We start from the raw sequence: 57671 nt of genomic DNA, 5'->3' as shown, positions 1-57671 counted from the left end.
TCTTAAGCACCACTAATCCTGTTGATTACGGTTTGCTAATGCTCCTTTTACGGTTTGATAATTTTTATTCACCTTCGTGATTACTTTTTCTCTGAACGAAAGCTCTAGTTCACCATCGACCTGTTGCAGCAAATCATTGGCATTGACTTTTACTTTAGCTTTTGTTTTAACCGTATTCTCTGCTACAATTGTTTTTTCTGCTGTATTTAACAGCACTTCTACCGCTTCGTTTTTTTGTTTTTCCGAGGCAGGTATTTGTTGATTGACTGCTTGTGATTGTTGATTGTTGATTGAAGACTCCGCTACTTGTTTTTCATTGTTTTTGGTTATTTTACTTAATTTTTCATTTGAAATTTTCTCTGTGTTTTTTGAATGCTGTGCATTCTGAATTGCCGTTTTTTCTGAGACTACAACTTCTTTTTTATCTAAAACTACATTTAGTACATTTTTCTTTTCTATTGTATCTTTTGGACTGTTTTCCTCAACAACAACAACATTCTTCACAGGCGTTTCAATAACACTTTTCTTTTGATTAAAAAAGAATGTCCCTACCAATAAAAACCCGACAATGCTGGCTGCGATATAAAGACCTCTTTTCCTCAAAGCCAGAAATGAGCGAGATCGAACTACAGGCTCCTCTTTCTCCGCAACATTCAACATAGCGTCTAATCGATCCCAGGCTTTGTCGCTTGGTTCAATCTTGCGTTGGTTTAGCTTTTCACGGAAATCCTTTTCAAAATTATTCGGTTCCATTGTCTTGTTTTTTTACTATTTTAATTTGTGTTTGCAGCATTTTTCTAGCGTGCGATAATTGCGATTTTGATGTTCCTTCACTAATTCCTAACATCTTCGCTATTTCATTGTGTTTGTATCCTTCGATCGCATATAAGTTGAAAACCATTTTATAGCCGTCCGGTAAAGCGTCTATTAAAAACTGGATCTGCTCTATCGAAAACTGGCTGTCTATGGCATTAAAACTTTCTTCTATATAAATCTCGTCTTCAACAAATTTTACTTTTTTCTGAACTCTTAAATACGAGATACATTCGTTGACCATAATCCGTCGGATCCAACCTTCAAAACTTCCTTTGTGCTCAAACTTGTTTAGGTGTGTAAACACTTTCATAAAAGCAGTTATCATTACATCTTCCGCCAACTGAATATCCTTTATATATTGCCTGCAGACACTCAGCATTTTTGGAGAAAACCTACCGTAAATCTGCTGTTGCGCTTGTCGATTGTTTTCGACAGCTAACTTTATGATTTTGGTTTCTTCCTGATGTAACTGAATAATTTTCATTAATAAGCGTTCTGGTTTTGGTTTTGAAATAGTCTTCTATTAGCATAGACGATTGAAGCTGTAAAATGGTTGCATCGAAATAGTGAAATTTAAATTCCAAACTTTTAAAATTCCAAATTCCAATCTTACAGTGCTTATTTTTAAAGAGATAAGCGTTTTTTGTTAAATTAAAAAAAAACTAATTATTTTTTCTTTGTTACTAAAATTCACTTCCAAAGTTAACGCTGAAATTGTAAACTACTTCTTAATTTGGTATTTTTGAATGAGATTCTTGTACCAATCTTGAAAAGACCGGGATGGATTTACAAAAATTCCAAAAAAGAAACACTTTTAAATTTTATGAAAAATAGCACCATTCAAAAAGTAACACTGGAAGATATTGCGCAATTGCAGAAAATTGGAAGACAAACTTTTTCTGAAACTTTTTCAGGAGACAACTCTGAAGAAGACATGACGCAATATTTAGACGAACATTTTTCAACAGAAAAATTGACTAATGAACTTAACAACAAAAACTCCGAATTTTATTTTGCTGTTCTTGACGGTGCCGTAATCGGTTATTTAAAACTGAACTTCGGCGAATCCCAGACTGAGTTAAAGGATACTAAAGCAGTAGAAATTGAAAGAATTTATGTGCCGAAAGAATTTCACGGACAAAGCGTGGGACAACTACTTTACGAAAAAGCAATTCAGGTAGCCAAACAAAAAGAGGCCGATTATGTTTGGTTGGGGGTTTGGGAAGAAAACAAGAGAGCACTTAGTTTCTATACCAAAAATGGTTTTATAGCATTTGACAAACACATTTTTGTTTTGGGAAATGATCCGCAAACCGATATTATGATGAAACTTCAATTAAAATAATAAAGTGCAATGCCAACGAAGGATTTATCTAAAAGAAAAAAATTATTTCTTTCTCTCAATAACATAATTCACCATCAAAGTCAAAGCGGCTTTGTATTCAGAGTCTTCAAAATTTTGAAGTAATGAAAGTGCTTCTTGCTGGAATTCGACCATTTTGTTTTCGGCATAGGTCAAGCCATTATGGTCTTTGACAAAGGCAATCACTTCTTTAACTCTTTTCTTGTCTTTGTTGTGGTTTTTGATCGAGTTGATTACCCATTTTTTTTCCTGCGGTGTACAATTATTGAGCACATGAATTAAAGGCAAAGTCATTTTTTGTTCTTTAATATCAATTCCGGTTGGTTTTCCGATAGCTTCTTCGCTATAGTCAAATAAATCGTCTTTGATTTGAAAAGCCATACCGATAAGCTCCCCAAACTTGCGCATATTTTCTACCTGCGCATCGTCTTCGATTACCGATTTTGCACCAAGTGCACAACAAGCCGCGATAAGTGTAGCAGTCTTCTTTCGGATAATTTCGTAATAAACCTCTTCGGTAATATCGAGTCTTCTGGCTTTTTCGATTTGAAGTAATTCTCCTTCGCTCATTTCGCGAACAGCAACTGAAATAATTCGAAGCAAATCAAAATCACCGTTATCAATAGAAAGCAGTAGTCCTTTTGACAGTAAATAATCCCCAACTAAAACCGCGATTTTATTTTTCCAAAGTGCATTGATCGAGAAAAACCCACGACGACGATTACTGTCATCCACCACATCATCATGTACGAGAGTTGCGGTATGAATCAGCTCTATTACAGATGCTCCGCGATAGGTTCTTTCGTTCACAATTCCACCCGAAACCATTTTTGCAGTCAGAAAAACAAACATTGGACGCATTTGTTTTCCTTTGCGGTTTACGATATAATACGTAATACGGTTCAGTAATGCGACCTTTGAGGTCATCGATTCATGGAACTTTTTTTCAAAAAGTTCCATCTCGTTAAAAATGGGCTGTTTTATTTGAGAGGTAATATTCATTTCGATTCCAAATATACTATTTTAAATAAAAAAACGTAGCGTATTTAAGATTAGTATGTCAACATTTTATGCACTAATTTTAAAGTTTACGGAAGCAAACTTATAAACGTTCTGCAACAGGATCTTTTTTTAGCACCACTTATCAATCGATTTGATTCTGATAGGGGATCAAGTACAAAACCTGTAGAGTAGTAAAAAATTGAATTTGAAAGTTTAATTTATCTAAAAAACACACCCCGCTTACAAAACACACCCCCCGCTTGTCATTTCGACAAAGGAGAAATCACACAAGAAATTCCGTAAAGAAAATCGCCAATCTTTGTAGAATATTGGATGTGATTTCTCCTTCGTCGAAAGGACAGAAGTGCAGGAAATATGGCTTTAACGTTTGATAATGCAACTATTTATGCTTCAACAAAATGTTAAACTAGTATTGATTAACACTATTCACTTTCACCACACCTCCTACATCGAAAGCACAAATGCAGCGATTAAACTTTGCGAGATTTTTACTTCTCCACAACTTTTAAACTTGATCTCTGATACACTCTAAAAACCAAAACCTTTTTTGCCAAAAAAAAAGCATTAAAAACAGGTCTAAATCTCGTCTTTAATGCTTTTTTATGCTGTATAATTAAAAAACTATCCTTCTTTATTTGCCAATTGTCCGCAGGCGGCATCAATATCTTTTCCTCTGCTTCGGCGTACTTTTACCACTACTCCGATATTCTCTAATGCTTTTATATAAGCTAATATAGATTCTTCTGAAGCTTGTTGAAATTCTCCATCGTCAATTGGATTGTATTCAATTAAATTTACTTTACAGGGTACATATTTGCAAAACTTAACCAAGGCATCTATTGAGGCTTTATCGTCGTTGATTCCTTTCCAAACCACGTATTCGTACGAGATTTTGTTTTTGGTCTTTCTGTACCAATATTCTAAAGCTTCACGCAAGTCTGCCAGCGGGAAATTTTTACTAAAAGGCATGATCTTCGCGCGAATTTCATCAATAGCTGAATGCAAGGAAACCGCTAATTTGAATTTCACATCATCATCGGCCATTTTTTTAATCATTTTCGGAATTCCGGATGTCGAAACCATAATGCGTTTTGGTGACATTCCCAGACCTTCTGTAGAGGTAATCATATCGATTGCTTTAATGACATTGTTATAATTCATTAAAGGCTCTCCCATTCCCATAAAAACAATATTCGACAATGGGTGATTGTGATATAAACGACTTTCTTTATCTATAGCCAAAACCTGATCGTAGATTTCTCCCGGTTCCAGATTTCGCATTCTTTTTAATCTTGCTGTGGCACAAAAATTACAATCTAAACTGCAGCCCACCTGACTGGAAACACAGGCTGTTGTTCGGGTTTCGGTAGGAATCAAAACGGATTCTACCACCAAACCATCATGCAAACGAACTGCATTTTTTACGGTTCCGTCGCTACTGCGCTGCATGGTATCAACCTTAATGTGGTTGATTACAAAATTATTCTCCAACATGGCCCTTGTAGGTTTCGCTACATTGGTCATATCCTCAAAACTGTGTGCTCCTTTACTCCATAACCATTCATAGACTTGGTTGCCACGGAAAGCTTTGTCGTTATTAGCGACAAAAAAATCCCGTAATTGATCTTTTGATAAGGCTCGTATGTCTTTTTTCTCGATTTGCATGGTGCAAATTTAAGCACTTTTGTTGTTTTTTTCTATTTTTTAAAGTCAATCTTCCTAAATAGCCGTATTTTAGAAAATTACGATCCTCTTCACTTTTATTGTTATCTAATCTCTAAAGTCTTTTAAATGGCGGTATTTCTTTTTTAAAGCTTCAAAAAAAGCAATTAAAATTCGATAGAGAAACTTCTTTAAAAATTCGATTATTTCAATTCAAAACAGTAAAAACAAGACTCTTACTAAAAAGAGAAACACATCCTCCAATACCGGGTTAATTAGTATAGGACTTTAATACCTTTTTAACCATGACTTTTATCATGCCCGTTTTTAGGTGTTCCCCATACATTTGATCTAAGAAATAAGGGGTCGTTTTCAATACTGCAAAACCTGATCGAGATAGAGATTTCCTTATTTAAAAAGACTAACCAATACATTATTAAAAATGAAGACAATTAAATCAATTTTATTGACCGTACTTTTTACAATCGTATCCTTACAACTCAACGCACAAAAAAACTATCTGGTGGCCAAATCGGCTTTTGAAGTTGCCGGCACTTCAACCGTACATGACTGGGTAATGAAATCTTCGGAAGGAAGCGGTATTGCTAACTTAACTGTTAAAGGTTCTAAATTAACGGAGATTAATAACTTAACCGTTACCCTTCCGGCAGAAAGTATAAAAAGCCCTAAAACAAGTATGGATGAAATCGCTTATGAAACTTTGGAGACCAAAACACATAAAAATATCAAGTATGTTTTAAAATCAGCCACTCAGATAAACGAAACAACCTGGGTACTACTTGGAACTTACACCATTGCTGGCGTGAGTAGAGACTATAAAACCCAGATCAGTACAGCGAGCACTAATGGAAACATTATTTTACAGGGGTCTAACCAAATCACTTTTGCCGATTTTGAAATGGCTCCTCCACAGGCTGCACTGGGAATTGTTAAAGCCGGGAAAAACTTAACCATAATGTTTCGCATTACGCTAAGCCAGGAAGGTCATTTAAGTACTTCTGATTATTTGACACAAGCGAAATAACAACAAAAACACTTAACAGCTTACCGCACAGCCATAAGATCAAATTAGAGACGCTTTTCGTCCACCCAACAATTACAATATCTAAAAAAGCTTTTATAGAATTTTTAGTAAGTTTAAAACTTTGGCACAAGAATTGTCTTTCAGTAAAAAGAAAGATAATCGCACAAAGAGCTCAATCATTTTAAAATTTGTACTTTTATTTTTTCAGCTTTATAACCTTTATAATTTAATCTATTTAAAAATCTAATTAATCATGAAAAAACAAATTTTAAGTTTAGCTGTTGTTGCTCTATTAGCAGTTACTGTACAATCTTGCGGAGACAAAAAAGAAACAAAACCTGAAGAAGAATTAACACTTGGAAACAAGGTAGATTCGTTAACTACAGATCTTGAAGAAGTGAAAGACAGCGCTGTAAGCAAAACAGAAGATGCTGCACAGGACGTAAAAGATGCTACCAAAAAAGCCGCTGATGATGTTAAAGACGCGACTAAAAAAGGAGCAGATAAAGTAGAAGCAGCTGCAAAAGCCGCTAAAGACGGAACTGTAAAAACAGCTAAGGAAGTAGATGCTGCTCTAAAAAAATAGCATTCTATTTCAATTCATAAAAGAACCATTCGCTACAACGAATGGTTTTTTTATGGGAAAAAGTTACCCAATATTTTTTGTATTTTTGTTTTTCAACCTTAGAAGAATATCACATGCATTTTATATCACAGGAATTAGAAGATTACATCGAACAACATTCTGAAAACGAACCGGAATTATTGGCGAAATTAAACAAGGAAACCTACCAGAAAATACTTTTGCCAAGAATGTTGAGCGGGCATTTTCAAGGTCGTGTACTGAGCATGTTGTCTAAATTGATCCGTCCGGTAAACATTCTTGAAATTGGGACTTATACCGGTTATGCTGCTTTGTGTTTGTGCGAAGGAATGCAGGAAAACGGACAATTGCATACGATTGATATTAAAGAGGAGTTAATTGATTTTCAAAGAAAATATTTTGACGCCTCGCCTTGGGGAGAACAGATTTTCCAACATCTGGGAGAAGCCGTTTCTATTATACCAACTTTAGAAATAAAATTTGATTTGGTTTTTATAGATGCCGATAAAGAAAATTACCTGAACTATTGGGAAATGATTGTTCCAAAAATGAACAAAGGCGGTATTATTTTATCCGACAACGTCCTTTGGAGCGGAAAAATCCTTGAACCGCTACATCCAAATGACATTAGCACAAAAGTTCTTTTAGAATACAATACGCTTCTGAAAAATGACCCTAGAGTTGAAACGGTTTTATTACCTATTCGCGATGGATTGACAGTTAGTCGGGTACTTTAGTTTTTAAGTTACTGAGGTTCTGAGGCACTGAGTTGCTGAGTTTTTAAATTCTGACTAAAGCCTTTTTATGTTTTGCTGAATTTTACTCCTTCATCTCAATGTCATTAAGTTAATGATATTTTTTCACGCGGATTCAGTGGATTTTTTTTTCATTCTGCTAAAATCTGCGTGAGACTTTTTTTGACAATCCTTAACTAAATAACATTGCGCTAATGCTGGAAGCTATTGAAAATTGTAATAAATCTACTAACTTCTCGCTAAATTTGGCTCCTCCATTTCTCGGACTAATTACAAACACTTAAAACGAACTCCTAAATGAATTATCTGAACAAAATAGACACTGAAGGTTTTGCTATTATTGATAAGGTATACAACGAGAAGGAAATCAATAAGATAATCTCCTTAATTGAAAATACGACCGAAAACACAACCGAAAATGCCACTTTTAGAAAATCTCAGGATTTATTTGCCATTAGGCAATTTCACAAAGAAATTCCGGAAACTTTAGATTTTATTTTCAATCAAAACTTAAAGGATATTATTGAAAATACTTTTGGGAAAGGCTTTTTTATAACCAAATCCATCTATTTTGATAAACCCGAAAAATCAAACTGGTTTGTTGGGTATCATCAGGATTTGACTATTTCTGTTGACAAAAAAATGGAGATTGAAAACTTCGAAAACTGGACGGTTAAACAAAATCAATTTGCTGTTCAGCCTCCAAAAGAAATTCTCGAAAACAACTTTACAATACGAATTCACATGGACAAAACCACAAAGGAAAATGGTGCTTTGAAAGTGATAAAAAATTCTCATTCTAAAGGTATTCTAAGAATCGAAAATCTCGAAATGGAGGATGAAACGATTTGTGAAGTCGAAAAAGGCGGCATTATGATTATGAGACCTTTGCTTTTTCACGCATCCAGCAAAACAACAAATAACGAAAGAAGACGTGTAATTCATATTGAGTTTAGTAAGCAAGAGCTACCAAACGGTTTGTTGTGGAGTGAAAAAGATTTTATTTAAAATCAACTCAAATATCACGAGCAGCATCCAATACTCTTTCGGCTTGCGTAACATGTCTTTGATTGTGGTAAATTACAAATCTGAAAGTATCTCCTAATTTCAAACGTATTCCTTTAGAGATACTAATAGCCGTTTTTGTTTTGGCAAGGCTTACTTCTTTGGCATTATTCAGCAATTTGAGCATCTCAATTTGCTGATTGATAAAATCATCAATAACGGCTTTGTCCAATGTGCTGTTTATGGGATTCATGCTCTTAAAAGTTTTCATTGTATTTAGCTTTTCTTTTGGCATCATACTTTTTGCGAAATAATCCCCCAGCCAGCCGCTTTTAAAATACCTTTCCTGTTCTGAACTGGTTTTCTGTATTTGCCCGGTAATTTCAGGAAGATAAAATCTACCGTAGCGATTAAGATGTTCCAAACATTCCAAAATACTCCAGGCCTTAGGGTTTGTCCTGAAATTAAGCACGGCATCACTTTCTGCTTTCAAAGACTCCGCTTTGTCAATAATTAGCTGTGTACTCGCTATTAAGTCTTTTATTAAATCCTCCGATTTTATATTCATGTTGCTGATTTTTGACAAAGTTCCTTAACTTTTGAACAGAAAACATTGATTGAAATCAACGTTTTTTTAGCCTCGACAAAGTTTCGGGACTCATCCTCAAATAATTTGCGATATGTCTGTTTGGAACTTCCTGAAATAACTGTGGACTTCTTTTCAACACCCTCTCAAAACGTTCTTTGGGTGAACTGATCAGAATGTCTTTTTCCCGTTCAACTTGCTGCAGAACGAGATCTTCTATAATTTTTATCCAAAGCCTGAGATTATCTTCGTTCCGGTTAACAAAGTCCATAAATCCCTTTTTCGGAATAACTTTTACCAGCGTCTTTTTTATAGCCTGAATATAAAAATCCGACGGACTCTCAGACAGAAACGAGTCTATCGAAACCACTATATTGTTTTTATACCCAAAACGAATAATACGTTCTTCATCATCATCCAGTACAAAAATCCGCAGACTGCCCTCCTCTATAAAATAAATATTGGTATCAACACTTCCTTCTACTTTGAGGAATTCATTGCGTTCAATGGCAATTGTATTTTCAACCAGATTATTTTGTTGGATCAAGTGTATGAGGTCACCGACTTTCATATCGTACTAAAGTTTAACAGGATGAATTTAGTTCTTTTTATTTGTACAGAAAACCATTGGCGATTATTATTTAACAATAGTACTAAAGCTGCAGAAAGAATAGTAAGTTTTTTGACACTGGTGCTCCTACTACTGCAATTCAAAGACGAATAAAAGCTACGAATCACAAACAGAAGCTAAGATTGCCTATCTCTGATCTCTATTATATTCAGCTTCTAAATTTAAAAACTTAAAAACTTAGAACCTTAGAATCTCAGTATCTCAGAACTCTTATCAACACTCTAATATTATCCCGGAAAGTACCTGGGTTTTAATTTTCGATACAGCAAATAAATCAATGTCCCAAAAACGGCTCCAACAAAATAGCCGGTAAGAATGTCTCCCGGATAGTGCAATCCCAGATAAATACGGCTATAAGCGAACACTAACGGCCATAAAAACAAGAAACCCAAATATTTAAAATGGCGTTTTAAGACTAAGTATAAAAAGGTCGCAACAGCCATCGTATTGGCCGCATGACCGGAGAAAAAACTAAATGATTTTCTAACCTGAACAATACGAATAAAAGTGTTGATTTCTGGGTTATTACAAGGACGTAAACGCTGAACGGTATTTTTGACCAGATTCGTAGTTTGATCGGTAAACGCAATTAAAATAGCTATAAAAAGAAGTACATACAAGGTTTGTTTTCCTCCTATCTTTTTATAAATCAGATAAAAAATAAGTAGAAAAAGAGGCGTCCAATTCAATTGATTGGTGATAATCAACCATAATTTATCGTAAGTTTCAGAACCTAAACCATTCAGATACACAAAGAGGTTGGTATCTAATTCTTGTATTTTTTCGAGCATTATCTTTGGCGTTTTACAGGTCCTGAGATAGAGTCAATATCTTCTTTTACTTTTTCGATCTCATTGGTTGTATCGCCAAGCAAATTAGTTGTATCTCCCAGTAAATTAGTTTTTGCATTATTGATTTCAGCATTGATATTTCCGGTGATATCCGTCAAAGATTTAGCATCAAGACCATTGGCCTCTGCTCCTTTTTGAATTTCACTTTTAATATCGTTTGTAGCATTTTTTAACTGCGCCATTGCTTTACCCATTGTACGTGCGATTTCAGGCACCTTATCTGAACCAAAAAGCATTAGTACTATAAACAGTATGAAAACTAATTCTCCTCCTCCTATACCAAACATATCTTTTATTTTTGTGTAGCTACAAAGATATTAAAATTTGTAGCCGTGAGTTTTAAAATTTACTTAAAAAGAATGTTTAACCGTTATTTATTTTAACCGCAAGGTACGCAAAGAAAAAACGCAAGGTTCACAAAGTTTAATTATTGCTTTGCGAACCTTGCGTAAACCTTTTGCGGCCCTTGCGGTTAAATTTTTATTCTTAGTCAAACTTTGACTTCACTTCTACTTTTGGCCAGGAATTATTGGTTACATCAATATCAGCAGTCATTAATTTTGGATCTATTTGTATGCTTTTGATTGCTTTTTCTGTTGCATACACTTTTTTAGCCGTGTCGTTATTCTTTCTCCAGATTTGAGCAGGATATTGGAAATTTTGTTGTGTTCCGTCCTCATAAGTAATCTCAACCAAAATTGGCATAATCATTCCGCCCGGTTTGTTAAACTCAACTTCGTAGAAATATTTAGGCGATTTTAAACCTGCTTTTTCCTCTGCGGTAAAAGTCTGATCTACATAATCCGCCAACAACTTTACCTCTTCTACTTTTAATGCTTTTTTCTTAGAAGTATTCACTTCAGCATTATCACCAGCTACCAGGTAAACAAATGGCCCTTTATCATATCCGAAACGTCCTTTTTTAACCTTTATGTCTTTGATGTCTGCTGTTGGAGTATCAGAAACATAATATTGTTTTACGTCATTGATTCCGATATCTACAAAATCAGTTGAATAAAACCATCCTCTGAAAAACCAATCTAAATCAACGGCAGAAGCATCTTCCATAGTTCTGAAAAAATCTTCAGGAGTCGGGTGTTTAAATTTCCATCTGTTGGCGTATGTTTTAAAAGCATAGTCAAACAATTCTCTTCCCATCACTACTTCTCTTAAAATATTAAGTCCCGTAGCCGGTTTTCCGTAAGCGTTATTTCCAAATTGCTGAATCGTTTCAGAATTAGACATGATTGGCTCTAAAAACTTTTGATCTCCGCTCATATAAGGAACAATATTTTTTGCAGGACCACGTCTTGATGGAAATTTAGAATCCAATTCCTGTTCTGCCATATACTCCATAAACGAATTTAAACCTTCATCCATCCAGCTCCACTGACGTTCATCTGAGTTTACAATCATTGGGAAAAAGTTATGACCCACTTCGTGAATTACCACACCGATCATTCCGTTTTTAATTTCTTTACTCGTTACCCCGTTTTCATCAGGACGACCATAGTTCCAACAAATCATTGGATATTCCATTCCCTGATCTTCTGCCGAAACAGAAACCGCTTTTGGATAAGGATAATCAAAAGTATGAGAAGAATAACTCTTTAAAGTATGTGCAACAGTCATCGTAGAAGTTTCTCCCCAAAGCGGATTTGCTTCTTTCGGATACACTGATTCCGCCATTACTACTTTGTTATTTAATTGTACAGCCATTGCATCGTAAATGAATTTTCTTGACGAAGCAATTCCAAAATCACGTACATTTTTAGCACTGAATTTCCATGTTTTTTTCTTTTCAGAGAAACCTTTTTCAGCAGCTTCTGCTTCAGCTTGTGTTACAATTACAACCGGTTTGTCAAATGATTTTTGAGCTTGCTCGTAACGTTTCACTTGTTCTGCTGTGAAAACTTCACTTCTGTTCACTAATTCTCCCGTTGCGTCAATAACGTGATCAGCAGGAACGGTAATATTTACGTCAAAATTTCCGAAAGGCAACGCAAACTCTCCGCTACCCCAGAACTGCATATTTTGCCAGCCTTCTACGTCATTGTAAACGGCCATTCTTGGATAAAACTGAGCAATTACATATAATTTGTTTCCGTCTTTTTCAAATAATTCATAACCGGAACGACCTCCACCTTCTTTGCGATAGTTATTGATGTTGTACCACCATTTTATTGCCAATGAAATCTTCTCTCCCGGTTTTAAAGGCGTTGCCAAGTTAATACGCATCATGGTTTCGTTGATCGTATAAGACATGGCGTTTCCTTTAGCATCTTTAACCTGTTCGATGTTAAAACCACGCTCTAAATCTTTCTTTAAGTACTTGTTCGAAAAACCTTCAAGTGGCAATACCTGATTCATTTTTTCGCTTTCCGCTAAAGAAGTTTGTGTGTTTGCTTTAGCCTGGTTCTGGTCTAACTGAATCCACAGGTACTCTAAAGTGTCCGGAGAGTTATTGGAATAAGTAATAACTTCAGAACCCGTTAATTTTGATTTTTTATCATCTAATTCTACATCAATTTTGTAGTCTGCCTGTTGTTGATAATAAGCCGGCCCCGGTGCTCCCGAAGCGGTACGAAACATATTAGGTGTAGCCAATAAATCGTACATCTGGCTAAATTTGTTTGTATCGTATTTACCTTGCTGTTTTGGTACAACAGGTGCTGTTTTCTCCTGAGCTATCAACATAGCCGGAAAAAGCAATAATAACGAAAGTGTTTTCATAAGTGTTTTTGGTTTTCTTTGAGGCTGTGAAAATAGCAATTAATCTAATAATTACGCCCTCTCAACTAATATTTTAACACTTCTCTCCTTGAGGATTCTGTAAAGAGAACACTCTTTTTGGTTCCAAAGGCTGAAATATGTGTAATATTTTGCTGTTCAGAATTCCAATCTACTAAAATGGTATTCGAAATTTCGATGGTCTTAAATTTATCAACGTCTTTTATTCGACAATAACAAACCAAGACATCTCCTGCTTCTACTTCTTTAGATAAAAAAGCAATTGATTTGGACTGACCGTTTATTTTTATTGAAAAATGCTCTGTAAGATACTTTTTCAATAAATCAACATCAGCCTGAGTTTCCTTTTCTGTACCAACGAAGGTTTTTTTGTGGTACTTCTTCTCCATACCATTATTTAAATCGTCAATAAAAATGCGCGATGTAATTTGAATCATCTTTTTTTCGGCCGCATAATTGACCTGAAAAACACCCACATAAAACTTATGAAAGGTAAAAGCTGAAAGGGATAAAAACAATATCCCGATTAAAGGATAAATTAATCTGTTTTTCATTTTTGATTCACTGCCGCTTTTTTAAACTCTTTATTTTTATTGACCATAAAATCCATCAGAATAAACTTGTCTTCGGGTTTTAGGTATTTTTTAGATTCCCCGTCGTTTGAACAGAACATTAAAAAAAGTTCTATTTCGTCCGGTTTTAATTCCAGTGTTTTACTGTAAAAATCAGGGGTGAAATTATCTTTAGCGTAGGCAACAAAAGCGATGTCAGAAATCACATCGTCTTTTACATCGTCTTTTTTACGAAGAAGCTTTTTAACGTCTTTAAAAATACGAACAAAATCAGTTCCATATTTTATAGTTTGATCAGAGTACATTGCAATATTTTTTGCGGTCGATTGTTTATCATCTACAAACTGCATGTCTACAAATTTTTGCGAACCTCCGTCAAGAGATTTCACTTTTAAATCCTTATGAACAATAACTTCTTTTAATTGATTATTTACCAAATCTAATTTTACCAGAAAAAGGATTTCAGCACAATCTTTCTCTGTCAAAACAACTTTTCTGGATTGAAATGCCAATCCTGAAAACAATAAAGTATCTTTAGGTTTTGCCAAAATATCAAACAATCCGCCAGAACCGATAAACGTTCTTACGTTTGCATTAACATTCATTACATAACCACTTTCAATGGCAAGAAAATCATTTATTACCTGCCCGTGTAGCGGTTTTCTTGTATTGTTTTGTCCCAAAACGATTTGACAAAATAAGCATGCAATAAGTAGTCCTAATTTATTTTTCATTTTCTAGAATTATTAAGTATTTCCTCGCTAGTTCGGTTATCAAAAACATACTCAGTGTTTTGTTTTTTGTATCCAAAGATACAGCAAATTCGCCATCATCCACACAATATAATTGAAATCCTTTAATGTCTTCGGGTGAAATTTTTAATCTTTCCGTATAATAATTCTCATCAAACATATACTCCATCTTTCTGAAAAGCGCTTCTTTTTTCTCGACATTCACTTCTTTTTTCAACATGGTAGTCCGACCTGAAATTTTATTTAACAATTTATCTATCGAAGTAGACGTTGCTGTATATACTTTTCGCTCTGCAGGGGTGTATTTTTTCTGACCGTACGGAATAATTCCCAGATTCTCAGCAGTAAGATCCGCGTTTTCATTGACAACAACTTCTTTCAACTGAATTTCTTTGACTGTCATTTTTACAACAATTGAATTCAAACTCAGATCATCAGCTGTAACCCTGTGTTTAAGCGGCTCTAAATTAACAGACGAAAAAACCAGAACATCTCCTTCTTTAACCACAATCGCAAACATACCGTTTACATCTGAAACAGTAGCTTGCTGAGTCGTATTATTGATAATATTCACTCCTTCAATTGTTGTAGAACGCTCTACAACCTGCCCCGTGATTTCTTTTGACACAGGAGCCTGTCCAAAAGTTATTCCGGTAATCAATAAAAGCAGTAGCAGCAAAATATTATTTGTTTTCAATCGCAAGTATTTCTTTGTATTTTACAGCCAGTTCTCCCAATAGGAACTCAGTAGCTGTTTTATTATCAGAGTTCAAAATAACGGTAAATTTATCATTATCTACCGCATAATATTCAAATCCTTTTACGTATTCGGCAGGGATTTTCAGTCTGTTCACAAAATGATCCATACTAAACATTTTTTCCAAAAGCTTCATAAAAAGTTCTTTTTTCTCTATTACAACCTCTTTTTTCAACATGGCTGTTCGACCCGATAAAAAATTAAACAACGGATCTGCCGAAACTGATCCGCCTGCCATTAATCCTGCATTTGCAGTAGGATTTAAAGCTGTTGCGGTATGTAATTTTCTTTCCGCTTGTGTATATTTTTTCTGATCACCAGGAATAATCCCTAAAGAAACAGCATTAATACCACTATAATTCCGCACAATAACTTCCTGCAAATGATGCATTACCATATTCAATCGTACCGTAAAATTGAGATCGGAAAAATTTTCAGTGGTTAACAGAACCCTGCTTTCTTTAAATTGTATGGAAGAAAAAACAAGGGTATCTCCAGCTTTAGCCATAATAGAAAAAGCACCGTCTCCACTCGTTGTAGCCATAACTTCTGTTTGAGCGTTTACCACATAAACCCCTTCCAAATCATTGGTATTGGAGGCTATTTTTCCATTAATAGCTATACGCTCCTGACTTTGCCCCCACACCGACTGGCTCAAAACAATAATCAAAACACATAAAAACTTATCGCTCAAAATATAAAGATTAAAATTATTCTTAAAAATGTAAAAATATCTTAATGTCTTCTAAATTTAATACTAACGGCTTGGTAAAAATATGTTAATTAAACTGCGGATTTCCAGAATCGAAAAGGAGTTTTTAATATCTTTAACGGAATCAATTTGAGTCCATATTTTTATGAAAAGCATTATCATTGCCAGCACTTCTACCTTACACGAAGGCAGCTATTTAGCGTATTTATTACCTACATTACAACAACATTTCAAAGATTGCAAAAACATTTTATTTATTCCATTTGCAAGACCGGGCGGAATCACGCACGACGAATATACCGAAAAAGTAACACAGGCATTTGCAACAATTAACATTGCTGTAAAAGGAATTCATACCTGTGAAGATGCAGCAGCTGCTATAAAAAATGCAGAAGGTATTTTTACAGGAGGAGGAAACACTTTTTTGTTAGTCACGCAATTGTATCAACATAACATCATGCAAATCCTTTCTGAAACTGTAAAAAACGGAACACCTTATTTAGGAACCAGCGCAGGTAGTAACATTTGCGGTCTGTCGATGCAGACAACGAACGACATGCCTATCATCTACCCTCCAAGTTTTCAGACTTTAGGATTAATTCCTTTCAACTTGAACCCACATTATTTAGACCCTCAAATCAACTCGACACATATGGGAGAAACCCGTGAAACGAGAATTAAAGAATTCCACGCTTTTAATTCTATACCGGTTTTAGGTTTAAGAGAAGGAAGCTGGCTGGAAGTAAAAGGAAATAAAATCACTTTAAAAGGAGCTTTATCCGCTCGTTTATTTTTAAAAGATCAAAATCCGGAGGAATTAGAGACAGAAACAGATTTAAGCCATCTGAATTAAAAACAAAAAAACCGAAACATAAAATGTTTCGGTTTTTTAAAGAGCGAAAGACGAGGCTCGAACTCGCGACAACCAGCTTGGAAGGCTGGAGCTCTACCAACTGAGCTACTTTCGCATTAACAGGGTGCAAATATAAATAATTAAATCAATTAAAAAAATAAAAATCAAAAATTATTTAGCTTTGTTAAAAAAACCGAAACGATTAAATTCCGGTTTTTTTAGAGCGAAAGACGAGGCTCGAACTCGCGACAACCAGCTTGGAAGGCTGGAGCTCTACCAACTGAGCTACTTTCGCATTACTGTGGTGCAAAGATAGAGAATAATTCAAGTTCAAAACAAGCTTTTTCGCAAAAAAAATCAATAAAAATCAACAATAATTTATAACTTATTTAAAGTTAAAAAGTTACACATTCAATTATTTTTCAAAATTATGAATCTTATTAAAGAAATACCATCAAAAGAAACCTATATCGTCCGTCAACCCGTTTTAAGAAAAGGGAAACCTATAGAAAGTTGTGTCTTTGATGGAGACGATTTAGAGACAACACACCATTTTGGCCTGTTCACAGACGAAAGTTTAGTAGGAATTATTTCCTTATTCACAAAAATCAACACTACCTTTGCCGAAAAAAACCAAGCACAAATTCGTGGGATGGCCGTTTTAGACACTCATCAGAAAAAAGGAATCGGTGAAGCTTTAGTAAAACACTGCGAAGCCTATTGCGTTGAAAATCAAGTTGATTTAATTTGGTTTAATGCAAGAACAGCCGCCGTTGGGTTTTACAAAAAAATGAACTATCAAACTGAAGGAGAAGCGTTTGAGATCACAGATGTCGGGGAACACTATTTAATGTATAAACCATTATAAAATGAACAAACTTTACTTTTTATTAGTACTATGCATACTGTTTAGCTGCAAAAAGGAAACTCTAAAAGTTCCGGTAAAAAAAGCCGTTCGACCTCCTGCGCTTATACTTACTGACGAAAGAAAAGTACAAATTGACACTGCACTCCTTAATACTTTCAAAAGCGAAACGCTTATACAATTTTATCTTTCCTCAGAAAATAAAACAGTCTGGGGAAATTTAAAAAAGAGAACTTACGTTTTATCCTTATTAAAAAAATCGGATGAACTAGGCTTAAATCCAGACGATTACAAAATAAAAGCATTAGAAAAATTCGAAAAAAAGATAAGTTCTTTAAGCGATACGGACTTAGCCAATTACGACACCTTACTCACTTATAATTTCGAATTGTATTTAACGCATATGTACAAAGGAAAATTAGATCCTAAAAAATTATATGCCGATTGGGATTTAGAAGAAAAGACATTTGACGTCAATACTGCTCTTGTAAAAGCTTTCAACAAAGACAAATTAGACAGCTTAGCCGAAAATTGTCAGTCAAAATCATATACCTATAAACAACTATTAGCAGCACTTAAAATCATCGATACCTATCCGGATGATAGTGACATTAAAAAAATAGAGTCTCCTGATAAAACAAAAATCACATTAAATGATACCAGTAGCGCCTTAATAAACATCAAAAAAAGGCTTTTGTTCTGGAAAGACATGTCGGGAAGAAAAGATAGCCTGACCGAAATTTACGATCAAAAAACATTCGAGTCTGTTAAAAAATTTCAAGAAAGACATGGTTTAGCCGCAGATGGTGTCATTGGCGTAGGAACCATAAGCGCTTTGAACTTTTCTAAAAACAAAAGAAAGGAACAAATTATTGCCAATTTGGAACGATGGAGATGGTATACTAATGAACTAGCGGAAAACTATTTTATCATCAACATCCCAAATTACAGTTTAAATGTGGTTGAAAAACAGGATACCACTTTGGTTCGAAATATTGTCGTAGGAACCAGTAAGAGAAAAACACCAATTATAACGTCGAAACTCAGAACGATTGTTTTTAACCCGACATGGACTGTTCCTCCTACTATTTTAAAGGAAGATGTTGTTCCGGAAATGAAACGCAATCGAAATTACCTCAGCAAAAAAAACATTACAATATATGACAGTGCAGGAAATGCGGTAGAACCTGCTGCATGGAACGAAAACAATCCGGGGAAATACCGTTATGTACAAAGTCCCGGTTATAACAACTCCCTGGGCGTAATGAAAATTTTATTTCCAAATCATCATAGCGTGTACTTACACGATACGAATCATCGCAATTATTTTGGAAGAAACAATCGTTCGTTAAGTTCGGGCTGCGTTCGTATAGAGAATCCATTGGAATTGGCAGAACATGTTTTAGATTCTTCCGATGTGTCTGTAAGCTGGCCGAAAGAAAAAATTGACTCTATTATTGAGACTAAAAAAACAATCAGTGTTAAAATCAGAAAAAAATATGCTTTATATCAGTGGTATTGGACCGCATGGAGCAAAAAAAATCAGCTCATTTTCAGAGCTGATATTTATAATTTAGATTCGGATTTGTATAGTAAGTTACGAGATTAACTTCTCTTCTGCCGAGAATCCTCTTGACGGATGATAAATATACAAACACGATTTATCTTTTATAACCTGAATAATTTCATTTGTCAATTCAACCGGAAGAGCGGGACAGCCCTGGCTTCTTCCTAATCTTTTATTGTTTCTGATGAACGATTCTGAAACATAATCGGCACCATGAACCACAACTCCCCTTTCGCGGGCATTGTCATTAACTCCTCTTTCTAAACCATCCAGACGTAAAGAAGCTCCGTGTTTTCCTTGGTAAATTTCACCTGTGGCATAAAACCCTAAACTACTTTTGAAGGATGAGTTTGAGTTTGAAAATGCTGATGCAAATTCTTCACCCGTATTCCTGCCATGCGCTACCAAAGATTGAAATAGAATAGTATTAGTTCCCATATCAATCACCCAAAGGCGTTTGACGTTGGATGACAAACTAAAATCAATTAAAGTCAAAATGTCTTTCTGAACAACACCTCTTTCTTTGAGTAAGTAAAACCCTTTTAAAGCTTCAGAAAAAGTCCTGAGTTCCGGTAACGAAAAATTGTTTGAATTTAAGGCGTGGTATACACTTTCAATTTTAGCATCAACCGTCAGTTTTTCAACTTTGGCAATACTTTTTGTTGTCACCTTTTTTAGTTCGATTGTGTTTTTAGAATCTCTACCAAAAGACAAAAGTAAAAACACCAGTAATGGATAAATTTTGTAAATCATTGAATTTCTTTAGGTTAATAAAAAATTTGGGCATCGCAAATGTATAAAAAAAACCTAGCCAGCAAAATAAAACAATGTTAATCAAGGTCTTTTTGTTTAAATTTTAACAATTCTAAAGGAAAAAATTAGCATAACGGACTAAAAAAATTAATTTTACAAAGAATTTACTGGTAAAAAACTTTTTTTTCGATTCGGTAGTTAAAAAGCACGTATTTTTCGCACCATTTGACTCAAAACTGCCACAATTACAAAAAAATTCCGTCTTTACATAAATCAATTATCACATTTACTCTCTATATAGGTTCCATGAAAAATTTAGTTTTTTTTACCCTTCTTCTCTCCTCTTTTTGGATTTACAGCCAAAAGAAAACTTTGCAGGCACAGCAAATTTCGCAAGGTATTTCTATTGACGGAAAACTGGATGAACCAGCCTGGGAAACGGCAACCGTTGCTTCCGATTTTATCATGTTTGAACCGGATAACGGAAAACCAATTCCCGACACAAAAAAAACCGAAATCAAAGTACTGTACAATAACGACGCTCTTTATATAGGTGCCATTATGCACGACGACGAACCCAATAAAATACTAAAGGAAATTTCTCAAAGAGATAATTTTGGAACGGCCGATCTTTTTGGTGTTTTTATAAATGGTTTTAATGACGGTCAGCAGAACTTCGAATTTTTTGTATCTGCTGCGGATGTTCAGGCAGATTGTATTATGACGGATGCAAACGGGGAAGATTATTCCTGGGACGCGATCTGGATTAGTAAAGCTGTACTAACCGATAAAGGATGGGTTGTCGAAATGAAGATTCCCTACGCTGCCTTACGTTTTTCAGAAGGAAAGAAACAGACTTGGGGAATTAACTTTTTCAGAGAAATCAAACGCGAACGAAAAAAATACACCTGGACTTTAATCAATACCAAAATAGGTACTTTCACACAACAAAATGGAAATCTGGAAGGAATTGAAAACATTAAACCTCCTACCCGATTGTTCTTCATGCCTTATGCCTCCTACTATTTAAATGCTGCCGGAAATCAACAAACGTACGGTACAATGAAAGGCGGAATGGATATTAAGTACGGTATAAACGACGCTTTTACACTGGATGCTATTTTGGTTCCTGATTTCGGACAAGCAAAATACGATGATCAAATTTTGAATTTAGGGCCATTTGAACAACAATTTAATGAAAACAGAGCCTTTTTTACCGAAGGAACAGATCTCTTTAATAAAGGAGAATTGTTTTATTCGAGAAGAATTGGAGGCAAACCTACTATTGAACCAGATCTGGAGGATAATGAAAAGATAATTGAAAACCCGCAGAATGTAAATCTGATCAATGCCCTGAAAATTTCGGGACGAACCAAAAAAGGTCTTGGTATTGGAATTTTAAATGCTGTGACAGAAAAAACATTTGCCACTATAAGAGATACCATCACAGGAGAAACCAGACGTGTAATTGCTGAACCGTTAATGAACTACAATGTTCTGGTTTTAGACCAACGTTTTCGCAAAAACTCATCTGTAACCTTCATTAATACGAATGTGACCCGAAATGGTCATTTCAGAGACTCCAATGTTTCGGCTTTGGTTTGGGATTTAAACACTAAAGCCAATACTTATAACTTATCGGGAAATTTCAAATACAGTACCGTCCATGATACAGAAGATAAAAACGGAATATACGCCAACATTGGCTTTGCAGAAACCAGCGGAAACTATCGTTATAGCATAGGCTCCGATTTTGTATCTAAAGATTACGATCCTAATGATTTAGGAATTAATTTCTATACCAATTATTACAACTTTTTCGGAAATGCCAATTACAGAATCCTGAACCCTACCAAACTCTTTAATGCTTTTAAAGTCAACCTTAACACCTATACTGAATTCAACAAGGATTCCGGAAAAATTCAGGAGAGCAATATTGCTGTAAACACAAATGTAACTACCATAAAAAACAATTATTATGGTTTTGGTATTTCTTTATACCCTTTTGAATCCTACGATTATTACGAACCGAGAGCAACCAACAGATATGTCGCTCTCCCAAGAAGATTTGAATCGTGGGCAAGTGTTTCGACCAATTACAATTATAAATTTGCATTGGATTTCAATCCTACCATTGCCATTATGGATGAACCGGGACGCATAAATTACGGTTTCGATATTGGTCCGAGATACCGTTTTAGCGATAAACTGTTATTAAATTATACTTTTAGCTTCCTTAGAAGAAACAACAACAAAGGATACATTGACAGTTTTGATCAGGACAACAATCAGGACACTCCAAAGGATATCGTTTTTGCCAATAGAACTGTAATCACCTATTCTAATACACTAGGCGGGAAATATGCCCTAAACAGCACCATGACCATCAATCTGGCCGTTCGTCAATATTGGTCGTTTGCAGAGAACAAGGAAATACTTCAACTTGAATCTAACGGAACTTTAACTCCTTATCCGGAATACACCAAAAACAAAAACTCCAGTTTTTATTCCTGGAATGCCGATTTATCGTATTCCTGGTGGTTTGCTCCGGGAAGTCAGCTTTCTGTTTTATACAGAAACAATGCCTCTAATTTTGAGCGTGTTATTGACAAAGATTACGGATCTAATGTAACCAACCTGTTGAACAATGAGGCTCTAAAACACATTTTTTCTGTAAGTGTCAAATATTTCATTGACTACAATGCTGTCAAAAACAGGCTTAAAAACGGAGTCTAGTCTGAATTAATTTTAAAAAATAAAGGCTTCTATAATTAAATTAGTATTTTTCAATACGGTTCATTTTATTAACTGTAATTGTAACAATGCTTCCTTGCTCCTTTTAGAAATGGTTTATCTTTGTAGAAAACAAAAAATGATGAACAAGAAAGTTATACTAATGATTTTAGACGGATGGGGAAAATCTCCTGATCCTAAAGTTTCTGCAATAGACAATGCAAATGTTCCTTTTATAAACAGTCTTTACCAAAACTACCCAAGCGCCCAACTTAGAACCGATGGCTTAAACGTTGGTCTACCGGAAGGTCAGATGGGAAATAGCGAAGTCGGTCACATGAATCTTGGTGCAGGAAGAATTGTATACCAGGATTTAGCCAAAATAAATCTGGCAGTAGCACATCAAACACTTGCCAAAGAACAAGTGCTTATTGATGCCTTTACTTATGCCAAAGAAAATAACAAAAAAGTACACTTTTTAGGATTAGTTTCTGATGGTGGCGTACACTCTCACACGTCTCATTTACGCGGATTGATTGATGCTTCTCAGGAATATGGTTTGCAAAATGTTTTCATCCATGCTTTTACAGACGGTCGTGATGTGGATCCTAAATCGGGAGCAAAATACATTCATGATTTAGAAGATCACATTAAAGATACTCCTGTAAAAATTGCGTCTATCATAGGTCGTTATTACGCAATGGACCGTGACAAACGTTGGGAACGTGTCAAATTAGCTTATGATTTACTTGTAAATGCACAAGGAACACACTCTCAAAATGCGGTTGCAAGTGTGCTTGACAGTTACGCCAACAACATAACCGATGAATTTATCGAACCAATCGTATTAGTGGACGAACAACAGAAACCATTGGCAACTATCGCTGATGATGATGTGGTGATTTTCTTTAATTTCAGAACAGACAGGGGTCGTGAACTTACAGAAGCGCTTTCGCAGCAAGACTTTCACGAGCAAAACATGCACAAGCTGAACCTCTATTATGTTACGCTTACCAACTACGACGAAACGTATCAAAACGTAAAAGTAGTTTACAATAAAGATAACATCACCGAAACTCTTGGTGAAGTTTTAGAAAAAGCCGGTAAAAAACAGATTCGTATTGCCGAAACTGAAAAGTATCCACACGTTACTTTTTTCTTTTCAGGTGGAAGAGAAACTCCTTTTGAAGGAGAATCCAGAATTTTAAGAAACTCTCCAAAAGTAGCTACTTACGACCTTCAACCGGAAATGAGTGCTTACGAACTGAAAGATGCTCTTGTTCCGGAATTAAACAAAGGCGAAGTTGATTTTGTATGCCTAAATTTTGCCAATGGTGACATGGTAGGACATACCGGAATCATGAGTGCTGCAATTCTGGCTTGTGAGGCCGTTGATGCCTGCGTAAAAGGGGTTATCGAAGCGGCTTTGGCAAATGATTATACTACGATTGTAATTGCCGACCACGGAAATTGCGAAACAATGATCAATCCTGACGGAAGCCCAAATACAGCCCACACCACAAACCCGGTGCCTATTATCCTGGTTGACAAAGAACTGAAAAACATTAATGATGGTGTTTTAGGAGATATTGCACCAACAATCTTAGAGCTAATGGGAGTTCAGCAACCGGCATCTATGACTTGTCATTCGTTATTATAATAGGTGCTTTTTTTTTTAAACATAGAGTTTATTTTTATATGCTTTGTGTTTGATTCACCATATAAGTAATGTAAGTTCATTTTACTGGGGAGCTTAAAATATGCTTTGTGTTTGGTTCACCATATAAGTGATGTAAGTTCATTTTACTGGGGAACTTAAAATATACTTTGTGTTTGGTTCACCATATAAGTGATGTAAGTTCATTTTATTGGGGAGCTTAAAATATGCTTTGTGTTTGGTTCACCATATAAGTAATATTAGTTCATTTTACTGGGGAGCTTAAAAAAGGAGTGGTCTTTAAACATAAAAAAAGGAGTAAAAATCTAATGATTTTTTACTCCTTTTTACATTTTATAATGTTCAAAAATCTCGCGAAGTCGCAGAGTCGCCAAATTAAAAAATCAAAACAAAAACTTTGCGACTCTGCGACTTTGCGAGAAATGTTTTTTTTACCCAACAACATTACAGCAAAAACAAAAAAAAGAAACCTTTTCAACACCCCCAGTAAAATGAACTTACATCACTCATATGGTTTAAAAAAAATTTCACATAACACTATACTGATACACCCACTCCACAGCGTAAATGACTAAACCGATCAAACCTCCAACCAATGTCCCATTGATTCTGATGTACTGAAGATCTTTTCCGATTTCTAATTCCAGTTTTTCTGAAACCTCTTTACCGTCCCAGCTTTTTACCGTCGAGGATATTAAATCTCCGATTACTTTTTTATTATTCAAAAGCACCGTCAACAAATCATTCTTGATAAAATTATTGATCTTATCAATCATCACTGCATCTTCTTTAAGTCCATTTCCGAAACTCTGAACGAGACTTGCGATATTGTTTTTTATCGAGGAATCATTTCCTTTCTCTAAGTCATTAGTTATCGATAGTTTTATCTCGTCCCAAATTCCATTAATATAATCCTGAACTTCTTTTTTTCCGGCAAAATCCAGAATCATCGTATTGATTTTGACTCTCATCTCTTCTGAATTTTTAACCTTATCCAGAAAATCGTAAACATATTCGTCTATTTTGATCCTAATGGCACTTCCGGGATGTTTGGCTTCGTTTAAAAAATCCTGCAATCCATTAAAAACCCCTTCCGAAATACTTTTATCCGCTAAACCGAAACTCAGAAAAGGAGTCGATGCTTTTACTTTTTTCCGAATTAAATCTTTATTGTTGCTCAATTCTGCGCTCATGAGCGTTAAAAGATTCGTCAGCAATTGGTCTTTTACATTCCCTTTCTGCAAAGGCTCTAAGGCCAGAGCAACCCAATCTCCAAAATTGATTCCGGCTAGTTTTGCTGCAAATTGAACCTGAATAAATCTCTTTATGTCCTCGTCTTTTATCGCCTTTAAAATGCCCGGAATTACATTTACCGTTACCAAATCGGCAATTTTAGCCGCATTGGCTTCTTGCGACAACCAGTCGGAAGCTTTTTCCGCAAAATTGAATTCTGCCAACTTGATTTCTAATTTCTCCCGATTCAGAAACTCTTCCGAAACAAAATTGCCCAGATTCTCTCCGATCTCATTTTTTTTGGTTGAAATAATCGCCGTATGCCAAATCGGAATTCCCAGCGGGTGCCGAAACAAAGCCACAACCGCAAACCAATCCGCAATTCCGCCAACCATTGCCGCTTCACTAAAAGCCTGCAACATCGGAATCTTAAAATAAACCGCCACTACAAACAAAAGCACTGCCACTCCTAAAAGTGCCAAAGCATTCCTCTTCATGCGTTTCAGTGCCTTTTCTTTTACTCTATTTTCTTGATTTACAACTGACTCCATAACAGCTAAAATGTTTGATACGCTAATTTAAGCTTTTTTATCCAAACTTAATTCAGAGGAATATTCTGTTGTTTTTTGCTTTTGCATTAAATTGAAAGTCAGCAAACAAAGGCTATGACAGCGATTTAATTGATTAAATAAAAGTTAAAGTTTCACAATTAAAAGTATTACTATTATCTTTGCGTAAAATAATATCGAATTATGAATGCAATATTTTCAAATATAAAAATTCAGGTTAACGAAAAATTATATGTAAAAGATCCGGAAACCTCTGATTTAGGGAAGAAGATTGTGGGAAACAGTATTCTTTTAATTGATCAGATCGGTATCGAGCATTTTACTTTCAAGAAATTGGGAGAACAGATTGGTTCAAATGAAAGTTCGATTTATCGCTACTTTGAAAACAAACACAAACTGGTTGTGTATTTATCATCCTGGTATTGGGGATGGATGGAATACAAATTGGTTTTTGCCACCAACAACATCACCAATCCAACCGAAAGACTACACAAAGCAATCACCATTGTAACGGAAAAAATCACAAATAATCCCGTCACTACCCATATTGATGAGGCCATTTTGAATAAAATCATAATTTCAGAATTCACCAAAACCATTTACACCAAAGAGGTCGACGAGGATAACAAAGAAGGTTTTTTTCTGGTTTACAAAAGAGTTATTAACCGAATCATTAGCATCGTGCAGGAAGTAAATCCCAATTATCCTTTTGCCAAAAGTTTAGTTTCGAGCATCGTTGAAGGAAGTCTGCACCAGCATTTTTTAAACGAACATTTAAAGACGATAACAGACTGTAATGAACCAATAACAGTAACTTCCTTTTATCTGGATTTAGTAGACCGAATTCTTTCAAAATAAAAAATAAATCATAATACCAATTTATTTATGACACCCTTAAAAAGATTTTACAACTTACTCGCATTAGACAAAAAAGACATTGTACAAATTTTTTTCTATGCCATTTTCGCAGGACTTATCAGTTTGTCGCTGCCGTTAGGTATTCAAGCCATTATTAACTTTATACAATCGGGTCGCGTCAGTGCTTCGTGGATTGTTTTGATTCTTTTGGTAGTAGTTGGAGTTGCTCTGGTTGGAATTCTGTCTCTTATGCAGCTTAGAATCACCGAAAATTTACAGCAAAAAATATTTGTTCGCTCTTCTTTTGAATTTGCAACGCGTTTGCCTAAAATAAAATTTGAAGCGCTTTACGCCAACTATCCGCCCGAATTAGCGAATCGCTTTTTTGATACTTTAACCATTCAAAAAGGAACTTCAAAATTATTGATCGATTTCTCGGCTGCTTTATTACAAATTGCTTTCGGAATCATTCTGCTTTCGCTGTATCATCCGTTCTTTATCATATTTGGTATCTTACTGTTCTTTTTGTTGTTTTTCATCTTTAAATTTTCGTACCGCACCGGTTTAGAGACCAGTTTGAAAGAATCAAAATTCAAATACAAAGTGGCCAGCTGGTTGCAGGAAATTGCCCGTAATAATTTTAGTTTCAGAAATGAATTGAACTATGAATATGCGCTACACAAAAATGACAACTTGGTTAATGATTATCTGACTTACAGAGAAAAGCATTTCAACATTATTAAAAGACAGTTCATACAATTAATCATTTTCAAAATATTAATTACAGCCAGTTTATTAATCATTGGTGGTTATCTGGTATTGTCACAAGAAATGAATATTGGTCAGTTTGTGGCAGCAGAAATTATCATTTTATTGGTAATCACTTCTGTTGAAAAAATTATAATTGGTCTGGAAACTTTCTACGACGTTTTGACTTCTGTTGAGAAAATCGGCCAGGTAACCGATATGGGACTTGAAGAAGACAGTAGCGGTTCTTACGACAACTGTTATACCAATATTAGTCTTGAAACTGAAAATCTGACTTTTAAATTTCCGGACACTAAACAAAATACGTTGCGCACCATCAGCCTGAAAATTGAGCAGGGCGAGCATATCTTTGTCGATGGAAAAAACGGTTCGGGAAAAACGACTCTGATTCGCATACTTTCAGGATTGTTACAGCCTACAACCGGTTCGTTTTACATTAATGATGATACTTTCAAAAAAATAAATTTAAAACAATACCGCTCTCAGATTGGAAGTATTATTTACGGAGAAACGCTTTTTGAAGGCAGTATTTTAGACAATATTACGTTTAAAGATTCTTCTATTACACAGGAAGATTTAAAATGGGCGATCAATGGCGTACAGCTTACCAATTATATAAAATCGCTTCCGAAGAGTTTAGACACCTTGATTTTTCCGGAAGGAAAGCAATTATCGTCTTCAAATATTCAAAAAATATTACTGGCCAGAAGTATCATCCATAAACCAAAAGTACTTTTCTACGAAGACCCAACGGACACTATGGATGAAAATGTAGCCAACGAAATTATAGATTTCATCACTGCGAAAGAACATTCCTGGACGATCATCGTTTCGTCTAAAAACCCGTATTGGAAAACCAAAAGCAATCGTGTGATTACGATGCAGGACGGTAAAATAGTACAAGATTCTAAAAATTAAAAAGATGCTACATATTTCAGACAACACTAAACCAGATCAGTCTTTAGCGCGTTTCAAAACGATACAGACGCTAACAAATAAAAAGCACTATAAAATTTTGAACAAAATTATAATAGGCATTTCTATTTTGGGCTTTGGGCTTCTTTTTTTACCGTGGACACAAAACATTTCGGGTACGGGAGCCGTAACCACATTAAAACCAAATCAACGTCCGCAATCGATACAAAGTGTGATTTCGGGAAGAATTGAGAAGTGGTATGTACAGGAAGGAGATTTTGTAAAAAAAGGAGATACTATTTTATACATTTCAGAGATCAAAGAAGATTATATGGACCCGAATTTGGTCAGCAATACCAAAAATCAGGTGGACGCCAAAAAACAAGCCGTACAATCTTACGAATCTAAAGTGGCCAGTCTAAGCAATCAATTGAGAGCCATTGAATCTGAGAAAAAATTAAAACTGGAACAGGCTCAAAATAAAATCAAACAAGCACGCTTAAAAATTAAAAGTGACAGTATTGATTTGATTGCCGTAAACACACAACTCAAAATTGCCAATACGCAATACAACCGTTCTTTGCAATTAAACAAAGAAGGTTTAAAACCAATGACCGATGTTGAGGAAAAACGTTTAAAATTACAAGACGCCGAAGCCAAAATCATCAATCAGGAGAACAAATTATTGAGCAGCAAAAACGATTTCATCAACTCAAAAGTAGAGATCAATCGAATCATTGCGGAATATTCGGAAAAAGTAGCCAAATCTGAAAGTGATCAATTTACCGCCAAAAGCAGTCAATACGATGCATCTGCTCAGGTAAACAAACTTGAAAACCAATATGCCAATTATAGTATCCGTAACAATATGTACTATATCAGAGCAGCACAAAGCGGTTACATTAACAGGGCTTTGCAATCGGGAATTGGTGAAACGATAAAAGAAGGAACTGCTATTGCAACCATTATGCCTTCTGCTTATGATATTGCGGTAGAAACCTATGTTAACCCGGTTGATTTGCCTTTAATTCGCAAGGGAGAAAAAGTCAGAGTCTGGTTTGACGGATGGCCAACTATTGTCTTCTCGGGATGGCCAAATGCTTCGTATGGTACTTTTGGTGGTAAGATTGTAGCGGTCGAAAATTTTATCAGCGATAATGGAAAATACAGAATTTTAATTGCACCGGATCCGAACGAACCGAAATGGCCGGCACAATTGAGTATTGGTTCAGGAGCACAAACATTAGCCCTATTAGACACTGTTCCGATGTGGTTTGAAATATGGAGAACCTTAAACGGATTCCCTCCTAATTATTATAAAAAAGACGCAAAACCAACTAAAGAAAAGAAATAATGAAACGACTTTTCTATCTATTATTATTTTTTTCCATTATCACAAATGGACAGGAAACCATCTCAAAAGAGCTGAGCTATAATGAGTTTTTAGGTTATGTTAAAAAATACCATCCATTGGTTAAAAATGCGCAACTTGAACTTAATAAAGCCCAAGCGGAACTGATGATGGCACGCGGTAGTTTTGATCCGAAAATTGACGTTGACTATTCTAAAAAGCAATTTAAAGACAAGGAATACTACTCGCTTTTAAACAGTAGCTTTAAAATTCCAACCTGGTATGGGGTTGAAATCAAAGCGGGTTTTGACAACAACGAAGGCTATTATCTGAATCCCGAAAACACCACTCCAAATCAAGGTTTGACTTCTTTAGGAATCAGCGTTCCATTGGGGCAAGGTTTGTGGATCAATAAAAGAATGGCGGATTTACGCAAAGCGAAAATGCAAATAGAATTAAGCAAATCTGAGGTAAAACTGGAGGCTATTACAGTTTTGTATGATGCATCATTGGCGTATTTTAACTGGAAAAAAAACTACGAAGAAGTAAAACTATACGAAAGCTACAGCACGAATGCCAAAAAACGAAACAGCGGAATTCAATCTTTGATTCAACAAGGAGACAAACCCGCCATTGATAGTGTTGAAGCGGGAATTGCCGTAAAAAACAGACTTTTGAGCTTAGAAGATTCGAGACTTAAACTGGCCAAAGCAAAACTGGAACTGTCTAATTACTTGTGGCTGGATAATGCCGTTCCAATGGAAATTTCAGACAGTTTAATTCCGGAAGCACAACTCGAAAACACCATTCAGGAAACTTTGCAAACTAATAATTTAACGACAGACGGTTTTTCGATTGAAAACCATCCGAAAATAAATGCTTTACAACGCAAAATTGACATTTTGAATGTAGAACGAAAATTGAATGCCAACGAACTACTTCCAAAAATAGACGTTGGATATTCTTATTTGTCACAACCCAAATATTTTAACGATTTTCAAACGGATGATTATAAAATTGGTTTGGATTTTTCATTCCCATTGTTTTTGAGAAAAGAACGCGGCAAATTAAAACTGACTAAATACAAAATTCAGGAAACGGAATATATTTTAGATGTAGAAAAAATGCAGCTTTCGAATAAAATTCAGGCACAGAACACCGAAATCCTGTCTCTTTCTAAGCAGCTAAAGTTAATTAAAGACTTGTCAAAAGACAATCAGACCATGTTGCAGTCGGAAGAACGTTTGTTTTCATTTGGGGAAAGTTCTTTGTTTTTAATCAACACTCGCGAGAACAATTTGATCAGTGCACAACTGGCTCAGATCAATTTGGCGAATCGTTTTTACGTTTCTAACTCCGAACTTTTTAAAATTATGGCAAATCCAAATTAGATTATATTAAAAATTGTACTTTTGCGAACTGAAAATCCGAAATTATGATTATTGTAAAATCACGTGAAGAAATCGAATTAATGCGCGAAAGTGCTTTAATCGTATCTAAAACATTAGGAATGATTGCTTCTGAAATTAAAGAAGGAGTTACCACTTTATATCTTGACAAGTTAGCCGAAGAGTTCATTCGTGATCACGGTGCGACACCAAGTTTCTTAGGTTTATATGATTTCCCGAACTCGCTTTGTATGAGTCCGAATGCACAGGTTGTACACGGAATCCCTAATAATACGCCACTGAAAAACGGTGATGTTATTTCTGTAGATTGTGGTGCTTTTAAAAATGGATATCACGGAGATCACGCTTACAGTTTTGAAATTGGAGAAGTGGCTCCCGAGGTTAAAAAACTTCTGAGAATCACCAAAGAATCTCTTTATGTAGGGATCAGAGAATTTAAAGCCGGAAATCGCGTGGAAGATGTTGGAAATGCGATTCAAAAATATACAGAAGCGCATGGTTACGGTGTAGTTCGTGAATTGGTAGGTCATGGTTTAGGGCAAAAAATGCACGAAGAACCGGAAATGCCAAACTACGGAAAACGTGGTCGTGGAAAACTTTTTGTAGAAGGAATGGTGGTTGCCATCGAACCGATGATCAATCTGGGAACACGAAACATCAAACAACTAAAAGACGGCTGGACAATCCTTACTGCCGACGGAAAAGCAAGTGCCCACTTCGAGCACGATGTTGCTTTAATCGACGGCAAACCGGAAATCTTATCTACTTTCGCTTATATCTACAAAGCATTGGGCATTGAGAGTAATGAGGAAGATGAGTTTAGACAGGTGCCTTTAGTATTGTAAGTTTTGTTACACAGAGATTCACAAAGATATACGCCGAGATTCGCAAAAATTATTTTAAGCTTTTTTAAATGGAATCTGAAAACTTAATTTCTCAGGATGAGCTGGATGCGATTACCTATAAAATTATAGGCTTGGCAATTGAAGTTCACAGACAATTAGGTCCCGGCTTATTAGAATCTGCTTATCAGGAATGTTTGTATTACGAGATTGTGAATTCTGGTTTAACGGTTGAAAAACAAAAAGCATTACCAATTCTCTATAAAGACATAAAATTAGATCATGGCTATAGGATTGATTTGTTAGTTGAAAACAAAATTGTAATTGAATTAAAAACGGTTGAAGCTTTTACCGATGTTCATTTTGCACAGATACTAACTTATCTAAAACTAGGAAATTATCCATTAGGGTTACTTATTAATTTTAATTCGAAAATTTTAAAAAACAATATAAAAAGATTTATAAACACTTTGTGAAACTCCGTGTCTCCTTTGTGTATCTCTGCGAAATCATCCCATGAAGAAACTATTTAAACTAGTCCTAAATACTATTCCAAGACCTTTATTAATTCGTTTGAGTTATGTAGCACGTCCGATTTTAGCGCTTTCCTTAAAGGGAAGTAAGTACACTGATCCGATTGATGGGAGAAGTTTCAGATCGTTTTTGCCTTACGGATATGGCAAACAACGTAACAATGTACTTTCGCCGAGTACGCTTTCATTAGAGAGACACCGCTTACTTTGGTTGTATTTAAACGATCAGACTGATTTTTTTACAGCACCGAAGAAAGTATTGCATTTTGCTCCGGAACAGGCTTTTTATAAGCGATTCCGCAAGCAAAAAAACCTTGACTATACTACAACTGATTTACTTTCGCCTTTGGCAGATGTAAAGGCAGATATTTGTAATTTACCTTTTAAAGACAACGAATATGATGTGATTTTATGCAATCACGTTTTAGAACACATTCCGGACGATACCAAAGCGATGCAGGAATTATACCGCGTATTAAAACCAGGCGGAATGGCCATTCTTCAGATTCCTCAGGATCTATCGAGAGCAGTTACTTTTGCCGATGATTCTATTACCGATCAAAAAGAACGTGCTAAAATATTCGGACAATACGATCACGTTCGTGTGTACGGTCGTGATTATTTCGATAAATTAAGAAGTATCGGCTTTATCGTAATAGAAGAAGACTATACAAATAAAATTGCTCCTGAATTGGTGGAAAAATATTGTTTGGCAAAAGGGGAAATTATTCCACTTTGCTTCAAGCAGGACAACTAATTTTTTTAACCATATAAGTGATATAAGTTCATTTTAAAACTATATACTAATTTGAAAACAAGCTTTTTATTTTCAAATTAGTATATAGTTTTCTACTTTTTAAATTCACGTAGCTTCCCAAATCAAACCAAACCAAATTCCCAATCTTGGAACTTTCAAAATCATTTCAGTTTTGTTTTGACATCAGTTTTGAAAAAAATCTGAATGCCTATATCCCAACCGCATATATCGTTGAGAACACCAATGACATTAAATATTTAGACAAAAAAGCCACTACCGGTGTCCTTGAGGGTTTTGGAATTGCCTTTGAAAATCTAAATCCCAATACAAAAAGGATACTGACGATCTGTGATTCTTTAAAGCCTGAATTTATCTTCAAGAAATTTAGCGCCAAAATCAAATCGGCTAAAACAATTGCTGATTTGCAAAAAGACTCCAAAATTGACTTTGCAATTCGTCAGCATTTAAAATTAAATTTAGGTTTTTTTTACAATTTGATTGTACAGGAACCCTTTCCGTTGTGTCATAACATAGGGCCCGAAAAAGATTTTTACCGTTCCAGAGTGGCTACCGATGTGCTTTCTTTTGAACCTCAAATTCAATTTGACAAACATGCGGACGGAATCACCTATACCCTGTCTTTAAAAGAAAATCAAACTACATTTCTGCCCATGAACAATGAGGTTAGTATTCTTTTAGATGAACCGGGCTGGTTAATTATTGATAAAAAATTAGGGCAATTAAAAGACCTCAACACTAAGAAGCTACAGCCTTTTTTAAAGAAAAAAGCCATTGAGATACCTTCCAAACTAGTGGATGATTATTTTAAAAGTTTTATTCCTGAAATCGCCAAAAAAATAGATATTGAAGCCACCGGTTTTGAAATCGAACACCGTGATACAATTGTTTTCTGTACAATTCAGCCTGTTTATGATTTCTTTAAAAATTGTTATTACCTCAACCTTTATTTTGATTACAACGGATATTCATTTGACGCGGGCAAAACTAAAAAAACACATTCTTTTGTTGATTTCAGCATTGCCAACGAACCCAAGATAATTCAGTTTAAACGAAGTGCTGATGAGAGTTTGTACACAGACAAATTACTTGAAATTGGTTTACTAAAAATCAAAAACGAATTATTTGGATTGAATCCCAACGCAGAAGTTCCTGATCCCTACAGCAACATACAATTTGTTATTGATCACAAAGAAGAGTTGGAAAGCTTGGGTTTTACAATTCAAAATTTGAGACTGGAAAGCAAAGAAATCTTTACGGAACAGCATGATATTTTGTTTTCGAAAGAGACAAAAGAAGATTGGTTTGACATCAAAATAACAATTACAATTGGAGCTTTTTCAATCAATTTCAGCGAAATTATCCCCAATATAAAAAGCAAAGAAAGGCTCTTTTTATTGCCTGACGACAGCTATTTTCTGATTCCTTTAGAATGGCTCAGCAAATACAGTTCACTGGCAAAATTAGCCAAAACAGAAAATGGAAATCTTCTTTTACGCAAAAGTAATTTTGCCGCTTTAAACGCGATTCCCGAAATAAAAAATGACGAAACTCCGGCCTATAAAGCTGAATATGTTTCCTCTGACTTGTTAAAAGCCACGTTAAGACCGTATCAAATTGATGGCGTAAAATGGCTATTAGGTCATTTTAATTCGAATTTAGGGGCTTGTCTGGCCGATGACATGGGACTTGGTAAGACTTTACAAACACTTGCCGTTCTCGTTGCCGTACAGGAACAGTTAGGCTTTACAACCAAAACCACCAATTTTGATTTGTTTCAAAATGAAACGGTTATCGAGAGAGAGCCTTTAAAAGCATTGATTGTTTTGCCTTCCTCTTTGGTTTTTAACTGGTACAATGAGGCTGGAAAGTTTACGCCACATTTTTCAAAAATGCAATATACCGGTAACGACAGAAAATTAGTCGCGAGCAGATTAGAAACCTCTGATTTGATTTTTACCAGTTATAGCATCATTCATCGTGATATTTCAATTTTAGAAAAATACAATTTCCGTTATTTGATTTTGGACGAAAGTCAATACATAAAAAATAAAAATTCTAAGATTTTCAAAGCCATCAATAAAATAAATACGGGGCATAAAATTGCTTTGAGTGGTACACCAATCGAAAACTCGCTGGACGATTTATGGTCGCAAATGCAATTTATAAATCCGGATATTTTGGGTAGCTATACTTTTTTCGCAGAAAATTTTAAAATTCCGATTGAGAAAAAGCAGGACGAAAATAGTTTGTCGGAATTAAAAAATCTGATTCAGCCGTATATCTTAAGAAGAACCAAAGAGCAGGTTTTAAAAGACTTACCCGAATTATCCGAGCAGATTTATTATTGCAATATGGATCCTGAACAGGAAAAGCTGTATGAAAAAGAAAAATCAAAAGCGCGTAATTTTCTACTAAAAACAGACGGATCGGGTCCTGATAAAATTAGCATTATCAATACTTTGATGAAATTAAGACAGCTGAGCAATCATCCTAAAATGATCGATCAGGAATCGGAAATTGATTCGGGAAAATATATCGCGGTTACTAATTATCTCGAAAACTTAGTAAAAGGGAAACAAAAGACTATAATTTTCAGTTCGTTTGTTACCAATTTAAATTTTTATACGAGTTGGTGTAAAGAAAACAAAATAGCGTTCTGTGAAATTACAGGTGAAACTCCTGCCCAAAAAAGAGAACAACAGGTAAACCTCTTTCAGGAAAAGGAAACCCCTTTGTTGTTCTTTATCTCACTAAAGGCAGGTGGCGTTGGCTTGAATATTACCAAAGCTTCGTATGTATTGTTCTTAGATCCGTGGTGGAATCCTTTTGCTGAGAAACAAGGAGTGGGAAGAGCACACCGAATTGGACAATTGAACAAAGTAAATGTTATTCGATTTATTTCAAAAAATACGGTAGAAGAAAAAATAATCAAACTGCAGGAGAACAAAAAACTGTTATCGGATTCGCTTTTAGAAGAAAGTTTTATCAGCGACGAACTCGAAGCAAATCTGGAATTTATTTTGAATTCTTAGTGAATTGTTTTTATAACCAATAAAATAGACTGTTTTTCGTTCTATAAAATTGTTATATTTACAATCTTACAACCTAATAAGATGCCAAAATTTTTATTTCAGTACCTTCTTTTGTTTTTTATTTTTACTTCGGCAACAGCGCAGGAAGTACAAACTGAAGTTGCACCACCTTACAATATAAAAACAGTTGCTTTTGTTCAAAATGGTGCCAATGTTGTTCCAATATTTGAGTTGGGTTCTACCTTTGAATTTCAATTTGATGATTTATTTGGTAATGAAGCCAACTACTATTTTGACATTACACACTGCGATTACAACTGGAAACCGACAGATATCCCTAAAACGGATTACATTACAGGCTTTGATAATCAAAGAATTATGAATTACGCTAATTCTTTCAATACCCTACAGGTTTATTCGCATTATAAACTTCCTTTCCCAAATCAATTTACCAATCAGCTGAGAATCTCAGGGAATTACATCCTGAAAATTCTCAACGAAGACAGAGAAGTTGTTTTTTCGAGAAAATTTATTTTATACGAAGAGCATTCTACCGTAGCAGCTCAGGTAAAGAGAAGCCGAAACCTCAGTAATATCGATTACAAACAGAATCTTGATTTTGCCATACTGTCAAACGATATTGTTTTTCAGACTCCTTTGCAAAATGTAAAAGTACTTTTATTGCAAAATGGAGATTTTAGCACTGCTATTAAAAATATCGTCCCACAGTATACCCTCGGAAACCAACTGGTTTACAAATACGATAAAGAAACGCAATTCTGGGCTGGAAATGAATTTTTATATTTTGAAAACAAAGACATCCGCGCTGCAAACAATAACGTAGGCAAAGTGGGTTCCAGCGGTGATATTTACAATTCTTATCTGTACACCAATCAGGCACGAGCCAATCAGATTTATACGTTGTATCAGGATGTAAACGGGAACTTTGTCGTAAAAAACATAAACGGCTCAAACAACGAAATTGAAGCTGATTATGCCTGGGTTTATTTTTCGCTCTCCGCCCCTACTTTCAGATCGAATCAGGAAGATATTTATGTAACCGGAATGTTCAACAATTACAGTCTGACTCCCGAATACAAAATGGAATACAATACAGATAAAGGCGTTTATGAAAAAGCGATCATGATCAAACAGGGTTTTACCAATTTTGAGTATAAAATTGCCGATAGAAAAGGAAATATTAATTATGAAAATGCGATTGACGGAAACTTCTACCAAACCGAAAACGACTACATTATTTTGGTCTATTACAAACAAAGTTCTGATCGTTATGAGAGAGTAATTGGAAAAGGAAATGCTAACTCCATCAATATCACCAATTAAAAACATTGTTAAAGGATTTCAAACAAACGATTTTTTTTGTAAGTTTGCACGTATAACGCACACATATATACTACGTTAGTTATGGTTTCTCAGATTACACGAGGCATAAAAATATCGGTTTTAACTAGTTTTGAAGGTACCTACTTCAAGAACTATAAGATCCACTTTGCCTTTAGTTATGTAATTACAATCGAGAATCACAGTAAAGATTCTGTTCAGTTAACGTCTCGCCACTGGGAAATTTTCGATTCTCTTAATGACATTGAATTTGTTGACGGAGAAGGTGTTATTGGAAAAAAACCTGTTTTAAAACCCGGAGAAAATCACACCTACAGTTCGGGTTGTTTATTATCCTCTCCTTATGGAGCTATGAAAGGTTATTTTAACATGATTAATTTCACAACCACCAAAACATTCAAAGTAATTGTTCCTACTTTCAGAATGTGTGCTCCTTTTGCTTTAAACTAATTCTAAGTTAAAACTATATTTCTTATAGTTATCTTATTCATAAAATTATCAAATTATTAATTTATCCTTTGTACTTTTGTGCAGCGTTAGATTATTCGTAACAAATCAAATCCTCTAACCATTAAATTGTCTAATTATCTAATTTTAAATAACATGCTAAAAGGATTCTTTCATGTACCAAAAGCGGTAAACGAGCCGGTAAAAGGATACGCACCAAACTCACCAGAAAAAGCAGCTGTTCAGGCAGCTTACACTACAATGTGGAACTCAAAAATTGATGTTCCGTTATATATTGGAAGTGAAGAAATTAAAACTGGAAACACTAAAACAATATCAGCTCCTCACGATCACAAACATATCGTAGGAACGTATCACTTAGCTGAAAAGCAACATATCGAAAAAGCAATTGCTAATGCACTTGAATCAAGAACAGCATGGGCTAACATGGCATGGGAACAACGTGCGGCTATTTTCTTAAAAGCAGCTGAACTTATTGCAGGACCATACAGAGCGCGCATTAATGCAGCTACTATGATTGGTCAGTCTAAAAATATACACCAGGCAGAAATTGATGCTTCTTGTGAATTGATCGACTTTTTACGTTACAACGTAGAATTTATGACACAAATTTACAACGATCAGCCAAAATCAGATTCTACAACCTGGAACCGTTTAGAGTACAGACCTCTTGAAGGTTTTGTTTACGCAATTACTCCTTTTAACTTTACTGCTATCGCTGCAAACCTTCCTGCAAGTGCTGCAATGATGGGTAACGTTGTTATCTGGAAACCAAGTGACAGTCAAGTATTCTCTACAAAAATCATTATTGAAGTATTCAAAGAAGCTGGAGTTCCTGATGGCGTTATCAACGTAGTTTTTGGAGATGCTTTAATGATTACTGATACGGTTTTAGCAAGTCGTGATTTTGCAGGAGTTCACTTTACAGGTTCAACTCATGTATTTAAAGACATCTGGGCTAAAATTGGAGCAAACATTCACCACTACAAAACATATCCAAGAATTGTTGGTGAAACAGGTGGTAAAGATTTTATCATTGCACACCCAAGCGCTAATGCAAAACAAGTTAGCACAGGAATTTCTCGTGGTGCTTTCGAATTTCAAGGACAAAAATGTTCTGCAGCTTCAAGAGCTTATATCCCTCAAAGTTTATGGCCAACTGTAAAAGAGCAATTAATTGCTGATGTAAAATCAATGAAAATAGGTTCTCCGGAAGATTTCGGAAACTTTATTACTGCAGTTATCCACGAAGGTTCTTTTGATAAATTGGCGAGTTATATCGACCAGGCTAAAAAAGATGCTGACGCTGAAATCATCGTTGGAGGAAATTACGATAAATCTGTAGGGTACTTTATTGAGCCAACAGTTATTGTAACTACAAATCCAAAATACACTACCATGGAAACCGAATTATTCGGACCGGTAATGACAATTTACGTTTACGAAGATGCTAAATGGGAAGAGACTTTAGAATTGGTTGATACTACTTCTGAGTATGCTTTGACAGGAGCTGTATTTAGCCAGGATCGTTATGCTATTGAAGTAGCAACTACGAAATTGCAAAATGCTGCGGGTAACTTCTACATTAATGATAAACCAACAGGAGCTGTTGTAGGTATGCAACCGTTTGGTGGAGCAAGAGCATCAGGAACAAACGATAAAGCAGGTTCTGCATTAAACTTATTGCGTTGGGCTTCTCCTAGAACAATCAAAGAAACTTTTGTAACTCCGGAAGATTACAAATATCCATTTTTAGGATAATTTGCTCCTTTCGTCTTAGAGCGACACTATTTATAGAAATCCGAATCTTACCTTTAAGATTCGGATTTTTTTTTGCTTCTTATTTTTAAATTTCGGGTAAAAATCAATCCTCCACAATAACAAACTCAATTCTTTTTTCACTTAAAACCCCTTATCTTAAATAAGTTATTTCCGACATTAAAATAACAGCGATTGTTGACTATTAATTCAAACTTTACAAATATTAATTGATTCTCATATTTACGGTTTTTCTTTTATCCTTTGAAGTAAGATTTATAACCACAACTCGCTTGGGTGTAATTTAAAAGTACTATTATCTAACATATGAAAACATAGATTGGGAATATAATATTGTGAGGGGTTTCAATAATATTCTATTTTTTTCGCATCGTCTACTGTGCTTTATTTAAGCTAAAACATTTTTAGACGATGTAAAACCGCAATCTATTTATCAAAAAACAATTACACCCAACGAGTTACTATAATCTTACAGTGTTTCTTTGAAAATGCGAAAAAATAAATTCTAAAAGACAGCACCTCATCTGTTTTGGATTCCTTAATAGAAACAAGGCACATTATAATAATTTATGGCTCAAACAACATTTAGCAATATGAAATTAACTTTACCAAAATAAACATGAAAAATTTAACCAAACCACCAAAAGCAATCAAAAAATCGCATAGCATTGGTCACGCAATTGATTACAAATGGAATGATAAAATCCTATCAACCCTTTTAGACCCAAATGGTGAAAACGATCAACTTGACAAAACATTAAACAAAATTGGTCATAAAGCCTCTTTAGGTCTTACCGCATCATTATTAGAATGGGTGTATTGGCGCTTTAAAGAATACGATAAAATGTCTGATGAAATACACCACCGTATCGAGGCACTATGGTCTTCTATTGAAAATCCTAAAAACACCAAACCGTTAGATTTCGACACTGATCTGAGTTTTCCCGTATCCGGCTTCATAGATGGTCCAATTTGGGTGGCACTAATGAATGTAAGAATGATAGATGTGTTAAACCGAAAAGGATCTTCTTTAATTCAAAGCGAAGTCATAGGACTGGTTTTAACAGTGCGCCATCTTACACCAGAGAAAAAAACATTTGATAAATGGTTTAAAAAAACAATCTCTAAACTCTCCGACCAATTTCCAAATCAGAATGAACAAATTGAATATTCAGAAGATGTTATTTATGATGCATCCTCTGAACCGGTAATTTGCCGCGAATTTTTCTTTTCGCGATCCTTTAAATACAATCCCGATTCTGCCAAAAAAGCATTAAATAATTTTATTTCGAATATCGACGTTACAAAAAATTCATTTTGCAACGTAAAAAAATCAGTTAACGTATTAAAATGATTTAGCACAACTATACTCTTAAAGTTGCCGGAAAGATAATTTGATTTTCTGAACAAAAATACTATTTCGATTATCGATAAAAACAGCAATGCTTGTATGAAACAGCTGTCCATTTATTTTTTACTCCGTAAGCATTAAGAATCTAAATTATCATTGCTATTTAACCAAAAAAGGAATAATGAAAAAAAAACAACCCAAAATAATCTGTTTTATCGTCTTTTTATTGTTTTCATCAATATCTGCTCAAGTAACAGACAAACGTGTAAGTAAGAAAGTTTTATCTGAAAGCGGACAACCTAATCTAATTGTTTTTAGCAACAAATCAAGTTATAAAAGCTCCGATTCCGAAAAGGTTTTTCAGGATCAATTGAGTTTGAACAATAACCAATCTTTTCAAAAAATTAAAATCGATTCCGATAAAGAAGGTTTTATTCATGAGAAATTTCAATTATACAATCAGGGAATAAAAGTTGAGTTTGTAAACTACAACCTGCATTCAAAAAAAGGAAAACTGATTTCTATGAATGGTGACTATTATAATCTTGAAAATGTTATAACCAAGCCAACACTTTCAGCTAAAGAAGCTTTTAATAAAGCAATAAACCATATTGGAGCTAAGCAGTATTTATGGGAAACTCCAAATGATGCCAATGCAATAGGCTACAAAAAACCTGCAGGAGAATTGGTTTTATTACCTCTTAAAGGAGAGCAAAATAAATCAAAAGACAAAATTCGTTTGGCCTATAAATTTGATATTTATGCAAAAAACCCTCTAAGTCGTGGTGATTTATATATTGATGCTTTAACAGGGGAAGCACTATTTTATAATGCAACTATAAAACATCTTAGCGAAAATAATCCGGAAAAACCAATACACATCAATCCGGAAAATCACAAAGAACCTTTTCGCTATAAAATGGACTATTTGTCTGCTAATGCAGCTACTCGTTATAGCGGCACACAAACAATTCAAACCGCATTACAGGAAGGTTTTTATATTTTAATGGACCAAACTCGAGGCGACGGTATTCAAACCTATGATTGTAAGGAAACAGCAACCTATCCGGAAACAAATTTCACAGATGCTGACAATAATTGGACACAAGCCGAATACAATAACGCTCAAAAAGATAACGGAGCCCTTGATGCGCATTGGGGAGCAGAGATGACCTACGATTACTTTTTGAAAATTCATGAAAGAAATAGTTTTGATAATTTGGGTGCAAAAATCAAAAATTACATCCATTACAGTTTAATTGAAGGTGGATATCCAACAAATGAAAATGCTTTTTGGAACGGAAGTGTTATGACTTACGGTGACGGTAAAGATGCAGGAGGATTTGATATACTAACCTCTTTGGATATTGTTGCTCATGAAATTGGGCATGCCGTGTGTCAAAATACTGCGGGTTTAGTTTATCAATATGAACCCGGAGCAATAAACGAAGGCTTCTCAGATATATGGGCTGCATGTGTTGAATATTACGCAGCGCCTTCAAAATTAATCTGGGAAATAGGTAATGAAGTAAAACCAGGAGGACAAAATGGCATTCGTTCTATGAGTAATCCTAAACTAGAAGAACAACCCGACACCTATGGAGGGACCTATTGGAAAGATACAGAAGGGTATTATCCAAGTAGTTCTAATGATTATTGCGGAGTTCATACCAATTCAGGGGTACTTAATCATTGGTTTTATATTTTATCTGTTGGTAAAAAAGGGACTAATGATATCGGAGATCAATATAATGTTACCGGAATTACCATCGATAAAGCGGCAAAGATTGCCTATCGTTTAGAGAGCATATATCTTTCTCCTATCTCAACATATGCTGACGCAAGAACTTATGCAATACAATCAGCCATAGATTTGTATGGTGATGCTTCACTCGAGGTTATTGCTACAACCAACGCATTTTATGCTGTGGGAGTTGGAACAATGTACGGGGCGGCTCCACCACCACAAGCGCCCATAAATTTAATTCCATCAGGAACAACAGCTACAACGGTTTCATTATCCTGGACAGCACCAACTTTTAGCGAAACGCCTATTGTCCGATACAATATCTATAAAGGAACAATTTTTATAGGTTCATGCACAACAACTACCTATACCGTAACTGGCTTAGATGACAATAGCAATTATAGTTTTCATGTCGTTGCAAAAGGAAATGACGGAAGTACCTCTGCAGCAAGTAATATTGTTGATGTAGCCACAAAAAGTGAGTATTGTGAGTCTGAAGGAATAACGGAACATAGTAATGACGTAATTGGTAAAGTAGAATTTGGTACCATTAATAATGTTTCAACAGAAACAGTAGGTTATGAAAATTTTCTTCCTATTTCCAGCGATGTGAATGCGGGGAAAAAATACACTATTACAATCACACCATCTGATGTTTCCAGATTGCCGGCAGAATTTGGATATGGATATGCCGTTTTTATTGATTATAATCAAGATGGTTCTCTTGATGGATATGAAGAAACTGTCTGGACAAAAGAGCCGACCAGAGACGCAGTAGTAACAGGGCAAATTACCATTCCATCGAAAGTTGCAAAAAATGGTATTACAAGAATGAGAATCGTTATGGAATATGCCGAAGTTCCCGGTGCATGTCGCTTTTTTGATGGAGGACAGGTTGAAGATTATACATTAAACATAATAAACCCAAATCTAATCTATTGTGATTCTGCGGGAAATAACATTGATGAGTCAATCGGTCAGGTTAAATTTGGAACTATTAATAATACATTAGAAAAAAAAGGAGATGCAAATGGGTATGAAGATTTTACGGATCTATCTACCGACGTGGCAATCGGGTCCAATTATCCGATTTCAATTACACCTATATGGAAAGATGCGAATATCAATAATGAAGGGTATTCGGTTTTTATTGACTATAATCATAATGGTTTTTTTAGTGATGTTGGCGAAACAGTTTGGACAAACGACCCCTCCATTACAACTCCCGTACTTGGTAACATTACCATACCCGCTACAGCAATGCTTGGCCCTACAAGAATGAGAGTTTCGATGAGATACAAAGCTATTCCCGGACCATGTGATTCTTTTTATTTTGGGCAAGTTCAAGATTATTCCGTAAATGTTACAGCCACACTGTCAACCCCTAATTTAAATAAAACAGACGAAATTTCTGATTTTGAATTGTATCCAAATCCTGTTGATAATGAATTAAATATTTCGTTACCAGAAAAGGATCCATTTATTTTTAAAATTATAAATGCTTTAGGTCAGCAAGTTGCTACAGGAAACTTATCCAAAGGTTGCTCTATTAATGTTAGTCAATTAAGCTCCGGAATATACACGCTGAAACTAAGCAATGGAAAACAACGAATTGCTAAAAAATTTATTAAAAAATAATCTTTAAAAGAAAGACAATGCTATTTTTAAATGTCCTAAAAGAATAATATTTTGATAATCCCAATGCACAATAAAGAAACAATACCAATTAACTCATAGTTGATTTATTTTTTATTCATTGGCTCAATTAAAAAAATCTGAAATCAAAAGCATAGCTCATAACTATTTCTACCTACTTAAACCCGACAGCTTCTTAGAACCTGTCGGGTTTGTCTATTTTTAACCTTCACTCTCTTATTTATTTCCAAATTGGAATTTTCACAAAACTATCCGTATACCATTTTACTTTCAATGGCACTTTTGCGTCTTTTATCGTTTCTTCCGTTACTGTCTTCCCCGTTCCGTAATTCAGTTCTGAAAAAGGGTTTTTATTTACATTTAGCACCACAACCAAACGACTGCCTTTGCTCAATTGTTTACTGACCAAATGTGTATTCGAAAAAGGAATTGACGCTATTCGGTTTGGTTTTAATAAATTTCTTTTCGTGTTATCTTTAGCATAACTGGCACGTCCTAAAAAATAAGACAAATGAAAGTATTCGCCATTTGGCATTATTTCATAAAGTGTCACACCAATATCCATGTCTTTTTTATTGATACTCGCTTTTATTTCGCCCGAGAACGAACCATTTATCAACATAGGCTCTTTGAGTACATCACTTATAAAAACAAATCCGTTGCTGGTATTTATTTCTTTTCTAATAATGGGATCGGGATAATACTCATTATTCTGTGTTTGTCGGTCTGCGAAATCAACCTCCTGATACAGGTATTTTTTCTGAACTGGTTTTTTATCATTTAAGGCATAAAAATCTCCGGATTTGTTATCCGTCAAATACAACCGAAGGAAACCATTGCTCATTTTGTCAAGCGAAGAGGCACTGCGCCACTCATTTGTGCCCATCACTTCATAGTTGATTTTATCTTTTAGTATTTCGGGTTTTGGGCCGTTTTTCAGAATATAGTCCAACCATTGGTAGGTTATTTTTTTTATATCGATTAACGCTATTGGATCAACCTTATAGTTATACAAATCGGTTTCACCACCAATCTGAGTACCAAAGTGACCGTATGGTCCGATAATCACATAGACCGGAGTGTTTTTATTGTATTTCTGAAGTTCTCTTACATAAGACAAACTCGAGTTTTGGGAGTCGTTGTAGTACCCGTCAAAAGCTAAAATCGGTATCTTTATTTGAGCGAATTCTTTTCCGTAAGGCGTCATTTTTTGCCAATATTTATCAAACGAAGGATGTTTCAGCCATCTCTGAAAAAGTCGGTTGGGAACACCATCAATACTATCCATTTTTTTATAGGCAACACCGGTTTCCCACCATTTAAACATCATTTTCCTAAAACGTTGTCTGTCATTTCCTGCAACAGTATCGAGGTATTTTGTACTACCGGCATAAAACGACCATTCGTAATTAGGATTTACAAAAATGTTGTTTTCCATCGGTAGCCCCATCCCGGCTCTATTGGCGACATAAGGAACTATGGTTTTAAGCGCCGGATGCATTTTCTTGCAAGCCGCCCATTGAGTCAACCCATTATAGCTTCCGCCATACATTCCTACGCTTCCATTGCACCATTTTTGTTTACTAATCCAATCAATCACATCGTAGGCATCATTTCCGTCATTCTCATAAGGAAATACCTCATCGGGGCTAAACCGCTTCCCTCTTGTATAGGCAATGACTCCGACATATCCATTATCTGCTGCTTCTTTTAAAGATTTTATATCCCTTCCTTTATCCCTGACATAAATCGTAAATTGAAGTACTACCGGCTTTGGTGTACTGATTCCTTTTTTACGAACTACCATTGCCGATATCCATGTACCATCTCGTGTTTTGACCATCACACTGTCCTGAATATAATAGGTACTTTTCAAATCTTGTGATCTTGTTGCACTTGTCTGTTGTGCGAATGCATTTGATAGTATGAAAATAAAAAATGCAAAATTTAAAATTGATTTCATTGCTTGTTTTTTAGTGTGCGTTTTTGAAATTTGATATAGGGCAAAAGAAGCCCATAACGATATCTAAGGATTCGTTTTTCATAACTGTTCTGCGTCTAATACTGGTGTTTTTTAACTGTTTGTTACTTTTGCTGTACAGGACAAAAAAACAAAGCTATTTCTTTTACCAAATCCCGTTGTTGTTTTTAAATTTGACCGATTGACGGTTTGATACTTCTAACAATTCTCCGGTTTTTAGCTTTACTTCTAACCTGCCACTGCTGGTTTGGTTTACTTCGAGGATGTGCTTAATATTTACAATTTCGGTTCTGTTTATTCTAAAAAAGATCGTTTCATCCAATAGCGCTTCCCATTGGCGGAGCGATCGTCTTTGCAGTGCTTTTTTGCCTTGAAAATAAAGTCTGGTATAATTTTCCAGTGATTCAATTAAATAAATTTCATCCAATTGAATAAAGAATCGTTTCTCTCCGTCCTTAATGAAAATCTTCTGGTCGCTCGTTACAGCATTAGACAGGTCTTTCTGTTTTATGGCATTCCTTATTTTTTCTATTGCTTTTGCAAAACGTTCCTCGCGTATGGGCTTCAACAGATAATCTAAGGCATTTACTTCAAAAGCTTGCACGGCATACTCATTATAGGCGGTAGTAAACAATACGGCCGGCGCATTATCTAAAGATTCTAATAAATCGAAACCGGATTTTTCGGGCATCTGAATGTCTAAAAAAATCAAATCCGGCATTTCTGTTTCGATTAAATCCTTAGCATCATCGGCATTTTCAGCCTCGCCTATAAGAATAAAGTCTTCGTAAATCTTCAATGCTCTTTTCAGCTCTTCTCTGGATGAACGTTCATCATCGACTATGATAACTTTTATCTTTTTCATTTCGACGGTATTAAAAGAGTTGCCAAAACGGTTTCGTTTCCGATCTCTTTAATTTCAAAAGAGGCATTTCCGTTATAATACAAGAGTAGTCTCTCTTTCAGATTATGCAACCCTATCCCCGGATTTTTTCTCTCATTGTGTAATTTTCCCGAATTTTGAACACTAATTTTTATGAAATTATTCTCTTCTTCCACTTTAACAATAAGGAACCCGCCGCTTTTTCTTTTTTCAATTCCGTGTTTTATTGCATTCTCAACCAGCGACTGGATACTCAAAGGCAAAATCAAATAATCTAATACTGCTGCATTTACATCAATTGTTATTTCCAAACGTTCCTCAAATCGAATTTTTTCCAGCTCCAGATAATCTTTAACAAGGTTCATTTCCTCATTTAAAGCCACTAATTCTCCACTATTAGTCTTTAAGGAATTCCTTAGCAACTCAGACAAAAGATCAATCGCTCTCCTGGCCGAATGCGGGTTTTCTAATACGAGGAATTTTATCGTATTCAAGGAATTAAAAAAGAAATGCGGGTTAAGCTGCGCACTAAGATTGTTTAACTGTGCTTCTTTTATTATGATCGACAATCGGGCATTTTCCTTTACCCTTTCTATTTCAAGCCTCGAATAATGATACAAATGATAAGCCAATACCCAGATAGACATTAACCTTGTTCCGGTTATAAAAACCTGCAGCTGTGTCGTTTTAAAAAATGTTATAAAGGAAACCTCCATATTTTTTAAAAGAAACAAACGCACTAAATAAAGTTTGCCAACAATCAAAAACAAATACAAGAAGGAAAGAATCAAAACACTAAGTACCATTTTGGGAACTAATCTTTTCAGCGTTAATTTATTCCATCCTTTTTTTAAAGCAAAATTTCTGTAAAGATGCGTTATTGAAATACCAATCGATACATCCAGTATCAAATCTGCAAAACCTATTTTCCAAATAAAATTACCGGTAAAAAAAGCTGAAAATCCCCAATACAAAGAAGCAGTACTCCAGGCAATGAGCTGAATTTTCCAATAGGCCGATATTCTTGTAACTGTTTTCAATATAAAAGTGATTGTTGCTGTAGTAAAGATATCTCTCTATTACAGATGGCGCAAATAAAAGTACACGAACGAAAAATAATAGTCGACAAACGACATTCTTTTGTTAATTATACGATTCAGAGACAAAAAACAGACGACAATTTCGACACTACCACTAAAACGAATACTACATTGACCCGAATAATTTTTATAAATCCTAAAGAGCACACTGTTCATTTAAAGTCCCAATCCATTTAAAATAATGAATTACAAGATCTTACACCACTAGCAAAATTCATTCGTTTTCTTTTCCGAAACAAAAACGAAACATCTTTACTACCCTGTTGATAGTTAACAACATACAAACTACAAAAACCTTATTCTATTACTTTTAAAACTTATCAAAGCCCTTTCAAATTCAGGATATAATAATTTTGTCATTAGTTAAGAACGCATTTATAAAACTATTTAATGTTAATCCAAAACTTAGAAAAAGATGTAAATTATAATCTATTGAAAATGAAAAACATAAAAAATATTCCACCAATAATTATTGAATCAAAATGTATTACCAGTACCCTGGATTACAAATGGAATGATCGGGTAATAGAGAAACTATTCGATCCCCTTCAAACAAATGAAGAATTGGAAATCACACTCAACAGACTGAATCAAAAAGCTTCATTAGCCCTTGCTGCTGCCTTGCTCGAATGGGTCTATTGGCGTTTTAAAAAACATACGATACTGTTTGATGATCTAATGCAACGTATTGAATCTCTTTGGTGCTCTATAGAAAATCACGAAAACACTAAACCGCTAATTTTTGATCCCAATCTAAAATATCTGGCATACAGTCATGTAAAAGGTCCAATATGGGTTGCGCTTGTACATGTAAAAATGATCGATATGAAGTACCGAAAAGGATCTGATTTATTACAAAGTGAATTAGTCGGTTTAGTATTGTTGGTACGCCACATTACACCTAAACAGAAAGTATTTGACAGCTGGTTTATGAATTCGTTATTTGAACTTACCTCTTTATTTCCAATTGGAAACCACCAAACAGAGCGCTCAGAAATGACTCCTTATGATTTTACAACAGAGCCTGTAATTTGCCGTGAATTTTTCTTCAATCCTAATTTTAAATATAGTGATGCCGCTTCAAGACTTGCCTTACGTGAATTTATTTCAAATATTGATTTGATCAAAAACAAGTTCTGTCTCGCTAAAAAGGAACTTGCGACCGCCTGATTAATGGGAATATAGAAAAATCTAACTTTTGAGATTGTACGCAATCCTTATATAGAGACCACAAGTATTTTAGAGGAAATACTTGTGGTCTTATTTGGAATTTTATTTTAAACCCTCCAAATCAAAACTTGAAATGGTATGAAAAGGATCTGTTCCGATATTTTTTACTCCTTCAAAAGTATCATAATTCACAACCAGCAATTTGCCTTTGTAAATAATGGTTTCACAAGGATTATCCAATTGCCCGTCTGAACCATCTGCATTTTCATTCTCCCAAATCAAAGAAATAGTATTGGTATTTAAGTTTAATTGATGCACACTATTGTTATCATAATTGGCAATGAAAATAGAGTTTCTGTTCTCATCATAAAAAAAGCCATCACTGCATTTTAACTGATCCGAATCAAAAACAACTTTTTTAGATTTTACTTTTCCATCATTAAAAAACTCAATTTTAGTAATCACACCGTCTCCAAAACTGCCTCCATACAAATTCCCATTTTTATCAAATGCAATTCCGTCAATTCCGAGTGAGTGTTTTGCTGTTCCGGGTTTTAAAGTAAAAGTACTGATGAGATACTTCTCCTTATTTGAAGCATCCAGTACAATTTTATTTTTGTTTAATTCGTCAAGCGAAAAACTATAAATACCGCTTTCTTCCCCTTTATTAAATAAAGCATCGGTAATGTAAATGCGGTTTTTAGACCACCGAAGTCCATCGGAAAAATTGAATCCTTCCACCAAAACTTCGGCATTAACCGGTTTTCCATTTTTCACTGTGACTCTAATTAATCTTGAAGCATCCGCTTGTCTTGCAAAACACTGGTTGTCTACTACATATAAATTCCCGTCCGGACCAAACTCCATTCCCATAGGATGGACTCTTTTTGTTACTGGATGTACTGGTAATTGATCAAACCAGGTCATCGGTTTGTCATTTTCATCAAAAATCAGAATTTTACTTCCGAACTTTTCAAATGAAGTTGGGTTGGTAACAGACAAGTATAAATTTCCATTTTTATCCAAAGCCATCCCGTCCGGAGTGGTACAGGTTTCTCCTAAGTCTGCAAATAAGGTTGGCTTTATTACTTTGGAAGTTTCACTATACAGTATTCTCTGTTTGGCCCTCTCTGTAGACAAATCGGATCCTTTAAATCTTGCATCTTCACGATACAAAATCTCTTTTCTGTCCTTTTGTGCAAATAAATTTGGAGTTCCCGCTAAAATCAAAACACCAATTGTCGTTGTAATTATTTTTTTCATTCTATTTAAAATTTAATTATTTTCGGCTTTCTAAATTCCGTTTTTATTTTAGTTTACTTCCCAGAAATAAAACTAACAGCAGAATAAATTTGATCATCTTTTCTTATTTTAAGCGAATATAATTGCAAAACAATTCCGCTGTTTTTGGCACTGATGAAAAGACACTTTCTGCATTCAAATAATAAATTTTCAAGGAATGCATCATTCGTATGCTGAAAGTTAATTTTCAGCACCTAAAGGCTATTATTTGTCTTAAGAAATCAAGCCCTCCTCTATATTTTAGTATCTTGCCGCAATTAAAACCACCTATGCTTTTTTTGAAGAACCTCGATATAAAAAGAATTCTCCTTCATTGTGTTTATTGGATTTCTTTTTTGCTTTTATACATTAATTCAAAGTCCAACGACACTACTTATTACGATTTTACTTTCGTTTACAGTTGGAAAATTTTAGCACAGGTAATTGTTGCCTATGGCTTAATTTATTGGATTATTCCTCAAACACTTAACAAAAAGAAGTACTTCGTTTTTCTGTTTTGCGCAGTAGGCTGGCTCTATCTTATTTTTGCTCTTTTGATGATTTTAAAATATTATTATTTAGAGCCTAAATTCCCGGGTTTCTTTGATGATTGGCTCGGACATAAAATGTCAGTTCCGGAAAGATTAACTTCTTTTACACTAATTTTCAGAGAATTCTCTTTTATTACCTATCCCATTATAATTCTGGGTTTTATAAGTTTTAATCGAAAACAACAACGCCTGTTAAAACTGGAAGAAGAGAAAAAATCAATGGAACTGAAGGTTTTAAAAAACCAATTGAATCCTCATTTTCTTTTTAATACGTTAAATAATTTATACACTTTAACTTTAAAAAAAGACGATAAAGCGCCTGAGGTCATTGCAAAATTATCTGAGATTCTGGATTTTGTTTTATACCGTTGCAACGAAGATTTTGTTTCGATTGAAAAAGAAATTACACTAATCGAAAATTATATCGCACTGGAAAAACTCCGCTACAACGAAAACAGGTTACAGATTTCGTTTACAAAAGACATTCCCGAAAACTATAAAATTTCGCCGTTAATACTATTGACATTTATAGAAAATGCCTTTAAACACGGTGTGATCAATGAAATTGAAAAAGCAGTAATTCACCTGAGTTTAGAGAGCAAAAAGAACCAAATTATTTTTTGCATTGAAAACACGAAACCTCAAAATGAGTTCACATCCGTTTCAAACAAATCTCAAATTGGCTTAGTGAATGTCCGAAAGCAATTGGACTTGTTATACCCTAAAAAACACCAACTGGAAATCGAAGAAACGAAAACTAATTTTAAAGTAAAACTTTGTCTTTATCTTTAGATTTTAAAACCATTTATTCTTTAATTGAATGAAATATAAATGTATCATCGTTGACGACGAACCATTAGCCAGAGAATTAATAACTTCTCATTTGGTCAATTTCGAAAGTTTTGAATTAATAGCTTCTTTCGAAAATGCACTGAAAGCGTATTCTTTTTTAGAAACCAATACCATCGATTTAATTTTTCTGGATATTGAAATGCCTTTACTGAAAGGAAATGATTTTTTGAAGAAATTAAAAAATCCTCCGAAAGTAATTTTTACTACAGCTTACAGAGAATACGCCATAGAAGGTTATGAACTTAATGTGATTGATTATTTGTTAAAGCCAATTACTTTTGATCGCTTCTTTGTTTCGATAGAAAAATTCAAACAGCTACAACTTCCAAAAAAGGAAACAAAACCAACAACAGATAACCACCTTTTTGTAGCAAGCGGAAGTAAAAACATCAAGATTGTATTGGATGAAATTTTGTATGTCGAAAGCCTTAAAGATTACATTACCATTCATCTTGAAAACGGAAAATCACATCACATTAAACAGAATATTTCGGTTTTTGAAAAACTGCTGGGTCCAAATTTTGTACGGATTCATCGTTCTTATATTATTCAAACACAAAAACTAACCGCCTATTCTAAAAATGAAGTAGAACTAAACGGCACAGAAATCCCAATTGGAAACAGCTACAAAGAAAGCTGGCTACATCATCTGGACGTAAACATTCTAAAATAAAAAATCCGGATCGAAACCCGGACTCTTGAAACTTTCAAACCTGAAACCTGAAACTTGAAACTTGAAACTTTTAAAACAAAAAGCCCTAAGCCTTAAACTTCAGCGGTAAATGCACTACTTTTTTAGTTTCGAAAAATTCATCTTCAAAAATTGTAGACAAATCATATAAAGTAGCCCCCGGAAAATCTTTCAATTCTTCGGTCAAATCTCCTCCTTTTAGGTAAAGGATTCCATTTTTCAAGGCATGTTTGTGTTGTTTTTTAATTTTATTTTTGATCCACGAAACAAAATCCGGCATATTGGTTACGGCACGACTCACAATAAAATCGAAATCCCCTTTTGCATTTTCAGCACGTAATTGTTCTGCTTTTACATTTTTTAATTCTAAGGCATCTACAACTCCCTGAACTACTTTTATTTTTTTTGCGATAACGTCAATTAAATAAAAACGGGTTTCGGGAAAAAGAATCGCCAGAGGAATTCCGGGGAATCCACCTCCGGTTCCAACATCCAGAACGGTTGTTCCGGGTTCAAACTTCATGATTTTTGCTATTCCAAGCGAATGCAAAACGTGTTTTGTATATAAGGCATCAATATCTTTGCGCGAAATAACATTGATTTTTTCATTCCAATCGTGGTATAAAAAATCTAATTTTTGAAATTGTTCGATTTGAATGTCGGTCAAATCAGGAAAATATTTCAGAATCTCATCCATTGCTCTAATTTTTTAACAAAAGTAATACTTTACGATTGAAATATTTAACTCAATTTTGTAAATTGAAAATTTATAATAATTACCTTTGGAGCCTATTTAAATTAATTATGAATAACACTGCACCTACTTTTGCAAGGCAAGACAATCTGAAGTTTTTCAGAACCCTTAACTCTCGGGTTAACAATTACTTCAAGGACAACAATATCCAAAAAACCGGAAACTGGAAGCTGCACTTAAAAGCGGTTATTCTCTTTGCTGTATTCCTGACGCCGTATTTTTTAATCCTTACGCTAAATATGCCGTTTTGGGTTATGTTACTTCTATCTATCGTGATCGGTATTGGAATGGCAGGTATTGGAATGAATGTGATGCACGACGGAAATCACGGTTCGTACTCCAATAAAACCTGGATTAATAAATTTATGGGTGGAACTATTTATGTTTTGGCAGGAAACGTTTACAACTGGCAGGTACAACATAATGTTTTACACCATACATATACGAACATTCCGGGACATGATGAAGATTTAGATGCAGGAAGAATTATCCGTTTTACCAAAGATGCGAAATGGCATAGTTTTCATCGTTTTCAACATTATTATTCTGTTTTCTTATACGGTTTATTGACTTTCAATTGGGCAATCACAACCGATTTCAAACAAATGAAACGTTACCTTAAAAGAAAATTATCTTACGGCGAACTTAAAAACCCTAAAATACTTTGGACTACTTTAATTATTACTAAAGTTATTTATGTTTCCATTTGGATCGTTTTACCGATCGTAATTGGAATTACCTGGTGGAAAGTTTTAATTGGTTTCTTCGTAATGCATTATACGGCCGGATTAATTTTGAGTGTTGTTTTTCAATTAGCGCATGTTGTAGAAGAAACTACAAACCCTTCTCCAAACGAGTTAGGAGAAATGGACAATACCTGGGCCATTCACCAATTGTTTACGACAACTAATTTTGCCCCTAAAAATGCCATCGTAAACTGGTATACCGGTGGATTAAATCACCAAATCGAACACCATATTTTTCCAAATATCAGTCACATTCACTATGGTAAAATTGCAAAAATCGTAAAAGAGACTGCCAAAGAATGCAACTTACCTTATTACGAGTACAAAACAATGACAAGTGCAGTTATTGCTCACTTCAAACATTTGCGTGATCTTGGAATGAAACCTGAATTATCGGTATAAAACTAAAAAAATCTATTAATAATTAACCTTCCTTAACCAGCTTAGAAAATTAAGGATACTCAAAATTTTTATAATGAATCATATTCTTTCGGACAGAATCAACAACTTAGCTACTTCACAAACATTAGCAATGGCTGCTTTAGCCCGCGAATTAAAAGCACAAGGAAAAGATATCATCAGTTTAAGTTTAGGAGAACCTGACTTTAATACTCCTGATTTTATTAAAGAAGCCGCTAAAAAAGCAATAGACGAAAACTACAGTACTTATTCTCCGGTTGACGGATACCAGGAATTAAAAGAAGCTGTTTGCAGAAAATTCAAAAGAGACAATGGTTTAGAATACAAACCTTCTCAAATTGTAGTTTCTACAGGAGCAAAACAATCTTTATACAACATTGCTCAAGTAATGTTAAACGAAGGTGACGAGGTTATTTTACCTGCTCCTTACTGGGTGAGTTATTTCGAGATTGTAAAGCTTTCTGGTGGAGTTCCTGTTGAAGTTCCAACGTCTGTAGATACTGATTTCAAAATTACACCTGAGCAATTAGAAGCTGCCATCACGCCAAAAACAAAAATGATGTGGTTCAGTTCTCCTTGTAACCCAAGTGGATCTGTTTACAGCAGAGAAGAGTTAACTGCTTTGGCAAAAGTTTTAGAAAAACACCCTAATATATATGTTGTTGCTGATGAGATTTATGAGCACATCAATTTCTCAGGAACTTTCTGCAGTATCGGTTCAATCCCGGGAATGTTAGAAAGAACAATTACGGTAAATGGAGTTGCAAAAGCATTCGCAATGACAGGATGGAGAATCGGTTACATCGGAGCTCCGGAATTCATCGCAAAAGCATGTACCAAAATCCAAGGACAAGTAACCAGTGGAGCAAACAGTATTGCGCAACGTGCTACAATTACTGCAGTAGATGCTGATCCTAGTGTATTAAACGAAATGGTTCAGGCTTTCCACGGTCGTAGAGATTTAGTGGTTGGATTATTAAAAGAAATTCCAGGTGTAAAAATCAACGTTCCGGAAGGTGCATTTTACGTTTTCCCTGATGTTTCTTCTTTCTTCGGAAAAACTTTAAGAGGAACTGAAATTAAAGATGCAAACGATTTATCAATGTATCTTTTATCAGAAGCAAACGTAGCAACTGTAACAGGTGATGCATTCGGAAATCCAAATTGTATTCGTTTTTCTTATGCAACAAGCAACGATATTTTAAAAGAAGCCTTACGCAGAATCAAAGAAGCTTTAGCTGCTTAATCACGATTCTAATTCTATACAATGAAGCCTCAGGAAATTTTCCTGAGGCTTTTTTTTTGTTAACATTTCATTTGAAATTTCAATAAGAGTATATCACTATATTTGAAACACGGCGTTGAAACATTCATTAATTCCTGCCCGATTATTTTATTGCTCCGTGACAATGGCAACAATAGCAACTTAAACTTTATTAAACTAAATACAAACCACTTAACCAACTCAACTAACTATGAAACACACCCTTATTTGTTCTGTTTTATTTTTGATAAGCCATTATATTTCCGGACAGACCAAACAAGACAGCCTGGCAATAAAAAGAGCTGCTCTTGATTACATCGAATCGCAACAGGTACCAAATCCCAAACAAATGGAACAGGCACTACACCCGAGAATGGTCAAACGAACCTTTTGGAAAGATAAAGCGACCGGCAAAGATTACGTTCGTGAAACCACGACAGAATCTATGGTCCTGCTTGCAGAAAGCTACAACAAAAACGGGGATAAGTTTCCTGCTACACCCAAAAAGGAGGTCAGACTGCTTGATGTTTCAGGACGAACTGCTTCTGTAAAATTAATTGCCGATGAATGGATTGATTATATGCATCTCGTTAAAATCAACGGGGTATGGAAGATCATCAATGTACTTTGGGAATTTAATGACATCAGCAGACAACAATAAAGAACTAACCTCATCAAAATTCAAATTATATAAATTGAAGCCTCAGGAATTTTTCTGAGGCTTTTTTTATTCATCTCAAACAAAAAAAGAAAACATGTTATTTTTTAGGATGATAAATCTTATTTTCGCCAATATATTACAACTATAAAATCAAACAAATGACCAAAAATTTTCGTGCTCTTTTTTACATTAGCACCTTACTACTCCTTTCTTTCAACCAAACCAAAGCTCAAAAAACAGGTAATTTTATTAAAGCATCCATAGGTTTTGCATCCAGCAGTTCTCTGTACATAGAAAATTATGGCCAGCAAGATGAAGTAGACGTCATGGGT

50 protein-coding genes and 2 tRNA genes (1 of these 52 only partly in view) are annotated in these 57671 nt (G+C 34.9%); 30 read left to right on the top strand and 22 right to left on the bottom strand.

Features of this window, described 5'->3' with window-relative positions:
• Nucleotides 1-12 precede the first annotated feature (12 nt).
• Entirely contained in the window at nucleotides 13-753 is a 741-nt protein-coding gene (locus ACHRV3_RS08155) for a hypothetical protein (RefSeq protein ID WP_395433906.1), read from the bottom strand.
• The gene (locus tag ACHRV3_RS08150; RefSeq protein ID WP_395433905.1) at nucleotides 740-1300 is read right to left on the bottom strand and encodes an RNA polymerase sigma factor; all 561 of its coding nucleotides are present in this window, start codon (nucleotides 1298-1300) and stop codon (nucleotides 740-742) included. The genes ACHRV3_RS08155 and ACHRV3_RS08150 overlap by 14 nt, the downstream gene beginning before the upstream one ends.
• Nucleotides 1301-1639: 339 nt before the next feature.
• On the opposite strand from ACHRV3_RS08150, the gene ACHRV3_RS08145 reads away from it, so the two are divergent.
• Nucleotides 1640-2161: a GNAT family N-acetyltransferase gene (locus tag ACHRV3_RS08145; RefSeq protein ID WP_395433904.1), complete on the top strand. Its 522-nt coding sequence runs from the start codon at nucleotides 1640-1642 to the stop codon at nucleotides 2159-2161.
• Between the two features lie 42 nt (nucleotides 2162-2203).
• Here the strand turns inward: ACHRV3_RS08145 and ACHRV3_RS08140 are convergent, their stop codons facing one another.
• Nucleotides 2204-3181 carry a polyprenyl synthetase family protein gene (locus tag ACHRV3_RS08140; RefSeq protein WP_230004605.1) on the bottom strand — a complete coding sequence of 326 codons (978 nt, stop codon included), beginning with the start codon at nucleotides 3179-3181 and terminating at the stop codon, nucleotides 2204-2206.
• A 642-nt stretch (nucleotides 3182-3823) separates the two neighbouring features.
• Nucleotides 3824-4867, bottom strand: coding sequence for a 23S rRNA (adenine(2503)-C(2))-methyltransferase RlmN (gene rlmN / locus ACHRV3_RS08135; RefSeq protein WP_047778368.1), 1044 nt, complete (start codon nucleotides 4865-4867; stop codon nucleotides 3824-3826).
• A 439-nt stretch (nucleotides 4868-5306) separates the two neighbouring features.
• Between rlmN and ACHRV3_RS08130 the strand changes: the two genes are divergently transcribed.
• The 4 genes from ACHRV3_RS08130 (at nucleotide 5307) to ACHRV3_RS08115 (ending at nucleotide 8276) form a co-directional block, all read left to right on the top strand.
• Nucleotides 5307-5909, top strand: a complete 603-nt coding sequence (locus tag ACHRV3_RS08130) for a YceI family protein (protein ID WP_047778367.1) — start codon at nucleotides 5307-5309, stop codon at nucleotides 5907-5909.
• 253 nt (nucleotides 5910-6162) lie between these two features.
• The gene (locus tag ACHRV3_RS08125) at nucleotides 6163-6495 is read left to right on the top strand and encodes a hypothetical protein (RefSeq protein WP_047778366.1); all 333 of its coding nucleotides are present in this window, start codon (nucleotides 6163-6165) and stop codon (nucleotides 6493-6495) included.
• Between the two features lie 113 nt (nucleotides 6496-6608).
• Nucleotides 6609-7250 (top strand): O-methyltransferase, encoded by a 642-nt coding sequence (locus ACHRV3_RS08120; protein WP_395433903.1) that lies wholly within the window; start codon nucleotides 6609-6611, stop codon nucleotides 7248-7250.
• Nucleotides 7251-7565: 315 nt separating this feature from the next.
• Complete coding sequence (locus ACHRV3_RS08115; protein WP_395433902.1) at nucleotides 7566-8276, top strand: phytanoyl-CoA dioxygenase family protein; 711 nt, start codon at nucleotides 7566-7568, stop codon at nucleotides 8274-8276.
• A 7-nt stretch (nucleotides 8277-8283) separates the two neighbouring features.
• Here the strand turns inward: ACHRV3_RS08115 and ACHRV3_RS08110 are convergent, their stop codons facing one another.
• From ACHRV3_RS08110 to ACHRV3_RS08070, 9 genes are all read right to left on the bottom strand, one after another.
• A complete protein-coding gene (locus ACHRV3_RS08110; RefSeq protein WP_395433901.1) occupies nucleotides 8284-8841 on the bottom strand; it encodes a DinB family protein in 558 nt (185 codons plus the stop codon).
• Between the two features lie 55 nt (nucleotides 8842-8896).
• Entirely contained in the window at nucleotides 8897-9430 is a 534-nt protein-coding gene (locus tag ACHRV3_RS08105) for a Crp/Fnr family transcriptional regulator (protein WP_395433900.1), read from the bottom strand.
• A gap of 287 nt (nucleotides 9431-9717) precedes the next feature.
• Entirely contained in the window at nucleotides 9718-10281 is a 564-nt protein-coding gene (locus ACHRV3_RS08100; RefSeq protein WP_395433899.1) for a phosphatase PAP2 family protein, read from the bottom strand.
• Nucleotides 10281-10628 carry a twin-arginine translocase TatA/TatE family subunit gene (locus tag ACHRV3_RS08095; protein WP_047778361.1) on the bottom strand — a complete coding sequence of 116 codons (348 nt, stop codon included), beginning with the start codon at nucleotides 10626-10628 and terminating at the stop codon, nucleotides 10281-10283. Before ACHRV3_RS08095 ends, ACHRV3_RS08100 begins: the two co-directional genes overlap by 1 nt.
• Before the next feature lie 199 nt (nucleotides 10629-10827).
• Entirely contained in the window at nucleotides 10828-13074 is a 2247-nt protein-coding gene (locus tag ACHRV3_RS08090; protein ID WP_230004599.1) for a M1 family metallopeptidase, read from the bottom strand.
• 65 nt (nucleotides 13075-13139) lie between these two features.
• A complete protein-coding gene (locus tag ACHRV3_RS08085) occupies nucleotides 13140-13646 on the bottom strand; it encodes a DUF6702 family protein (RefSeq protein WP_395433898.1) in 507 nt (168 codons plus the stop codon).
• The gene (locus ACHRV3_RS08080; protein WP_047778358.1) at nucleotides 13643-14398 is read right to left on the bottom strand and encodes a hypothetical protein; all 756 of its coding nucleotides are present in this window, start codon (nucleotides 14396-14398) and stop codon (nucleotides 13643-13645) included. Before ACHRV3_RS08080 ends, ACHRV3_RS08085 begins: the two co-directional genes overlap by 4 nt.
• Nucleotides 14388-15113: a carboxypeptidase-like regulatory domain-containing protein gene (locus ACHRV3_RS08075; RefSeq protein WP_395433897.1), complete on the bottom strand. Its 726-nt coding sequence runs from the start codon at nucleotides 15111-15113 to the stop codon at nucleotides 14388-14390. Before ACHRV3_RS08075 ends, ACHRV3_RS08080 begins: the two co-directional genes overlap by 11 nt.
• Nucleotides 15100-15867 (bottom strand): hypothetical protein, encoded by a 768-nt coding sequence (locus ACHRV3_RS08070; protein WP_395433896.1) that lies wholly within the window; start codon nucleotides 15865-15867, stop codon nucleotides 15100-15102. Before ACHRV3_RS08070 ends, ACHRV3_RS08075 begins: the two co-directional genes overlap by 14 nt.
• A gap of 163 nt (nucleotides 15868-16030) precedes the next feature.
• Here ACHRV3_RS08070 and pepE point away from each other — a divergent pair, with 163 nt between their 5' ends.
• On the top strand, nucleotides 16031-16738 hold the full coding sequence (pepE, locus tag ACHRV3_RS08065) for a dipeptidase PepE (RefSeq protein ID WP_395433895.1): 708 nt from the start codon (nucleotides 16031-16033) through the stop codon (nucleotides 16736-16738).
• A gap of 42 nt (nucleotides 16739-16780) precedes the next feature.
• Here pepE and ACHRV3_RS08060 read toward each other — a convergent pair.
• Together ACHRV3_RS08060 and ACHRV3_RS08055 are read right to left on the bottom strand one after the other, a co-directional pair.
• Nucleotides 16781-16853 (bottom strand) — tRNA-Gly (locus tag ACHRV3_RS08060).
• A 107-nt stretch (nucleotides 16854-16960) separates the two neighbouring features.
• Nucleotides 16961-17033, bottom strand: a tRNA-Gly gene (locus ACHRV3_RS08055).
• A gap of 135 nt (nucleotides 17034-17168) precedes the next feature.
• Between ACHRV3_RS08055 and ACHRV3_RS08050 the strand changes: the two genes are divergently transcribed.
• The gene (locus tag ACHRV3_RS08050) at nucleotides 17169-17606 is read left to right on the top strand and encodes a GNAT family N-acetyltransferase (protein WP_230004595.1); all 438 of its coding nucleotides are present in this window, start codon (nucleotides 17169-17171) and stop codon (nucleotides 17604-17606) included.
• A 1-nt stretch (nucleotide 17607) separates the two neighbouring features.
• Entirely contained in the window at nucleotides 17608-19212 is a 1605-nt protein-coding gene (locus ACHRV3_RS08045; RefSeq protein WP_395433894.1) for a murein L,D-transpeptidase, read from the top strand.
• Here ACHRV3_RS08045 and ACHRV3_RS08040 read toward each other — a convergent pair.
• Nucleotides 19201-19923 carry a murein L,D-transpeptidase catalytic domain family protein gene (locus ACHRV3_RS08040; protein ID WP_230004593.1) on the bottom strand — a complete coding sequence of 241 codons (723 nt, stop codon included), beginning with the start codon at nucleotides 19921-19923 and terminating at the stop codon, nucleotides 19201-19203. The two genes, ACHRV3_RS08045 and ACHRV3_RS08040, sit on opposite strands and share 12 nt — an antisense overlap.
• Before the next feature lie 306 nt (nucleotides 19924-20229).
• On the opposite strand from ACHRV3_RS08040, the gene ACHRV3_RS08035 reads away from it, so the two are divergent.
• The gene (locus ACHRV3_RS08035; protein ID WP_395433893.1) at nucleotides 20230-22659 is read left to right on the top strand and encodes a DUF5916 domain-containing protein; all 2430 of its coding nucleotides are present in this window, start codon (nucleotides 20230-20232) and stop codon (nucleotides 22657-22659) included.
• A gap of 139 nt (nucleotides 22660-22798) precedes the next feature.
• Nucleotides 22799-24316, top strand: a complete 1518-nt coding sequence (gpmI, locus tag ACHRV3_RS08030) for a 2,3-bisphosphoglycerate-independent phosphoglycerate mutase (protein ID WP_395434068.1) — start codon at nucleotides 22799-22801, stop codon at nucleotides 24314-24316.
• Nucleotides 24317-24861: 545 nt separating this feature from the next.
• Here gpmI and ACHRV3_RS08025 read toward each other — a convergent pair.
• Nucleotides 24862-26118 (bottom strand): DUF445 domain-containing protein, encoded by a 1257-nt coding sequence (locus tag ACHRV3_RS08025; protein WP_395433892.1) that lies wholly within the window; start codon nucleotides 26116-26118, stop codon nucleotides 24862-24864.
• A gap of 201 nt (nucleotides 26119-26319) precedes the next feature.
• On the opposite strand from ACHRV3_RS08025, the gene ACHRV3_RS08020 reads away from it, so the two are divergent.
• The 13 genes from ACHRV3_RS08020 (at nucleotide 26320) to ACHRV3_RS07960 (ending at nucleotide 44967) form a co-directional block, all read left to right on the top strand.
• Nucleotides 26320-26994 (top strand): TetR/AcrR family transcriptional regulator, encoded by a 675-nt coding sequence (locus ACHRV3_RS08020; protein ID WP_047778348.1) that lies wholly within the window; start codon nucleotides 26320-26322, stop codon nucleotides 26992-26994.
• A gap of 27 nt (nucleotides 26995-27021) precedes the next feature.
• Nucleotides 27022-28680: a peptidase domain-containing ABC transporter gene (locus tag ACHRV3_RS08015; protein ID WP_395433891.1), complete on the top strand. Its 1659-nt coding sequence runs from the start codon at nucleotides 27022-27024 to the stop codon at nucleotides 28678-28680.
• Between the two features lie 4 nt (nucleotides 28681-28684).
• Nucleotides 28685-30031 carry an HlyD family secretion protein gene (locus tag ACHRV3_RS08010; protein WP_230004589.1) on the top strand — a complete coding sequence of 449 codons (1347 nt, stop codon included), beginning with the start codon at nucleotides 28685-28687 and terminating at the stop codon, nucleotides 30029-30031.
• Nucleotides 30031-31419 (top strand): TolC family protein, encoded by a 1389-nt coding sequence (locus ACHRV3_RS08005; protein ID WP_047778345.1) that lies wholly within the window; start codon nucleotides 30031-30033, stop codon nucleotides 31417-31419. The genes ACHRV3_RS08010 and ACHRV3_RS08005 overlap by 1 nt, the downstream gene beginning before the upstream one ends.
• A 44-nt stretch (nucleotides 31420-31463) precedes the next feature.
• Nucleotides 31464-32282, top strand: coding sequence for a type I methionyl aminopeptidase (map, locus tag ACHRV3_RS08000; protein WP_395426965.1), 819 nt, complete (start codon nucleotides 31464-31466; stop codon nucleotides 32280-32282).
• A 68-nt stretch (nucleotides 32283-32350) separates the two neighbouring features.
• Nucleotides 32351-32755: a GxxExxY protein gene (locus ACHRV3_RS07995; protein ID WP_395426964.1), complete on the top strand. Its 405-nt coding sequence runs from the start codon at nucleotides 32351-32353 to the stop codon at nucleotides 32753-32755.
• A 40-nt stretch (nucleotides 32756-32795) separates the two neighbouring features.
• A complete protein-coding gene (locus tag ACHRV3_RS07990) occupies nucleotides 32796-33569 on the top strand; it encodes a class I SAM-dependent methyltransferase (protein ID WP_047778417.1) in 774 nt (257 codons plus the stop codon).
• Nucleotides 33570-33715: 146 nt separating this feature from the next.
• The gene (locus ACHRV3_RS07985) at nucleotides 33716-36622 is read left to right on the top strand and encodes a DEAD/DEAH box helicase (RefSeq protein WP_395433890.1); all 2907 of its coding nucleotides are present in this window, start codon (nucleotides 33716-33718) and stop codon (nucleotides 36620-36622) included.
• A gap of 81 nt (nucleotides 36623-36703) precedes the next feature.
• Nucleotides 36704-37966, top strand: coding sequence for a DUF5103 domain-containing protein (locus tag ACHRV3_RS07980; RefSeq protein ID WP_230004586.1), 1263 nt, complete (start codon nucleotides 36704-36706; stop codon nucleotides 37964-37966).
• 81 nt (nucleotides 37967-38047) lie between these two features.
• Nucleotides 38048-38434, top strand: coding sequence for a Co2+/Mg2+ efflux protein ApaG (apaG, locus tag ACHRV3_RS07975; RefSeq protein WP_047778341.1), 387 nt, complete (start codon nucleotides 38048-38050; stop codon nucleotides 38432-38434).
• Nucleotides 38435-38587: 153 nt separating this feature from the next.
• Nucleotides 38588-40213 carry an L-glutamate gamma-semialdehyde dehydrogenase gene (gene pruA, locus ACHRV3_RS07970; protein ID WP_395433889.1) on the top strand — a complete coding sequence of 542 codons (1626 nt, stop codon included), beginning with the start codon at nucleotides 38588-38590 and terminating at the stop codon, nucleotides 40211-40213.
• A gap of 637 nt (nucleotides 40214-40850) precedes the next feature.
• Complete coding sequence (locus tag ACHRV3_RS07965) at nucleotides 40851-41585, top strand: hypothetical protein (RefSeq protein ID WP_395433888.1); 735 nt, start codon at nucleotides 40851-40853, stop codon at nucleotides 41583-41585.
• Between the two features lie 178 nt (nucleotides 41586-41763).
• On the top strand, nucleotides 41764-44967 hold the full coding sequence (locus ACHRV3_RS07960) for a M4 family metallopeptidase (protein ID WP_395433887.1): 3204 nt from the start codon (nucleotides 41764-41766) through the stop codon (nucleotides 44965-44967).
• A gap of 238 nt (nucleotides 44968-45205) precedes the next feature.
• Here the strand turns inward: ACHRV3_RS07960 and ACHRV3_RS07955 are convergent, their stop codons facing one another.
• The 3 genes from ACHRV3_RS07955 to ACHRV3_RS07945 all read right to left on the bottom strand — a co-directional run bounded on the left by ACHRV3_RS07955 (nucleotide 45206) and on the right by ACHRV3_RS07945 (nucleotide 48889).
• Nucleotides 45206-46948, bottom strand: a complete 1743-nt coding sequence (locus tag ACHRV3_RS07955; RefSeq protein WP_395433886.1) for a CocE/NonD family hydrolase — start codon at nucleotides 46946-46948, stop codon at nucleotides 45206-45208.
• 163 nt (nucleotides 46949-47111) lie between these two features.
• A complete protein-coding gene (locus tag ACHRV3_RS07950; RefSeq protein WP_395433885.1) occupies nucleotides 47112-47831 on the bottom strand; it encodes a LytR/AlgR family response regulator transcription factor in 720 nt (239 codons plus the stop codon).
• Nucleotides 47828-48889, bottom strand: a complete 1062-nt coding sequence (locus tag ACHRV3_RS07945; protein ID WP_395433884.1) for a sensor histidine kinase — start codon at nucleotides 48887-48889, stop codon at nucleotides 47828-47830. Before ACHRV3_RS07945 ends, ACHRV3_RS07950 begins: the two co-directional genes overlap by 4 nt.
• A gap of 498 nt (nucleotides 48890-49387) precedes the next feature.
• Between ACHRV3_RS07945 and ACHRV3_RS07940 the strand changes: the two genes are divergently transcribed.
• Complete coding sequence (locus ACHRV3_RS07940) at nucleotides 49388-50119, top strand: hypothetical protein (protein WP_395433883.1); 732 nt, start codon at nucleotides 49388-49390, stop codon at nucleotides 50117-50119.
• Between the two features lie 102 nt (nucleotides 50120-50221).
• Here ACHRV3_RS07940 and ACHRV3_RS07935 read toward each other — a convergent pair whose 3' ends face one another.
• A complete protein-coding gene (locus tag ACHRV3_RS07935; protein WP_395433882.1) occupies nucleotides 50222-51382 on the bottom strand; it encodes an SMP-30/gluconolactonase/LRE family protein in 1161 nt (386 codons plus the stop codon).
• A 374-nt stretch (nucleotides 51383-51756) separates the two neighbouring features.
• Here ACHRV3_RS07935 and ACHRV3_RS07930 point away from each other — a divergent pair, with 374 nt between their 5' ends.
• Entirely contained in the window at nucleotides 51757-52743 is a 987-nt protein-coding gene (locus ACHRV3_RS07930; protein ID WP_395442779.1) for a sensor histidine kinase, read from the top strand.
• 28 nt (nucleotides 52744-52771) lie between these two features.
• Entirely contained in the window at nucleotides 52772-53476 is a 705-nt protein-coding gene (locus ACHRV3_RS07925; protein ID WP_395433879.1) for a LytR/AlgR family response regulator transcription factor, read from the top strand.
• An 85-nt stretch (nucleotides 53477-53561) separates the two neighbouring features.
• Here the strand turns inward: ACHRV3_RS07925 and rsmG are convergent, their stop codons facing one another.
• Nucleotides 53562-54191, bottom strand: a complete 630-nt coding sequence (rsmG, locus tag ACHRV3_RS07920) for a 16S rRNA (guanine(527)-N(7))-methyltransferase RsmG (protein ID WP_047778333.1) — start codon at nucleotides 54189-54191, stop codon at nucleotides 53562-53564.
• A gap of 107 nt (nucleotides 54192-54298) precedes the next feature.
• On the opposite strand from rsmG, the gene ACHRV3_RS07915 reads away from it, so the two are divergent.
• From ACHRV3_RS07915 to ACHRV3_RS07900, 4 genes are all read left to right on the top strand, one after another.
• Nucleotides 54299-55396 (top strand): acyl-CoA desaturase, encoded by a 1098-nt coding sequence (locus tag ACHRV3_RS07915; protein ID WP_047778332.1) that lies wholly within the window; start codon nucleotides 54299-54301, stop codon nucleotides 55394-55396.
• A gap of 73 nt (nucleotides 55397-55469) precedes the next feature.
• Nucleotides 55470-56660, top strand: a complete 1191-nt coding sequence (locus tag ACHRV3_RS07910; protein ID WP_047778331.1) for a pyridoxal phosphate-dependent aminotransferase — start codon at nucleotides 55470-55472, stop codon at nucleotides 56658-56660.
• Nucleotides 56661-56889: 229 nt separating this feature from the next.
• The gene (locus tag ACHRV3_RS07905; RefSeq protein WP_395433878.1) at nucleotides 56890-57339 is read left to right on the top strand and encodes a nuclear transport factor 2 family protein; all 450 of its coding nucleotides are present in this window, start codon (nucleotides 56890-56892) and stop codon (nucleotides 57337-57339) included.
• Between the two features lie 158 nt (nucleotides 57340-57497).
• Nucleotides 57498-57671, top strand: the 5' portion of a protein-coding gene (locus tag ACHRV3_RS07900; RefSeq protein WP_230004575.1) for a hypothetical protein. It continues 420 nt past the right edge of the window; 174 of the gene's 594 nt are visible here — the first part of the coding sequence; its start codon is at nucleotides 57498-57500; the stop codon falls past the right edge of the window.

This window comes from Flavobacterium sp. FlaQc-49 (genome assembly GCF_044005985.1).
Classification (GTDB): domain Bacteria; phylum Bacteroidota; class Bacteroidia; order Flavobacteriales; family Flavobacteriaceae; genus Flavobacterium; species Flavobacterium cupriresistens.
Note: the sequence above shows the minus strand (reverse complement) of the source record. Positions and strands in the feature narration are given on the sequence as shown.

What these genes read in the sequence shown, in the direction of transcription:
- ACHRV3_RS08155 (WP_395433906.1), bottom strand. Translation starts at nt 753, where the DNA reads ATGGAACCGAATAATTTTGAAAAGGATTTCCGTGAAAAGCTAAACCAA.
- ACHRV3_RS08150 (WP_395433905.1), bottom strand. Translation starts at nt 1,300, where the DNA reads ATGAAAATTATTCAGTTACATCAGGAAGAAACCAAAATCATAAAGTTA.
- ACHRV3_RS08145 (WP_395433904.1), top strand. Translation starts at nt 1,640, where the DNA reads ATGAAAAATAGCACCATTCAAAAAGTAACACTGGAAGATATTGCGCAA.
- ACHRV3_RS08140 (WP_230004605.1), bottom strand. Translation starts at nt 3,181, where the DNA reads ATGAATATTACCTCTCAAATAAAACAGCCCATTTTTAACGAGATGGAA.
- rlmN (WP_047778368.1), bottom strand. Translation starts at nt 4,867, where the DNA reads ATGCAAATCGAGAAAAAAGACATACGAGCCTTATCAAAAGATCAATTA.
- ACHRV3_RS08130 (WP_047778367.1), top strand. Translation starts at nt 5,307, where the DNA reads ATGAAGACAATTAAATCAATTTTATTGACCGTACTTTTTACAATCGTA.
- ACHRV3_RS08125 (WP_047778366.1), top strand. Translation starts at nt 6,163, where the DNA reads ATGAAAAAACAAATTTTAAGTTTAGCTGTTGTTGCTCTATTAGCAGTT.
- ACHRV3_RS08120 (WP_395433903.1), top strand. Translation starts at nt 6,609, where the DNA reads ATGCATTTTATATCACAGGAATTAGAAGATTACATCGAACAACATTCT.
- ACHRV3_RS08115 (WP_395433902.1), top strand. Translation starts at nt 7,566, where the DNA reads ATGAATTATCTGAACAAAATAGACACTGAAGGTTTTGCTATTATTGAT.
- ACHRV3_RS08110 (WP_395433901.1), bottom strand. Translation starts at nt 8,841, where the DNA reads ATGAATATAAAATCGGAGGATTTAATAAAAGACTTAATAGCGAGTACA.
- ACHRV3_RS08105 (WP_395433900.1), bottom strand. Translation starts at nt 9,430, where the DNA reads ATGAAAGTCGGTGACCTCATACACTTGATCCAACAAAATAATCTGGTT.
- ACHRV3_RS08100 (WP_395433899.1), bottom strand. Translation starts at nt 10,281, where the DNA reads ATGCTCGAAAAAATACAAGAATTAGATACCAACCTCTTTGTGTATCTG.
- ACHRV3_RS08095 (WP_047778361.1), bottom strand. Translation starts at nt 10,628, where the DNA reads ATGTTTGGTATAGGAGGAGGAGAATTAGTTTTCATACTGTTTATAGTA.
- ACHRV3_RS08090 (WP_230004599.1), bottom strand. Translation starts at nt 13,074, where the DNA reads ATGAAAACACTTTCGTTATTATTGCTTTTTCCGGCTATGTTGATAGCT.
- ACHRV3_RS08085 (WP_395433898.1), bottom strand. Translation starts at nt 13,646, where the DNA reads ATGAAAAACAGATTAATTTATCCTTTAATCGGGATATTGTTTTTATCC.
- ACHRV3_RS08080 (WP_047778358.1), bottom strand. Translation starts at nt 14,398, where the DNA reads ATGAAAAATAAATTAGGACTACTTATTGCATGCTTATTTTGTCAAATC.
- pepE (WP_395433895.1), top strand. Translation starts at nt 16,031, where the DNA reads ATGAAAAGCATTATCATTGCCAGCACTTCTACCTTACACGAAGGCAGC.
- ACHRV3_RS08050 (WP_230004595.1), top strand. Translation starts at nt 17,169, where the DNA reads ATGAATCTTATTAAAGAAATACCATCAAAAGAAACCTATATCGTCCGT.
- ACHRV3_RS08045 (WP_395433894.1), top strand. Translation starts at nt 17,608, where the DNA reads ATGAACAAACTTTACTTTTTATTAGTACTATGCATACTGTTTAGCTGC.
- ACHRV3_RS08040 (WP_230004593.1), bottom strand. Translation starts at nt 19,923, where the DNA reads ATGATTTACAAAATTTATCCATTACTGGTGTTTTTACTTTTGTCTTTT.
- ACHRV3_RS08035 (WP_395433893.1), top strand. Translation starts at nt 20,230, where the DNA reads ATGAAAAATTTAGTTTTTTTTACCCTTCTTCTCTCCTCTTTTTGGATT.
- gpmI (WP_395434068.1), top strand. Translation starts at nt 22,799, where the DNA reads ATGAACAAGAAAGTTATACTAATGATTTTAGACGGATGGGGAAAATCT.
- ACHRV3_RS08025 (WP_395433892.1), bottom strand. Translation starts at nt 26,118, where the DNA reads ATGGAGTCAGTTGTAAATCAAGAAAATAGAGTAAAAGAAAAGGCACTG.
- ACHRV3_RS08020 (WP_047778348.1), top strand. Translation starts at nt 26,320, where the DNA reads ATGAATGCAATATTTTCAAATATAAAAATTCAGGTTAACGAAAAATTA.
- ACHRV3_RS08015 (WP_395433891.1), top strand. Translation starts at nt 27,022, where the DNA reads ATGACACCCTTAAAAAGATTTTACAACTTACTCGCATTAGACAAAAAA.
- ACHRV3_RS08010 (WP_230004589.1), top strand. Translation starts at nt 28,685, where the DNA reads ATGCTACATATTTCAGACAACACTAAACCAGATCAGTCTTTAGCGCGT.
- ACHRV3_RS08005 (WP_047778345.1), top strand. Translation starts at nt 30,031, where the DNA reads ATGAAACGACTTTTCTATCTATTATTATTTTTTTCCATTATCACAAAT.
- map (WP_395426965.1), top strand. Translation starts at nt 31,464, where the DNA reads ATGATTATTGTAAAATCACGTGAAGAAATCGAATTAATGCGCGAAAGT.
- ACHRV3_RS07995 (WP_395426964.1), top strand. Translation starts at nt 32,351, where the DNA reads ATGGAATCTGAAAACTTAATTTCTCAGGATGAGCTGGATGCGATTACC.
- ACHRV3_RS07990 (WP_047778417.1), top strand. Translation starts at nt 32,796, where the DNA reads ATGAAGAAACTATTTAAACTAGTCCTAAATACTATTCCAAGACCTTTA.
- ACHRV3_RS07980 (WP_230004586.1), top strand. Translation starts at nt 36,704, where the DNA reads ATGCCAAAATTTTTATTTCAGTACCTTCTTTTGTTTTTTATTTTTACT.
- apaG (WP_047778341.1), top strand. Translation starts at nt 38,048, where the DNA reads ATGGTTTCTCAGATTACACGAGGCATAAAAATATCGGTTTTAACTAGT.
- pruA (WP_395433889.1), top strand. Translation starts at nt 38,588, where the DNA reads ATGCTAAAAGGATTCTTTCATGTACCAAAAGCGGTAAACGAGCCGGTA.
- ACHRV3_RS07965 (WP_395433888.1), top strand. Translation starts at nt 40,851, where the DNA reads ATGAAAAATTTAACCAAACCACCAAAAGCAATCAAAAAATCGCATAGC.
- ACHRV3_RS07960 (WP_395433887.1), top strand. Translation starts at nt 41,764, where the DNA reads ATGAAAAAAAAACAACCCAAAATAATCTGTTTTATCGTCTTTTTATTG.
- ACHRV3_RS07955 (WP_395433886.1), bottom strand. Translation starts at nt 46,948, where the DNA reads ATGAAATCAATTTTAAATTTTGCATTTTTTATTTTCATACTATCAAAT.
- ACHRV3_RS07950 (WP_395433885.1), bottom strand. Translation starts at nt 47,831, where the DNA reads ATGAAAAAGATAAAAGTTATCATAGTCGATGATGAACGTTCATCCAGA.
- ACHRV3_RS07940 (WP_395433883.1), top strand. Translation starts at nt 49,388, where the DNA reads ATGAAAAACATAAAAAATATTCCACCAATAATTATTGAATCAAAATGT.
- ACHRV3_RS07935 (WP_395433882.1), bottom strand. Translation starts at nt 51,382, where the DNA reads ATGAAAAAAATAATTACAACGACAATTGGTGTTTTGATTTTAGCGGGA.
- ACHRV3_RS07925 (WP_395433879.1), top strand. Translation starts at nt 52,772, where the DNA reads ATGAAATATAAATGTATCATCGTTGACGACGAACCATTAGCCAGAGAA.
- rsmG (WP_047778333.1), bottom strand. Translation starts at nt 54,191, where the DNA reads ATGGATGAGATTCTGAAATATTTTCCTGATTTGACCGACATTCAAATC.
- ACHRV3_RS07915 (WP_047778332.1), top strand. Translation starts at nt 54,299, where the DNA reads ATGAATAACACTGCACCTACTTTTGCAAGGCAAGACAATCTGAAGTTT.
- ACHRV3_RS07910 (WP_047778331.1), top strand. Translation starts at nt 55,470, where the DNA reads ATGAATCATATTCTTTCGGACAGAATCAACAACTTAGCTACTTCACAA.
- ACHRV3_RS07905 (WP_395433878.1), top strand. Translation starts at nt 56,890, where the DNA reads ATGAAACACACCCTTATTTGTTCTGTTTTATTTTTGATAAGCCATTAT.